The organism is Acidovorax sp. DW039 (genome assembly GCF_037101375.1).
Lineage (GTDB): Bacteria > Pseudomonadota > Gammaproteobacteria > Burkholderiales > Burkholderiaceae_C > Acidovorax.
Map to the genome: position 1 here is coordinate 1 of NZ_AP029020.1, position 57,671 is coordinate 57,671.

A 57,671-nucleotide genomic window follows, 5' to 3' on the forward strand; every position below is an offset into this window, starting at 1 on the left:
ATGACTGCTCAAATCATCACGATCTTTAACCAGAAGGGTGGGGTTGGCAAGACTACGACCACCTGCCAGCTTGCAGGCACCTTCGGATACCGCGGCTTCGATGTGCTTGTAGCGGATATGGATCCTCAGGAAACCTCATCATCTTGGATAAGTAATGGGCCAGAGGGTTTTCGCTTTCCTGCGACCCTATGGGCAGGGCACAGGTACGCTAGAGAGAATATCACTGCAGAATTAGGGAAACTTTCTGCAAAATATGACTTAATATTTGTTGATTGCGCTCCGTCGGTCGATAATGCATCGACTTGGGCGTCACTTTTAGTCAGTGATCTGGCGATCATTCCAACCAAATTAAGCCCGGCAGACACATCCGCTCTGCCTGCTGCCTTACAACTAGTGAAGAGTGCCCGCCAAAAATGCGGTCGAGAGTATCCAGTGAGAATTCTTGCGACAGCATTTCGCAAGCAGCGAGCAGACGAACGAGCCATGCTTGAGCAGATATCAGCGAACGAGGCCTATCCTGATTTCACAGTTATGCCAATTCAGTTAGGCGATCGCGTTGCGTTCACACGCTCCATGCTCAGTGGCGCGACTGCCCACTCTATGCCCAAGCCAGGAGAAGCCGTCGCAGAGTTAGACCTACTTGCAGACCATGTATGTGAGTTACTCGGCCTGCCTACAGAGAAAGGGGAGTAAGCATGGCCATGACACCACCAAAATTCAAAGTGGACCCAACAGCTGCAATGAAGCGACTTCAACAAAGTGCGAATGCAGCCGCAACAGATCGGTTCGCGCTTGCCAGTCAAGTGATGCAGACCCAACCAACTGGCTTGACCGTAAGTCCCCCTGCGATCGATGAACCCAAACATGCCACGAGCAGCACATTTGATATCTCGCGATGTGTCCCGGGATCGATCGTAAGCGTGCCGTTGCATTTGATTGATCTCAATGAGCTTGGTCCTCGACAGATCTATCAGTCCACTGAAATAGACAAGATCGCAGCAACTATTACCGAAGCCCAAGACGATGCTGCGCACGGTTATGTCAAGGACGGTAGAGTTAAGCTTATTGACGGCGGAACGCGAGTCAGGGCAGCAAAAGTTTCGGGTGTTGATCACCTAGATGTCAAATTCGAAGTGGAGCCTGAATCCACGTTGGCCCTGTACCTTCGAGCAAGAAGCTACAACGACCAAAGGTCCCAACCCACAGCTATAGACCATGCGATAAGCCTGCGCAAACTTATCGAATCAGGTGCTGTACCAAATAACCGGGTGATTGCCGAAAAAATACCGGATCCAAACGGTAGGCCAATGTCCGAATCGCAGGTCAGCATGTATATGCGCATCAGCCGGATGCCTGATCGGGTGTTACAGCGCATGTCTGAAACGCCTTCGACGGCTGCGTTCACAATTTTGTATGCGGTCAGTGAACTCTTCGAAAAGATCCCTGATAGAGGTCAAGCCGAAGACACAGCGCTCTCGATCATCGATGACATTCGTCAGAAGGATCTTTCTAAGCAGCAAGTGATTGGACTTGTTCGCTCCAAACTTGAGGGTACCAAGCACCGCGAACGAAGCAGCCAACAATCACTAACGATTGGCTCATATGAAGGTGTAGTGAAGATCTTTGCAAAAAGAGGTCATCTTGAGCTGTCCATGAAGAACCTCCCGCCAGATCAGTTGCCTGAGCTGCAACGTGCACTGATAACAAGAGTTGAGGACTTCTTCAAAGAGCAACAAGCCAAAAGCACTTCTTCAGCGCTAGAGACTGAAAAGGAAGATTCCAGTCAAACACTTTGAAGCCTTGCCCACATCCCATAGATGTAGCCCAAAGCTGCCTAACGAAATCCGCACTCGATTTTCTTTGCCGAAATTGAGTGTAGGCACTTACAAACAACCCAAAGGTCTAAGTTTATGGGAGTGATTGCAGCACAATCACGCAGCAAATACTGGTTCAGGACGCACCTCAAAGGACCCTAAAAATGGGATCGCTCATGGTACACAGGCTAACCAAGCCAGTTATCCACAGCCAGATAGCAGATCCAGACGCCAGAACATCCCATAAACAGGGGCCTATGTGAAATGAATCATCCCATGACTAGGGCCCAATCCAGTGGACAAACATATGGGCTGCACGAGTCATAAGTTCATGACTCCCATAAGTAGGGACCTTACGAACGGTAACTGACGGCTAAGCCATCCCACAGATGGGGTCCAGCAAAGGATCAAAACCCAGATCCCATATCTGTAGCCCTGCAGATGCAAAGGTGCCTTGTATCCCATATCTGGTGACCTAGCTCAGAGGAGGATCGATGGAAGTGCATGGGGGGTTACAAGTCACGCCCCATAAACATCGACCTAAAGATCACCAGAACCCGGCTTAAATCCCATAAACGTGGACCTATTGCCGCAATAGATCAGCCTACGTAAGCATCCCATAATCGTAGACGTTATGGCACTCAAGTACTGGTTTGGATGATCCCATAAACAGTGCCCGAAGAAGCCACTAGCGTGGGCGAAACCTAAAGCACGATCCCATAAACAGTGACGTTAAGACAGATCCCACAGCATTAGCCCTAGCTCCCCAATTCCAGTGACCTAGTATCCCAGTAGTAGTGACCAACGTCCCACAACCACAGCCCAGTCATCCCAAATCTGGGGACCTTTGAGCCCATAGACATAGCCGATACTGCTCGCTAGCCCTTGTTCCATCGGCCTTTGGTGCTCCTAAATGTAATAAAGAAGGAAAGTGTTCTACTAAACAAAAAACTCATAAAAATACACTGGGCGCTGAAAGATAGGTCTATGAAAACAAAAGCTGTTTAGACCATAGAATGGTGGGATGCCACGCAAGAAGACTAGCGACGAACAAACACAGATAGCCCTGTTTCAGGCAGCTGAGGCACCGAATGCTTTCCGCAAGCCAGTCCAGGTCATCCATAGCAAACCTAAGACATCGTTGTCGCTTCTCCATCGCAAGCTCGCAAACGCATGGCTAAAAAATGCGTCAGATACGCCGTCCGACGACGGTTGGTGGACCATACACACTGCGACGATGGCTGGTGACATTGGCTTCGACTCGAATAACCGTGCCTACCTCATAGACTCAGCTAGGGCGTTGATGGGCATCATCTTTGAGTGGGATGTGATTGCACCAGAAGGCAAACGAAAGCTTTGGAAGGCATCAGTACTGTTTCCCGAGGTAGAGATAAGGCCGGATACCATTCGGTACCAAATCAGTCGTCCTCTCAGGGAACAAGTACTCACACCAGAGATGTACGCAATGATCGACCTGAACGTACTGAAACGATTCAGACGAGCATCGAGCCTTGCTCTGTACGAACACTGCCTACGATTTGAAAAGATCCACAGAACTGCCGAAGTGGAGTGGCAGCTCTTGAGAGACATGCTGATGGGCGAGTCAGCAGATGCGAAATCGTATCAAGAATATAAAGTATTCAAGGATAAAGTTCTCAAAGTCGCAATCGCAGAAGTTAATGCTCTATCTGACATTGAGATTGCACTTGTTGAAAAGAAACTTGGACGTAGAGTGCAAACACTTGCCTTTACAGTAAAAAAAGAAAGAGAGCAGCTTCCAGAACAACCCGATCACGAAGATAGCGTGCTGGATATTGGAGAAATGGTAAAGATAGGAATACTCCAATCAGAAGCAAGGCAACTGGTCAGGAAGTACACGCATCAACAAATCGTATCGGCAGTCGCCTATACCAAAAAGCGCTTAGCAGACAAGAAGTCTGCAAAAATCGAAAATCCGGCGGCCTATCTCAGAAAGGCATTAGCAAATGGATGGGCGATAGTCGAAAACATCGAGACCAATTCCAGCAGCCCCAAGCCAAGCCATCAAGAGAAGAAGCCAGATTTATTAGAGATGTACAAGGTAGAGCTCATACGGGAGGCGGAAGAGTACTTCAAAGAGTTAAATTCAGCAGATCAAGGAGAACTCGTCTCTGAGTACAACGCGACAGACGTTTCTCCCGCCCTAAAAGTCAAACGAAGTAAGCCTGGCAGGGCAGTCCGAACTGAGTTTTTTAAGTGGCTCGCCCAAAAAACATGGGGGGAACCAAAGCCGGAAGATTTACTTCAGTATGCTCAAAAGCTTCTCCAAGCCTCTAACGGAGGCAGTAAAGCATAAACAACCAGGGAAATAACTTCCGGCACGGCAAACTTACGGAGATAAAAAGTGAATTTCCTCGAAATACGTCGTATATTTATGAATAGTGTTCGTGTTTATTTTGCACCGTTAACGGGTGCATATAAGGGAATCCGGGATGAAATTCGGCGCACGGATCCTTGGAGAGGCAGATAACTATTGGCTGTTGAGAATCGATCTGAAATGCGTGAAGAGATGCAATGCATAAGCAGAATCAGCATTCGATGAGTACTCATAAACGCACAACAGGCCAGGATGTAGTCGCACTGCCTTGACAAGCCTGGTGATCCGGTGCGCAGTGGCAGCTGCCGAACAGTTGGGGCATTACTGCAGATAGGTAGCACAGGCAGCCCTTGTTCAGTCTGCATGAGTGAGATAGAGGTTTCTAATTTGAAGGTGGCCAAATCAGCGCCCCTTTGAAACCCGAGGCCCTGTGTTTTTCTTGTGTCGAACCGCACTTGTCCTTGCGCTGGCTTTGTCTATTTCTTTTTACGCCCTGGCCAGTGACCACGTCAGTAATCAAGCGCCGCTGAAGGTTCCTCACCCCACGAGCTTTTCTGAATGCCGTCCGTTTTTTGCAGTCTGGCGCACACCGGTGGTACCTGAAAGATCAGTATTGCGTGAGCTTTGCTAGGCAGCGTTTGCGCTCATACACAGTGAGGAGACAAAGACGCCTGTCTATGTCGCCAAGATGCTCAGCCGTAAGAGTCTTGAAGATGCACACGAGCGAGGAGCCGACAAGTCCTTTGTGGATGCGCGGCTGACTGCGATGCAGCGTGCCGAGCTCCGCGACTACAGCATTCGGGATATTCGAGAGGGCATATGCGCCAGCTGGCGATATGTCTACCCCAACGTCCATGGCGCAGAGTTATTTTGGCAAATATGCGTTCCCTGGAACGCAGAACAAAACGGTGGTTTCTGGGCAAGGATTGAAAAAGACGCGCACAGGTACGTTTTGCTTGCCAGCGGTCATGTGTAAGTGATCACGGGGCCGGTGTCTGAGCCCGATGCTCCTAAGATTGAATCACGACACATGCAAGAACTCAAAGAGCGCGCTTTCTCTGGCCTCACATGCTATGTGATCACACGGCATGGCGTACACGGCTGGAAAGTAATCTCCCACCAACGACTCTGACTGGCTTTGGGTGGTCCGGATTTCGCCGTCTCGCATTGCAAAGAAGACCCTTGCCCCACTTTGAAGCTGGAGAATTGTGGGACGAGATGCACATCGCGGAGGATGTTTGGCTCGTACTCACTCAGGTTCAGCGACGAATGCATCTACCTGTTGAAGTCACGCACTGGCAGCAAAATGTTGGCTGAAATGGAGTGAGCGTCAAAAGCCCACAGGGGGAAATACATGAAACGAAAAATCGCCAGCAAGTTCCTAAGTTGTTGCCTATTGGCGCAGGTGTTTCAGCTAGCGCAAGCTGAGGATGTACCAAAGTACTTGCAGCTGGCCCGTGACTTCGTGGCCAACACTAAACCAGAGAACAACACCTACTCACTTGGTAAAAGCATGACCCGAATGCCGGGTGATCTTTTCGCGAGCAGCTACGTGGTTTCAGCAGACTGCTCCGGATTCGTGGGAGAGATGTTCAGGCGTGCTGACTCCACGACATTGAATAACCTGACCACTCAGAAATTTAAGAATCGCCACAGCATTCACGACTGGTACCGCAGCATCAAGCAGGAAGAGGCTTTCATCCGAATCACCAAGGTAACCGACCTCCAGCCTGGGGATGTTGCTGCATGGCTTTACAAGGGCTCCGGCCAACACCACACGCCAGGGCACATGCTGTTTCTAGATTCCGTCCCGGTCAAGATCAAGCCCCGCAAGCCCATGGCTGAGGGGCTGGACCAGTACGAGTTCGCATTGATCGACACGTCACAGGAAGCCAAGAGTCGCGACGACACCCGTTTTGTCAGCGACGAGGCGCTGCGGGATGAGAACGAAGCCAAAGGCAAAGAACGAGGCACGGTAGCCAGCCCCAACTACAAAGGCGTGGGTCGGGGCCATATGCGCTTCTATGCCGACGGCGAAGGCAACCTTAAGGGCGCGGCATTCAGTTTTCCCAAAGCCAAGTTTCACAGCGTGGACAACGACTGGGACATCGTTGTGGGTCGCCCCCGCAGAGTCGCCATCGGCACGAAGGGCTGAATATGCGTCGATCACTAGGGGCGCTGAGCTTGGGACTGGTTTGCGTATCGTTGTCCTTCACGCTGAATGCGCAGACCTGCCCCGGCAAATAATGGGACACGTCACCACCCACCGTATCTGACGGGAATTCCGGTAAGCTGTCCGAGTTGTAGGCCCTGCTCAATACCTTGAACACCACCGCCCTGGTCGGTGGCGCATCGGGATCGGTATACATCCCGCCACCTCGCTCTCCGGCGTGCCGCAGGCACGTCACTTCTTCCTCTCTTCCATCTGATCGAATGGAAGCATGCACGGATGCATTCTTGAGCGGTTACCCAGTAGTAAGTAAGCCACTCAGATGGCGAAGCACAGTTCCTCTTGGTTTAACCACCACCGCCTAATGGAGCCCATCGGCCACATGTCGCCCACAGAGGATGAGGCAAACTACTATCGGCAACTCGTCAGTCAGGCCGTATCTGTCTGAGTTAGACCAACAGGCCTCCGCAGAAACTGAACTGCCCCCCAGAAGTTGGACAAACTTCAAGGGGTTACATGAAGAAGTACAAAACGGAGTTCAAGCTGGAAGTGGTCCAAAGCTTCTTGGCTGGCGAAGGCGGCGGGAAGCTTTTGGCTCGGCGGTGGTCGGTGCCTGAGGAGAAGATCCGCACTTGGGTGAGCCACTACCGCCTGCACGGCATAGACGGATTGCGCCCCAAGCGCAGCACGTACAGTGCGCAGTTCAAACTGCAGGTACTGTCCCATCAGGATCGCGAACAGCTCTCCAGTCGCCAGGTCGCGGCGATCTATGACATCCGCAATCCCAACCAAGTCGTGGTCTGGCGACGCAATCTCGATCAAGGCCGCCTGCAGGCTATCGCGAACGAGAAAGAAGAGCGTCCCAATATGAAGCTGGAAGGACGCTGCGCAGCGCCGTCGAACAAGGTTGCCGCCGACGCAGTGCAAAGCCTAAAAGAAGAGAACGAACGACTGCGCGCCGAGGTCGCGTACCTAAAAAAATTGCAGGCCTTGATTCGGTCGAAGAGATCAGCTGCGCCGACAAAGCGCAGCTGATTGCCGGGTTGAGGCATCACCATAAATTGGCATACCTGTTGCAGGTCGCAGGCCTGCCACGCAGCACGTTCTACTACCAATGCCAGGCGAGCCAGCGCGCCGACCAGCAAAGCGCCTTGGAGGCCAGGATCCGCACTGTCTATGACGAGCACAAAGGACGCTACGGCTACAGACGGATCACGGCCGCGTTGTGCAATGGGGTGGCGGAACCGGTCAACCACAAGTGCGTGCAGCGTCTGATGCAAAAGATGGGGCTACGTCTACGTGCGTTGATCCGGGCGAAGAAGCGCTCCTGGCATGTCCCGGGCACGAGCGATGCGCACGTACCCAACGTTCTGCAGCGCGACTTCTGCGCGACCGCGCCAAACCAGAAATGGGCGACCGATGTCACCGAGTTCAATGTAAGCGGCCAAAAGCTCTACCTGTCGGCCTGCATGGACCTGTACAACGGCGAGATCGTCGCGTACCGCATGGCAAGGCGGCCGGTCTTCGAGATGGTTTCCAGCATGCTTGAGGCCGCGCTCTCGCGGACGAATTGCGTCGCAGGCCTAATCGTGCATTCCGACCAAGGTTGGCACTATAAGATGCAGCCCTACCGGGCGATGCTCGTGCGACGCGGAGTCAAGCAAAACATGAGCCGCAAGGGAAACTGCTTCGACAACGCGGCGATTGAAAGCTTCTTCGGCACCCTGAAAGCCGAGTATTTCCATCTCGAAAGGCCCGATAGCATTGATGCGCTCGAAGCGGGAGTGCATGATTACGTCCACTATTACAACCACGAGCGCATCAAGCTCAGGCTTCAGGGGCTCAGTCCGGTGGGATACCGGCTGAGAAACACCGCCTGATCGGCGGCAAGGCAACCGTCCAACTTCTGGGGGTCAGTTCAAAACCCGGGGCGATTCAAGGTGAACGACCGGGGTGTTCAATGTTCTGCGGGCTCAGGGAGGCAAGCCCTCCGACCTGTGTCGTTAAGCAAACAAAGGGAGGACGAATGGGGTTCAGTAGTGCTAGCTTGTTTTCGGTCCGACAGGTAGTCACTAGCCTGGCGTTTGTGATTCCAGAGTTCCAGCGCGGGTATGCCTGGAACAAGGAACAGTGGCTGGCGCTATGGAACGACTTGCGTGCTATTTCGAGGCGGCCAAATTCACATCACTATGCTGGGACCATCATGGTCGCAGAGCAGCAGGGCGAGGAAGTAGTGGAGCTTATCGACGGCCAACAACGCATCACGACTATCGCGCTCTTGTTGGCGGTTCTCGGGGCTGAGGCATGCGAGGTTCAGTTTCGAGCCAACGAAGCGCTCCAGACCTACTTCGACTACTACGCCATGGGTAAGCAGCACCTAGCACCGCGCCTATCGCAGTTCCGCTCCTACTACTCTGCGAACCTGGGCAATGCCCATGAGTTCTTCGCTTCGCAGGCGGAAGGACTCTCACAAGAAGAGAAGCTAAAGCTGGGTTCGGCGCTCCTGGACCAGTTCAAGCTATTCGTACTAGTGATTCAGCCTGAATTCGACGTCCACGTCGCATTCGAGACCATCAACAACCGAGGCAAGCCACTGTCGACGTTGGAAAGGCTGAAGAACCGCCTCATCTTCATCGCAATGAATGCTGAGGACCAGGCTGCCGGCAGGGAGGCGGCAACGGAGGTTCATCGGTGCTGGAAGGGTGTGTACACCTGGCTCGGGGCCGGCAAGTTCCTACTCGATGATGACCAGTTTCTCCGTGCGCACTCCATAGGCTGGTTCCGTCATGCCAGGACAACTGACTGGCTGACGTCACAGTTGTTCGATGAGATGTTCTGCACGTATGGAAGTACCCGACCAAGAGACATCGTCGAGTACGTTCGCAGCTTGGAGCTCGCGGCGGCGTGTTGGCACTACCTAAATGAGCCCGAGCGATTGCCTGCTCAAGTCGCTCGCCGGCTTGAAGCGCTTTCTCAAACTGCCTCGGCGAGTTCGAAGCCGTTGCTGCTTTGGGCGCTCGTGAGACTGGCGCGTGACAACCAGCAGCTGACAATCGCACCGGCAGCTGACGCGGGTTGGTGTAAGAGCTTTGAGAACTTAGTCGCCGAGGCTGAACGGTTCGCGGTGTTGGTTGTCCTGGCTAACGGTCGGCTTTCTAACGTTGGACAGAGCGACCTCAACAGCTCGGCTTACGCACTCGCTCATCCCGGCGAGCCAATCTACATCCGTCATCCTCACCTGATCTCGCCAGCACGCGCTACCGATGCGGTACTGCTGGCGAGGGACCACCTTGCCTCCATCGTTGAGAACTTTGACTCCGAGACGGAGAGGTATATTGACACTCGGTTTTCTTGGGCCGGCTACTTCGACATTGAGTCGGTACAGACAACGATCGCAGACAGACTGCGGACCCAGAACGGCTTCTACAACTGGCAGTTCGGAAAGTTGCTGATTTACCTCTGGGAGGAACACCTCCGGGGCGACCGTGGCCGTCCAGTAAAGCGTGCTTGGGAGAAGTTTTCCTGGGACGAGTCGGTCGAGCACATCTATCCACAGACGCCTCACGCGCAGTGGTCTAACGAAATTACAGTCGATGCACGGTCGAAGCGAGCGAAAGCAGCAATCACCAACTCTCTCGGGAACTTGCTCCTCCTTTCCAGCAGCTTAAACGCGCAGCTGTCCAACCAGCCCTATGTTCCCGTTGATGGGTTACCCGGTAAACGCCAACGTTTTCTGGGTGGCAGCTACTCGGAGATGCAAGTAGCTCGACTCTGCGATCGGTGGGGCGTCGTGCAGCTTGCGGCGAGAGGCATAGCCATGCTGCGCCTTGCGCAACGGACTTGGAAATTCGTGGCAGTTGATGGGGAGGACAACTTCATTGATTGGTTGCCGTTCCTCTTTGGTGACATTGCTGAGAGTGTGCAGGCTGGTGTGTACACGAGTGGTAAGAAGGTGGATGGTCGAGCCCTTAAACCTTGGGTCAAGAAATTTGAAGACCGCTCCCTGGTGACATAAGCAGCTAGGTCGGCCAAGAAGCGAACAGACTCGACGTGGCTGCACGACATATGCGCTTGCGCAGCCAAACTTTGAAAGTCGACGATGTCAGTGGAAGTCCCTCTGAGCGAATGGCTACGCCATGAACAGGAAGGCGCGACCCAGAGGCCCTAGCAATCACAGGCCTGGGTCCCTGCACCGGCGCCTTCGTGGCGGAGACTCCGCGTTAGGGGTTGTTCTACTTGGCCGTAACCACTCTGTCGCTTTCCCGACTGTGCATGGCTTGTATTGGATTTCGTCTCTGGCGTCTGGAACGCACCTAGGGAGGAAAAGGCTGCCCGCTTCAAAACCTGAACCAGCGGCATGTATGCAGCGATTGCAGACTTTGACTACGTGTGGCGGTACTCACGCTCAATTGCATAAAGCGGTCGTTCAGGTGTGGCACTCGATTGCATTCATTGGCGCAGATGCACGGCAGACTACAAAGCGAGCGAAATCGGATGCCCGACGGCGACTAGCGGGGTGAAAACTACTGTTGCGAGACCTGATCCGTTTTGAGGGGTGAGCAGAGAAGCATTGCTATTGGATAGCAGCAAACCTGCGTGCCGCCGTGATGGTAAGCCCGGTGCCGTCGGCGAAACTCAGTGACATCCTATCTCCGCAGGAACTGCAACCACCGGCGGCGGACCGTCTTCCAGTGCCACTACCGATGTGAGCAGTGCCACGTTGACGGTAGAGCTCTCTGCGCGCGCCATCCCTGCCGCCCGGATTGCGGTGGGCCGCGGCGCCAATAGCGAAACGCTGGCCATCACGCTGGCTTGCGACGATGTCACTGCCTTGGCGATCGCGGCGTCGCAGGCCGAAGCACAGTTGCGCACATTCAAAGGCATCGGCAACGTCACGTCGAGTGCAGCTTTGCAGCGGCCAGAAATTCAGATTCATCCGGATGCGGCGCGGGCCGCAGCGCTGGGCGTGACCACCGATAGTCTGGCCGATATAGTGCGCCTGGCCACCTATGGTGACTACTCCAATGCGCTTCCCAAACTCAATCTTTCGGAGCGTCAGACTCCGGTGCGCGTTCGCATGGACCCGTCTGTTCGGGAAAATCTGAACGCGGTGTCGCAGTTGCGCGTACAGGGCAGCAATGGAACGGTCAATCTGGGTTCGGTCGCAGATATTTCGATCGGCAGTGCTACTGGGGCGGTCAATAAGCTCCTTTTAAGTGTTAGTGCCAGAGGCAAACTGATCATTAGGGGCGAATAGCGACTTGAGCTGGATTTATTCGAGGGGGCTGCTGCCCTGTCTCTTGGTACGCTTGTGTCGCAGTTTTGAGATGTCATGCTCACCGCCGGGCTCCCTCTCCTTCGTGCTGTTTGGGGAACCATCGGCGGTGCAAGCGGCCCAGTAGCTTGCGCAATTCGCTGTACCACAGCACACCACTGGCCATTGCTATGCAAGTCAGCCATTGGTCGGCCGAAAGCGGCGTCGTTCCAAACGCCACGTTAAGTATTCCCACGTGTACCACAGCAACCTGCAATGCGGCCGATAGCGAGACCGCGCCCCATAGCCATACGTTCGTGAACAGCCCCTCGAAGGCGCTAGCGGTAGCTGAACGGGCGTTGAAGCAGTTGAACAAGTGCGCTATCACAAGCACCGTGAAACCCGCCGTCCGAGAGGTGGTGATGTCCAGTGACCCCGCGATCAGACCACCGGGCAGGTACAGGTCCATCGTCAGTAGCACCAGCATGGCGACCACTAAGCCGGTCCCGCAGATGTCGATCCACATGCGGCCAGCAATCACGCGTTCGCTGCGTGGGCGCGGCTTGCTTGCCATCACATTGCTGTTGGCCGGGTCCAGTCCCATGGCCATTGCAGGCCATGAATCGGTGACCAGGTTGAGCCACAGGATTTGTGTGGCAAGCAGCGGCAAGACCATGGCGCTGCCTGGATCTACGAGACCGATCACGCCCGCGCCCACCACGCCCAGGAATACCGTGAGAACCTCTCCCATGTTGGAAGACAACAGGTAACGCAGGAACTTGCGGATGTTCTCGAAAATCGTGCGGCCCTCGCGCACGGCCTGCACTATGGTGGCGAAGTTGTCATCGGCCAGCACCATGCGAGCCGCCTGTTTGGTCACGTCGGTGCCAGTCAGTCCCATGGCGATGCCGATGTCGGCAGCCTTGAGCGCGGGGGCGTCGTTCACCCCGTCGCCCGTCATGGCCACGATCTCGCCGCTGGCTTGCAAGGCCGCTACCACGCTCAGTTTGTGCCGCGGTGAAACGCGTGCGTACACGTTGGTCAGGCGTACTGCGGCAGCCAACGCCTTGGCATCCAGAGCGTCCAGGTCCAGCCCTGTAAGCACCCGTTCGCCGGTCTTGGCGATGCCCAGGTCGGTGGCAATGCGCGCCGCCGTGCGTGGGTGGTCACCGGTGATCATGACGACCCGGATGCCAGCGCGGTGGGCCTCTAGGATAGCGAGCATGGCCTCCTCGCGTGGTGGGTCGATCATGCCCACGGTGCCGACGTAAACCAGTCCCACCTCGAGCGCATCGCCGGACTGGGCATCCTCTTGCGGCGCGAGCGGGCGGTATGCCACCCCCATCGGGCGCAACGCAGCGTCTGACAATCCATCCACATCAGCCAGAATTTTCATACGGGCGGCAGCGTTCAGGGCTTGCAGCCCCGTGCCCACGCGCTGGTGGGTGCAGTGCGCCAGCAGCACGTCCGGCGCGCCCTTGCAGAGTAGCCGCATGCCTGTGCCTGGTGGGGCATCTCGCACAATGACCGACATCATCTTGCGCTCCGATGTGAACGGGATCTCGGTGACGCGTTGCGCGGGTTGCTCGCTGACGGTCGTTCCGGGAACCAGCTTTCGCTCCGCCACTAGGAAGGCCGCATCGGTTGGGTCACCCTGGATTTGCCAGGCACCGTCTTGTGTCTGTAGCAGCGAGGCGTTGCCCGCCTGGCTTCCGCCCTGAAGCACCATGGCCTGCTCATCGTAAAGGGTGCCTGCTGTCAACACAGCGCCCTGCCATTGCACCTGGCCCGTTGGGGCATAGCCCGCGCCTGTGACCTGTGTGGAGCCCGAAGCCGTCACGATGCGCTCGATGCTCATTTCTGCGCGGGTCAGGGTGCCGGTCTTGTCCGAGCATATGACCGATGCGCAGCCCAGTGTCTCTACGGAAGAGAGGTTCCGCACGATGGCCTTGCGCCGCGCCATGCGCTGCACGCCCAGCGCCAACACCACCGAGAGAATGGCTGGCAGCCCCTCAGGCACCGTAGCGACCGCCAGCGAAACGCCGAGCAGTAGCACCTCTATCCAGCTGGCCAGGTCGGTAGGCGGTGTCATCAGGACGATGGTGAGCACCACTACCGCCGCGATGGCCAGCACCCCGATGCCCAGCGCGCGTCCGATGTGGGCGATCTCCGTTTGCAGTGGCGTGGGCTTCTCCTGCGTGGTATCCAGCAGGTGGGCGATGTGGCCGATCTCGGTGTCCATGGCGGTGGCGGTGACCACCGCACGGCCTGTGCCTTGCGCGACCGTGGTGCCTTTGAAGACCATACACAGCCGGTCGCCCAGGGGCGCGTCGGCCTGCAGGGCAGCTGGGTCTTTGAGAATCGCCTGGCTCTCGCCGGTGAGCGAGGACTCCTGCGTGCGCAGGGCTGCTGCCCAGGTCAAGCGTGCATCGGCACCCACAGCATCGCCTTCGCCCAACACCAGCAGGTCGCCGCACACCAGATCCTCGCTGCGCACGCGCTGCAGTCGGCCGTCGCGCAGGACGTTGGCGCTCACCGCCGTCATGCTCGCCAGTGCTGCGACGGCTTGGCGCGCCCTGGCCTGCTGCACGAAGCCCAGCACGCCGTTGAGCAAAACCACCAGCGCCACCACCAGCGCATCCACGGGCCATCCCGTTGCGCCATCAATCCTCCATGCCGCCAGCGCTACAACGATGGCGCCCAGCAACAGGTAAATGAGCGGGTCGTTGAACTGAGACAGCAATAGGCGCCAGGCGGGCTGCGGTGAGGTAGCGCGCAACTGGTTCGGCCCGTCCTGGCGCAGGCGGTCCGATGCGTCCTGTGCGCTCAAGCCTTTGTCTGCATCGCTGGCCAGGGCCTGTAGCACCTCGGCAGCCGACAGTCGGGACGGATCGCGCAAGGGGCGCTGCGTGGGGGCTTTCATGAGGGCGGGTGTGTACGTCCTCGCGGCTGCATCACATACGGCTTTCGGTGACTTTCATGCCCTCGATCGATGCACCAAATTCCAGCCCAGCGTTTGCCAGCACGAAGCCCACCACCGGCGCGCGCATGGTGGCGGTATCGACGTGACCGTTGGCGCCGATGCTGGCCAGAGCCACGGTGGCATCCAGGCCCACGGTCCATCCCTGGCTAGCCAGGAACTTTTCTAGCGCCTGCTGGGTAGTAAACAGGTAGATGATCGCCTTGGACTGCGCGCCGAACTGTGGGCCTAGCGAACCACCAGCGATGCTGTAGTAGCGCTGGGTTTGGCCATTGATTTGCAGTGCACCGCGTCCGTATTCGGCCCCGATCACGAAGCTGCCGCCGACTACGGATGGGAAGATGAGTATGCCCTTGGAGGTATCGACCATCTCACGCGCGCCCGGCACGGTACTGTATAGCTTGGACAACGTGGCGTCGATCTGCGCATCCACCGAGGCATGTGAGGATGCGGTGCTAGCGTGGTCCTGCGGGCCGGTAGTGGTGCAACCGATGAGGGCGATGCCGCAGATGGCCAGGGCAGCCGCCGCAGCGAAGGGGCGAAATTGGAGGGTTGTCATAACGAAGTTCCTTAGATGGCACATGGCGAGAGGCTGGCGCGCTGGCCTTGTGAGCAGTGCGCTCTGTGCTCCAGCTTGGCGGCTCTGGCGCCCTGCGTCTGTCCGTCAGCGCACAGACGCCCGCTGGTCCAGCCGCCAAGCTAGGGCGATGGACTACGCCGCGCTATGAAATACAAGGACTACTACGTTACGCTCGGCGTTGCGCGCGATGCGGAACTCGATCAGATCAAACAGGCCTACCGCAAGCTCGCAAGACGCTACCACCCGGACATGTCAAAGGCGCCCAATGCTGAGGCCTTGTTCAAAGAGGCCGCCGAAGCCTATGCCACCTTGAAGAACCCTGCCAAGCGCGCTGCCTATGACGCGCTGGGACAGCACTCTTCGGGAGAGGAGTTCGCGCCGTCGCCGCCGTGGAAACAGGCGCACGCTTCTGAGGAGCCTGACGCTGATGAAATGAATTTGGCTGACTTGTTCGCTGCGATGGCGAGCAGACAGGGGCACGGGTATGCGCAGGAGACCGTGCGGGGGCAAGACCACGAAACCCATGCCCAGATCAGCCTACAGGATGCTCACCGTGGCACCACCTTGCACCTGGACCTTGCCGATGCTCAGGGGCGGCGCACGCTGGAGGTGACGATCCCGCCTGGCGTGCACGACGGCCAGACACTGCGGCTGCGCGGAAAAGGGGGACGTGGCCGCCATGGTGGGCTCGACGGGGACATCTACTTGCACCTCACGCTGGCGCCTGACAGGCAGTTCCGTGCAGAGCGTCATGACCTGTACTTCGAGCTTGCGCTGACACCCTGGGAGGCCACGCTGGGGGCTGAGATCCAGGTGCCGACGCTGGATGCCCCAGTGCTGCTGACCGTGCCGGCAGGAACGCGCGGCGGAGCGCGACTGCGCTTGCGTGGCCGTGGCTTGGCCGATGGCCGTGGTGGGCGCGGTGACTTGTATGCCACGGTGCGGATCGAGGTACCCACCACACTGACTGAGCGTGAGCGCCAATTGTTCACCGAGCTTGCCCAAGCCTCGCGCTTTGATCCGCGAGTGGCTGCATCACAGGAGTCGCCGCATGCACGAAACGTCTGAAATAGTCTGGCTTGATGCGCACGGAGTGCTGACCCTGCCCGAGTTGGCTGAGGTCTGCGCTCTGCAAGTAGGAGAGCTTCAGGAACTGGTGGAGGTCGGTGCGCTGAAACCGTTGCAGCGGGACGAGACGGCCTGCGTCTTCAGTGCCGAGGTCGTGATGCCGCTGCGCAAGGCCAGTCAGCTTCGCTGTGACTTCGACCTAGATCTGTTCACCGCGGGCTTGTTGCTGGAGCATCTGCTGCGCATTGACGCGCTGGAAATTCAGGTACGTGCACTCCAGATGCGCATGGAGCATGCACCCTGATGCATGTGTTGTCGCCAGCGATAAACTGAATTGCCCCGGGTTTTGAGGAGGCTGTTTGGCTTAAGTGAGATCACCACGGCAGTGGCCTGCTTTGCGAATTGCCGGTAGTAGTTTGCCTCAGCCTCAGCAGCGAGATTTACCCGATGGATTCGAGCAGGCGATGGTGGTTGAACCATGACACCCATTCGAACGTTGCGAACCCCACCGCCTCCTTGGTTTTCCACGGTGCCTAGCGCAGCGTCTGCTTTCATTTGAGGTGACCGGCTGCTTCTGATCAAAGGACTAAACCGCTCGCGCGGTAGCCCGCAGCGAAGGCCCTGACGGTGAGTAAACATCGCGCCCCTGTCTATGTTGGCGAGCGAGGCAATCGGCCTCGTTCTTGGACAGGAGCGCGATCATGATCCCTTCCCCTTCGACCCAACCCCTCTCGCCGCTGCGCCAACGCATGCTTGAGGACATGCGAATGCGCAAGCTGGAGCCTCGCACGCAAGAAGCCTACATCCGTGCCGTACGCAAGCTGGCGGCCTATCTCAAGCGCTCGCCCGATGCTGCCACGGTGGAAGACCTGCGCAATTTCCAGCTCCATCTGGTGGACACGGGCTCATCGCCCATGACGCTCAACGCCACGCTCACCGGGCTGAAGTTCTTCTTTGACATCACTCTCGGGCGCATCGAGCTGATGGCCAAGATGCAGCCCGTGAAGCTGCCTCGCACCTTGCCTGTGGTTCTCAGCTGCGAGGAAGTCGCGCGTCTTCTGGCTGCGGCCCGCAACATCAAGCACCAGGTGGCCTTGTCGGTCGCCTATGGTGCAGGTCTTCGCGCCAGCGAGGTCGTCAGCCTGAGGGTCACCGATGTGGACAGCCAGCGCATGACGCTGCGCGTGGAGCAAGGCAAGGGCGCCAAGGACCGCTACGCCATGCTCAGCCCTGTTTTGCTGCAGCGCCTTCGCTCTTGGTGGCACCTGGCCCATGCCCAGGGCAAGATGCTGCCCGGCGGGTGGCTATTCCCAGGCATGACGCCCTTGGAACCCCTCTCGATTCGTCAGCTCAACCGCGCCGTTCATGCGGCGGCCGAGGCCGCTGGGATCAACAAGCGCGTCACAACGCACACCCTGCGCCATAGCTTTGCCACGCATCTGCTCGAACGCAAGGTCGATATCCGCGTGATCCAGGTGCTGCTGGGGCACAAGAAGCTGGAGACCACATCCATCTACGCTCACGTAGCGACTGACCTGCTGCGCGAGGTGATCGGCCCGCTGGAGCCCATGCCTGCCGCCTGAAGGTGCGCGCGTGCAGCGGCCCACCCTGGAGGTCGCCGACATCTTCCAACAGCACGGTGCCGCTTGGCGTGACAGCCAGCGCGGCCACTTGAGCCTGTCTCAGCGCAAGGTCATGTCGGCCATCGAGCAGTGCCGTACAGCGGCACTGGGGGGACATGTCTTGCGCTGCGATGGCTGTGCCTCCGAGCTGGTCTCCTACAACTCCTGCCGCAACCGCCACTGCCCCCGGTGCCAAAGCGCTGCAGCCAAGCGCTGGCTGGATGCCCGCCAGGCTGATCTGCTGCCCGTGGAGTATTACCACGTGGTCTTCACGCTGCCCGCGCCCATTGCCGATCTGGCGTACCAGAACAAGGCCGAACTGTATGGGCTGCTGTTTGACGTGGCCGCCGAGGTATTGCAGACCATCGCTGCTGACCGCAAGCACTTGGGTGCCCGCATCGGTGCCACGCTGGTGCTGCACACCTGGGGTTCGGCGCTGACGCATCACCCGCATGTGCATGGGATCGTGCCAGGCGGCGGGCTGGCTCCTGACAGCAAGTCCTGGGTGGCCTGCCCAGTAGGGTTCTTCCTGCCGGTGCGCGTGCTGTCCAGGCTGATGCGGCGGCGCTTTATCGAAGAGCTGCTGCGCTTGCACCAGTCGGGGCGGTTGAGGTTCTTCGGAGAACTGGCGGCGCTGGCGGATGGTGCCTGCTTCAACCGGTGGCTGGCACCGATGCGCCAATGCGAGTGGGTGGTCTACGCCAAGCGACCGTTCGCCGGCCCCCAGGCGGTGCTGGCCTACCTGTCACGCTATACACATAGGGTGGCCATCTCCAACAGCCGACTGGTTGCGATGGATGAGCGCGGGGTGAGTTTCAAATGGAAGGACTACCGGGCCAAGGGGAGCACACGTCACAAGACCATGACGCTGGCGCCCCAGGAGTTCATGCGCAGATTCCTGCTGCATGTGCTGCCCAGCGGCTTCCACCGCATCCGCCACTATGGCTTGCTGGCCAATGGCAACCGCAGGGAATGCCTTGCACTGGCGCGCCAGTTGTTGGGCGCCACCCCAACGCAAGCCGCCGTCCCACCGGGCAACGACGGGCAAGACGATGGGCCGTCCAACGCAGCGCCACCGGCCTTTGTCTGCAGGCACTGCGGCCACGCGATGGTCATCGTGCAAAGTTGGATGAACGGGCAGGCCATTCGGGCGCCACCTCCATCATGAACAGTCCCCTGAACCACCACTTGTCTTGGATGTCGATGCGCTTGGGTCCGTCGGCGGGGTTGGTGCATGCCCGGCGCTGGAAATGGCGGTCCAGAACGCATGCCGCCCCCTGTGAAGGGTGCAACACCACAGTTGCACCAGGCCCCATCCACACACAATGGCACACTGGCGCCGCTTGCCCGCGAGCTGTGAGCGTCAAGCCGCTGCCCGAATCCCCATAGCGTTTGCGCCCTGAACACCTGCGTTGGCGTTCTCCGCGGTTTCCTCCCCCGAGGCTTGTGCGACACCTGCCCTCAGGTCGGGGGCGCTTGTCGCTCGGGGGGTGTTCCGGGCAGGTATCCCACAACCCTAAACAAAAGTATCCGTTCAAAAGCGGAAACCGCATGTCCGCAACCAGCTGAGGCTGTGTGGAAACCCACAGAGAGTTCGCCTGACATGGGCTCGAATCGCAGCCTTGACGTGTTCGAATCGCGACTTGGCGATTTTGTGAATTGGCCGCGTTGACGACCCGTCAGATAGATCTCAGTTCCCTCCCAAGGCTTTAAATCGCGCCTATTTCGGCTGCAAAGGGCCGCTCATGTGCCCAACAATTGCATGGCCTTCTTGGTTCGTTCAAAGCCAAGGATGCTGAGGACGCGTTTGAAGTTGTACGCCAGAACGTGAAGGCTCATCTCACTTGCCACGTTCTGAAGGCCTCGGATCAGGAAGTGCGTTGAGCCCATCCAGTGTTTGAGCGTCCCCAAGACGTGTTCGATGGTTCGCCGGCGCACCTTCATGGCATCGGGCTCTCGATCAAGTCGCTGCTGTACGGCGTCCATCACATCCTCGTGCTCCCAGCGCCTGATGCGACGGTACTTGCTCGTCGTGCACTGATTCCTCTGCGAGCAACCAGGGTGTTGATTTCCACGCAGAAGTGACCCACTAGTCCCCAGGGGGGGTGCGGACGAAAACTTGGACTACTAAAAGGTAGTTCATGTATTCCTACGAAGACCGAATCCGAGCAGTTGAGCTCTACATCAAGCTGGGCAAACGCACCAGCCCGACGATCAGGCAGTTGGGGTACCCGACCAAGAATTCATTGAAAGGTTGGTATCGGGAATATCAGCAGCGCCAGGACTTGCCTAAAGGCTATGCGGGGCGTGAGCCCAAGTTCTCGCAGGCCCAGAAGGCGGCGGCCACACAGCACTACCTAACACATGATCGATGCATCGCAGCCACCATGAGGGCCCTGGGCTATCCAGGGCGTGGAACGCTGACTAAGTGGGTGCGCGAAGCATTCCCTGAGGCCAGGATGGCCGTTGTCGGCAGTGTGGGTCAGCGAAGATATCCCGAGAGCTTGAAGCAAGCGGGAGTGATGGAGCTTTGCACCCGGCAGGAAAGTGCACAGGCGGTTGCCGACAGGCTCGGCGTGTGCCGACCAACGTTGTACAACTGGAAGAACCAGCTTCTGGGGCGTGAGGCACCCGCATCAATGAAACACACCGATCGATCACCGCAGGCGCAAGAGCGCGAAGAGCTCAAGCGCCAGGTTGAAATACTGCGCCACGAAGTCAGGCAACTGCGCCTTGAGCAGGACCTCTTGAACAAGGCCAATGAACTGCTAAAAAAAGGCCTGGGCGTCGATCTGCAACTCCTGTCCAACCGGGAGAAGACACTGCTGATTGACGCCCTCAGGGAGCACTATGGTCTGCCAGAGCTCCCTGCACAGTTGGGTCTTGCGCGCAGCTCATACTTCTACCATCGGGCCCGCGCGGCAATCGGAGACAAGTACGTGAAGGTGCGCCAATCCATCACCGAGATCTTCGAGTCCAATCACCGCTGCTACGGCTACCGCAGGCTGCAAGCCTCACTGGCCAGAGAACAAGGCCCGATCTCCGAGAAGGTAGTGCAGCGGCTGATGAAGCAAGAGAGCTTGGTCGTTGCAAAGCCCAAGCGGCGGCGGTATGCCTCTTACCTTGGCGAGATCAGCCCGGCACCAGAGAACATCATCAACCGTGACTTCCAGGCTGCTGCGCCAAACGAGAAGTGGCTCACAGACATCACGGAATTCCAGATCCCCGCAGGCAAGGTCTACCTGTCACCGATCATCGATTGCTTCGACGGGATGGTGGTCAGCTGGACCATTGGCACGAGCCCGGATGCTGAGCTAGTCAACACGATGCTCGATGCTGCTATCGAGACGGTGGCAGAGACCAACGATCGACCTGTGGTCCACTCCGACCGCGGAGGACACTACCGCTGGCCCGGCTGGCTATCGAGAATGAGCGACGCGGACCTTACCCGTTCGATGTCCCGCAAAGCCTGCTCGCCTGACAACGCGGCGTGCGAGGGCTTCTTCGGTAGGCTGAAGAATGAGCTGTTCTATCCTCGGGACTGGAAGAGCGTCACGATCAAACAGTTCATTGGGGTGGTCGACGACTACATCCGTTGGTACAACGAGAAGCGGATCAAGATCTCCCTGGGGGCCCTCAGCCCGATCGAATACCGGGTGAGTCTTGGACTTGCGACATAAAACCAGTCCAAGTTTTTATCCGCACCCCCACTAGCCCCCGGTGGGTTAGGTTTGCATGGAAATCAACAGTTAATGTTCGTCGAACGACTGCTAAACCACCCAAAGCGACAGCGCCACAGGGGTCAGCAGTCTATCAGTGCATCTGAGTCACATGATGCAGCGAATCGTCTTCTGCTCATGGCCATCAGATCCGCACGCCACCTGAATTGCCCAGAGTCTCCTAGACCTCCGGGTCGTTTCATAAACAGCGTCGACCTTGGTAGGAGCAACTTGCTGAACAGCGAGGCTGAGTCACTCCAAAAGTACCAGTTCAAAGATCACCGGCAGTCAAGGTCATCAGCACATCGGCATACCAGGCGCAGTTCAGCCCCAGTGATTCGTCTTGCACCAAGTCGCGGGTGGCCATGTCCATGCGGCTGGAGTGCACGCCAAGCAGACTCCACAGCCGATGCCCTGCAGCATCGGGCCTCAGCCGTGCCAGAACCGGTGAACCACTGCTGCCACGGTGCATCCGGGCATCGGTTATGAATAGCCCCTGTCCCTGGAAGCGGATGCCGTAAAACGATGCGATGCTGGCTTGGCGGACCACCGGCAGATGGTGCACGGTGTCGAAGAACCCGAGCGGAAAACCTGGGATGGCCAGCCGGTCGCCCACATCGAACTGGTCAAATTCCACCATCAGGTGCTGCGGCTTGAATGGCTGCAATACGCAGCATGTCGGCATCGTGTCACGATCAATTTGGATAGTGGCGACATCAATCTCACCGCCGCTGTCACTGGCTTGGTGCCAAGTGGCCACACCTTCGCGATACAGCAGGATCGACAAATGGGTCATCCGTGTGAGGTCACGCTCATCAGTGTGCATCTCGATTTCGATGCGGTCAGGCGCATGGCCGCTTGCTGCGTCGAACAGCACATGTCGGCTGGTGACGAGGTACAGTCGGGCCTCTCTTTCGAAGAAGAACCCACTGGCTTCCGTCAACCCGCTGGCACCCGCAAAAGTGAGCACACGGGTGACGCCAAACAGGGCCTCATCGCGTGGGCCGAGGGGCGATGTGGCGGTCTTCACGCTGCGCAGATGCTCGCCGGCTAGTGCGAGTTGCGAAGTGTGATCTCGATCCCATGAATCTCGACGCTCCGTCCAGACGTTGTTGCTCTCGCCGGTGGCATCGGGCTGATTGACTGCATCGAACATCGGGTTCGTAGTCTGAGCGTCTCCGCGGGCTGCGGCCTTAGCTCCCTGTCGGCGCAACTCGGCGTGTTCGCCAGGGTTGACGGCTGAAGGTCTGGTGCGTTTGGTTGACAAGGGACAGCTCCTGAAAAGGACTTGTCCCGTCAGGGGCGGCGCTGCCACCAGTGACGATTCAAGAGTATTGGTGTAGGGCGGTGTCACGTTCAGCGCACCCTAAGTGGTCCCATGGTACTCCTTCGCACCCCGCGACGTTGTTGCCCCTCAGTTTCGGAGCGACCCTTGATACAGCGGTGTGTCTACTGGCGCAGAGACCCGCTGAACGCTGTGTCCCAAGGTTCACCCATCTCATCGCCACTGGCGTCTGCCTTGGACGGGCGTGCAGTAATCGATGTCCATGGTCGCCATCCTGGATGTAAATAGAGTCATGCTGAAAGAAAAATTGGTGGTCGTCACCAGCGCTGCATCGGTTGTCGGCCATGCCATTGCGCTTGTCGCCTCCCACGGTGGCTCGCGCACCTGGTGCTGGCCGACCTGGACCCGCAAGACCCTAATGAGACCCTGCAGCAGGTGCGTAACATAGGCACCGAGGCCTCGTTCGCCTCGCCGTACGTGAGACATCCCACCACGCCCAAGCCCTGCTGGATCAGGCCCTGGTCCTGAAGCGGTAGGTGGCCGGTGTGACCGATGTGGTGAGCGGCATTTCCCTCAAATAGGGCTCCCGGCATCAAGAGCCTTGACATTAGTGTGCTCACCCACAAGCGCGAGGCTCGGTTGACTTGGTTTGTTAACACCCCGGCTCAGGCTGCAGCCAGTCCTGCGCCAGCGACACCAGCACCACCGCGACACCCGGGTGGGCTCGCTGTTCACCCAGCATCGGTAGCGTGCTGCGTAGCGCAGAGTACAAAGCCGAACACGTAGGCGAGACCTGCCGGTCCTGGCCCAGATAGCGGGCAAGGGGTTCGCCGTTGCGGTTGGCCTGCGTCCGCTAGCACGCTGCCAATACCAGTGTCGCGGGCAGCAGCGGCGTAGCCACGAACAGCAACGCTGCTAGCGCATCACCGGCGCCAGAAACGGCAAGAGCAGCAAGGCTACCTGGGCCAGCACCGCCGAGACCGCCAAACGTAAGACCCCACGGAGCTGCCACAGAGAATGCCGCTTCGCTGCAGCCTTGCTGGTATTACAGCTTTTCGGAAACCAGCCCGGCATGAGCGCTCACATGTGCGGCCAGTAGCGAGGGCGGAGCCGCGGCAGGCTGGAACGCGGGATGGATCATTTGCCTGCACCCGTAAGTTAATGGCGGTTGCTGCGTTAACGACGGAACAGAGCCAGCAAACCCATGAGGCTCGCACCGGCGGCGGCCGCGATCAGCATGAATTTGATCGGCTCGCGCAGGATCTGCTCGGTGGTGGCTTGGCGCGCGTACTTGGACTTTTTGCGCAGCTGGTTTTCACCTTCATGTAGGGCGTCCATACCCCTGTGGATGAGTGTGCTGATGTTGTACGCCAACTGCTGCAGCCCGGCGCCAGTCTGTGCCCTCGTGCTGCCTAGTCCGTCGAGTCCTTGCTGTGGCTGGTTCGAGGCTTCGTCGCCGATAGTTTTGACGGAGGTGTTCATTGGGTTCTTTTCGCCCTGCCGGGATGCGTGTTCACTTCAGGCGCATGTCGTTGCGCACAGAGCGCACGCCACTGAGTCCCTGCACCAGCTGTACCGCATGCTGGATATCGCCCGCCGAGTTGACGAAGCCGCTGAGCTGGACTACGCCTTTGAAGGTCTCGACGTTGATTTCGGCCGATTGAAGCGACGCGTCGTTGAAGATGGCCGCCTTCACCTTGGCGGTGATGGCCGTGTCGTCCAAGTACTGGCCTGTGCTCTCCCGGGTGGCGGTGGAAGCGCAGCCCACCACGCTGGTGAGCGCAGCGGCTGCAAGCAGGAGGATCGAGAAGCGGTGGATGCTGGTTTTCATGGAGAGCTTTCGGTAGGAGTGAGTGGCGGTGCCCGCGAACAGCGGCAGTGCAGGGCCAGGCTTTTGAGGAGCCCGTCCACGTATGCTGGCGCCTGAGTCGACTTGCGTCTGTGCGCTGGCGAACCAACGGGTATCCACATCACGTGCACTGGGCTCTCGTTTGATCATGCGGTTTGCGCAACGCGGTCAGTTGGCGTACGGTTGCGACTGCCCTTGTGGTCATAGGTGTCCGATGCACCGGTCGTCCATGTCCTTCGTTACCCCAACCGAAAGCTGTCCATGTTGTACCGATTCAAATCACAGGCCACGGCCGATCTCATCATGCTGCGTGCCGATGCCCAGAGTGCACTGCGGCTGATCGGCAAAGACATCACGCCCGAGGGCGTGATCAGCCCGGATCAGTTGCCCCGGGCCATCGACATCCTGCAGCAGGCCTGGCGAGAAGACCATGCCTTGCGCTTAGAGGAAGAAACATCTGCGCTTGAGCCGTTGGCCGAGACGGACGATGCCCTCCCTGGTGTTCGGCTGTCACAGCGACTGGTACCGCTGGTGAACATGCTGGACCTGGCGAAAAAAGCCGAGGTGGCGGTGGTTTGGTCAGAATCCTGACCGCTTGACCTCCGAGCCTGACTGAAGCTCCATTGAGTCGCCAAGTCTGTCAAGTTTGGCTGCGCGGGGGGCGCACGGGAAGGTTGACGGGCTATCACTTGGTGATGCTATTTCAAACTAGGTTCCCTGCTGTAGCTGCCCTGAGGAAACTCCATGCCGTTCGCGTCCGGCCTGGTCAGTCCAACCTATTCATCCGCAAATGCGGATATTTTGCTTTGGCCAATGAACCTCTACCTCCTTGGCCCTCGCGGCTGCTATCGTCGCCAGCCTGCTGTTGGCTCCCGCCGCTCAGGCCGACAACGAAGCCATTGTCACCGACGAAATAGCGGGCTACCTGGAGGTCATGGACTACAGCGGTGGCGTCATCTTTGCCTATCAAATCCACAGGTACAAGTGGCCGCAGATGCTGATGTACGCCGCGAACGAGGCCATTCTCAAGAGCAAACTTGTGCTGATCTAGTGCAACACCAGCTGGCTCCAGCTGGCTCCAGCTGGCTTTGCGCTGCGCTTGGTCGGCTAGGAAATCGTGTGCATCCGCAGGGCGGCACGCAAGAGTGAAAGGCCCTGGGCGAGTTCGACGCAACTGCCTAGGCGGCTACATCTGCGAAGTACTATGTGGCCTACAACGTGACCCCACTGACCATGAAGAGGCGCTCCCTGGTTAATTTCACTCGCTCCCACGTGACACCGCTTGTGATTGCTGGGACAGGATTTCGGCCTGACAAAACAAAAAGCTAGCTCGCGGCTTGCTCCAGGTCACAAGGCAAGAGGTTCACAAGCGCAAGCTGCCGAACCTATCAAGTTGATGAGAGACCATCATGGAAACTTCGAGCAGTGCTGTTCATCGCGAGCCATGGAACAAGGGGAAGATCTAGGGGCAGAAAGCGCCATTCAAATTGAAGGATGTCTAGGCGATACGACGAGTGCGCCTTCAGATGCAAGGGCGTACCCGAGAACTCGCGCTCTTGAATCTTGGAATCGGGCTGTTCTAGCGAATGCTAGTGACACTTTGATTTCCCATAGCGGCATCCAGCACCAGCGCAGGTTGCATCCTCATGGGGCCTGATCGCTCCAGCATCCTGAACCAGCCCAGATACGAATCAAGGTACTTCGTGGCAACACCCTTGAAGCGCTGCATCCAGGCGCGCAGCCTGCTGACATAGGCATTGACGTTCTGCACATGCCAGGGCCCTTTTACCCGTTGGCCTTTGCTCACGTTCACCGCCTGATGCTGCACTCCCAGAGCCCGCGCAGCGCTGGCCAGCGTGACGCTGCCATCGGTGCACAGGATGGTGTCTGGTGGTAGCAAGGGGTGCAGTGCAGTTTGTACGCTCACCGCCTGGTGGGTCTGCAGGATGAAGTTTGCCGTGGCTCCAGCTCTGTCTCGCGCCATCAACACCGGGGTGTACTCCGAGCCCTTGCAGCCAGCCAGCGCTTTGCCGCCCCGCCTGCGAGGGTGGCGCAGCAGTCCCCTTTCTCCCTTGCAGGAGACCAGGAAGTAGGACTCATCAGCCTCGGCGATGCCCAGAAGTTGGCGTGCCTGCAGAGTCTTGGGGCAGGCCAGGAAGCGGTGGCGCCAGCGAAAGGCGGTGCTTTGCGCCACACCCAATCGCTGAGCCACCTGGTTGAGCGAGAGTCCTTCGCCCAGGGCCTGTGCCTGGCCCACCCACTTGTCCCGCAGATGCAGCCGTGCCAGTGGTGTGCCTGTCAGGGCGTTGAAGGTGCGCTTGCACTGTCGGCACTTGAAGCGTTGCAACCCATTGGCCGAGCCGTTCTTGACGAGCCGGGAGCTGGCGCAGTGTGGGCAAGCCCGGCCCTCGCTGGCGTGCGCCTCAATGACGGCACTGGTTTGGCTTCGATTCATCAGCGCCTGCAGGCAGCTTGCCAGTTGCTGGCGCTGGTGGTACGTCAGCTGGGGCAGGCTGTGGATCAAGCGCGTCATCTGTTGCTGTCGCATGGCCTTCTCCTGGGGCGAACGCAAAGGCGTCATGCTCAAAAAGATGGGGACCATGCGGCACGATTAAAGTCTCATCACTAGCTTTCGCTAGAAGAGCCTGGAATCGATAGCAAACTGCATGGATGCGAGCTCGTATCCCTCAAGGTACGCGATGTATGCCACGGAGATCAGATTGGAAGCCGCGCCATTCGACGGGCTGCTGACCTGCGTGCTCGCTCCCAGGAAGAGTCATATCAAATCTGGTGGCTAGTTGAGCTCTGGGTACTGTTGACGGCGATCGCGCTGAAAACGTGAAGTCATCGACTTTTTCCACACCCTGTACGTTCTGAGCAACCAACACTGCCAAGTCTCGCTGAGTCTTATCAGTCACCATGCCGCTGAGCAGCACCACCCCGTTGTGAACTTGAATGCTAATTTCACTGCGCTGCAAAGGTGATAGGCTTAGCGCGACACGCACACGAGACTTGAGCACACTATCTTCTAAGTAGTCACTAGGAGAGGAGTCTGTAGGCGTCATGCTGACTGTGCCGGACTGTTTACAGCCTTGTATCGACACCACAGTTAGCAAGCCCAGAAGAGCATAGGAGAGTCGGCGGCTTTCGACCATATTGACCATAGGACATTCCCTCAAGACGCTGGCTATCGGATGGACGGCCATTGAGAGCAGATGTTCCATCTACCGAGAGCACATGTCTGTGCGTAAACGTACTCTTCGTAGAAATTCTCCTCAAAATTCCAGGCATATGGACTTGATCGTCCCGTATTGGCAATGCCTTTTATCTTTCACAGATGCTTGGGATTCCTGTGGCTTCAACTGTGGAAAGAAAAAGAGCCAAGCGCTTTGTTGCGAAGTACGCAAGTCAGCCGAATGCTCATTGTGTTTACCCAACCAGCCAACGCATCTTTCACTTGCTTTGGAACATGCCTGTAGCATCGAAGCGGACATCGAATCCATGTTCGCATCGCCAGCTTCAGGACTCAAGTAAACGCACAAAGTGCGCAAAAAGTGTCACTGCGATCTGCTCGCTACCGCACAGACAGGTGGCATCAACACCCTTTACAAAACGCTCAGAGCGCCGCCACAAGCCGGCTGCCTAGTTCATCTGTAAAAGGAGTCGTGCATGCCCTATATCTCTCCCCATTCCCCTGTTTGGGACACTTCTTGCTCAGGATGGCCTGCAAAATTATCGGCGCTGGAGGACTCCGAACTGGGTGAGCATTTGGCGTATTGCGGCGCGCTGCGCGGGCCACTGCATCAGTTTTTTACGGGCGCTGCGTTGCTGTGGGGCGTAGTGGCAGAACATGTGATCACAACCGCGCTCCTGGTTACATTGCTTGTGGGAGCTTTATCGCTGGTCCATTAGGGATAAGCAGACATGGAGTTGCGTACGCCATGGCCCTGGGTTCCTTCCGCGCTGGACCGCATGCTCGACGCCCGGGCAGGCGCTGTACTGGACCCCTTGCGCGCCGAAGTGTTTGGCGTTGCCCGCTTCGAAGAGCATGGTCGGCACCTGGCCTCCACGCACGAGGCGGGCAGGGCTCCCTTCGGCCGGGCCACCTTTTACCCACGCCTGCAGAGCAACATCCGCGCGCTGCGGGCCGCATACCGCTACCTGTTCGATGCACCACATGACGAGCATGTCGTCAGCCCCGCCGCTGAATGGCTATTTGACAACTTCCACCTGATCGAAAGCCAGCTCAAGGAAATCCGGGCCGGGTTGCCGCCGCGTTACTACCGATCGCTGCCGGTGCTCAAAGACGCCCCGCTGGTGGGCCTGCCGCGTGTGTACGGTGTGGCGTGGTCGTTTGTGGCCCACACCGACAGCGCGTTCGATGAATCGCTGCTGGTGCACTATCTCAATGCCTACCAGCAGACCCGCGAGCTGAGCCAGGGGGAGCTGTGGGCGTTGCCCACCACGCTGCGTGTGGTGCTAGTGGAGAACCTGCGCCGCTTGGCCGAGCGCCTGGCCAGCCACAAGGCCGCGCAGGAGCTTGCCAGCCTGTGCGCCGCCCGCAGCAATGACCTGAACGTGTTGACGCTGGATGCCGCCTGCGCAGCCATGGAGCAACGTGGCGTGGCCCCGGTGTTCCTGGCCCACATGGCGCAGTCAATGATGGGGCGCGGTGTGGTGGGCGGGCATGCCGCTGCAAGCACGCCAACGCCCGTACAGCAGTGGTTGCTGACCGCTGTGCCCGACTTGGTGGCGCTACAGGCCCAGCAGCAGATCAACCAGGCGGCCGACCAGCTGAGCATGGGCAATGCCGTCACAGCACTGCGGAGGGTGGGCGCGGCCGACTGGTCCGACATCATCAGCCAGACCAGCCTGGTGCTGCGCGCCATGCTGCTGTCGCCCGTGTTCGCGGCTGAAGACGAGTCCACCCGCAACACCACCTTGCACGGCATCGAAAACCTGTCGGCCCGCAGCGGGCAGGGCGAGGCCGCCGTGGCGCAGGCGCTGCTGGTGCTGATGTCGGGTGCCGACGGCGAGCCTCCAGATCATCCAGGAGCTGCGCAGGCCTTGGCAGGCTATTGGCTGCAAGGCGCCGGGCGCAACCAGCTGGAGCATGCCCTGGATGTGCGCCGACATGCCACCGACGCGGTGGCCCTGTGGCGTTCTGCGATGGGTCTTTCACGTGTGCCGCTGTACCTGGGCGCCTTGCTGCTGGGCTCGCTCGGTCTGCTGACCTGGCTGATGGCGCCGCTGTGGGGTGTGCAGGCGGGGCCCGATACCAGCGCAGCCCATCTTGTGGGCCTGGCGCTGGTTGCCGTCTTGTTGCTGCTGCCCGTGTCCGAGATCGTGGTGGCCGTGGTCAACCGGCTCATTGGCGAATCCGTCCAGCCGACCTACATGCCCCGCTACCTGCTGCCAGCGGGCATTCCGGGATCGGCACGTGTGCTGGTGGCTATCCCGGCCCTGCTCAGCAGCACCGGCACCATCGAGCGGCTGGTGCACCGCCTGCACCTGCATTACCTGGCCAACCCCGAGCCCTTTGCGCAATTTGCGCTGCTGACCGACGGTGTGGATGCCGATGCGCAAGACCTGCCCGAAGACGGCGTGCGGCTGGCCCATGCCGAGGGCTTGATGTTGGCCCTGAATGCCCAGCACCCATCTATCACGGGCGATGCACCGCGGTTTTTGCTGCTGCACCGCACCCGCACCTACAGCTCCACGCAGCAGCAGTGGATCGGCTGGGAGCGCAAGCGCGGCAAGCTCGAACAGCTGGTGGCGGCCCTCGCCACTGGCGGGCAAGGCGCCTTCCTGGACCTGGGCGAACTTTCGCACCTGGCGCCCCAGACCCGCTATGTGCTCACGCTCGACAGCGATACGCAGCTGCCCCTGGGCCGCCTGCGGAGCCTGGTGGGTGTGGCTGAGCACCCCGAGAACCAGCCTCGGCTGGATGCCACAGGCCAGCGCGTGGTGCAGGGCTACGGCATCCTGCAGCCCCGGGTGCTGGCGCCACTGCCCACCTCTGCCACCACCTCGTTGTGGCAGTGGCTGTTTGCGGGCCAGCAGGGGCTGGATCCGTACAGCGCCATGACGTCCGACGTGTACCAGGATTTTTTTGCCGAAGGCAGCTTCACCGGCAAGGGCCTGCTGCATGTGGCTACTGTGCACGCCGTGCTGGGCGGGCGCCTGCCGGCCGACCAGGTGCTGAGCCACGACCTGCTCGAAGGTGCGCTGGCACGCTGCGCCGTGGTGAGCGATGTGACGCTGGTGGAGGCGGAGCCCGAACACAGTGACACCGCCGCCGTCCGCCTGCACCGCTGGACGCGGGGCGACTGGCAGCTGTGGCCCTTTCTGGTCCAGGCCCGCCGTTGGGGCTTATCACCCGTCAACCGCTGGAAGCTTCTGGATAACCTGCGCCGCTCGCTCGTGGCGCCCGCGTCGCTGGTGCTGGTGGTGCTGGCCCTGGCGGGGCTGGGCCTGCCCTTGGCCAGCACGCTGGCGCTGGTGGTGGCGGCCTATGCGTCTGCGCTCTTGATGGGGGCACTGGCGGGCTGGGTGCCCAGCCGCTTTGGGCTGGTCGGCATGCGTTTTGTGCACGAAGCCTCAGGCGACCTGTTGCGCGCCCTGGCCAGTGGTGTGTGGCACCTGGCCCTGCTGCCGCAGCAGGCGCTGCTGCTGGGCGATGCCGTGGTGCGCACTGTGCACCGACAGGCCGTGAGCCGTTGGCATCTGCTGGAGTGGACCACGGCCGAGGCTGCGCAGAACACCCTGATCACAGGCCTGGGCGCCACGCTGCGCAGACACAAGGCGGCACCCTTGCTGGCGCTGGGCTGTGGCGTAGCGCTGTGGGCTGGTGGAACCCAGACAGCCTGGGCCTTGGTGGGGCCGTTGCTGGCGCTGTGGGCGCTGTCGCCGCTGCTGGTGTGGCTGGCCAACCGCGTTCCGTCTGGCCTGGGCAACCCAACACTGTCGGCACAGGACCAGGACCTGTTGCACGGCGTGGCGCGCGACACCTGGCGTTTGTTCGAGCGCTGTGTGGATGCCCACAACCACCACCTGCCGCCCGACAACCTCCAGACCGCCCCGTATGAAATGGTGGCGCACCGTACCTCGCCCACCAACATCGGGCTGTACCTGCTGAGCGCAAGTTGTGCGCGCCAGTTCGGCTGGATTGGCACGCTGGAGCTGCTCGACCGGCTCGAAGCCACCCTCATGAGCCTGCAAGCCATGGAGCGGCACCGGGGCCACTTCCTGAACTGGTACGACACCGAAACCCTGCGGCCCCTGCACCCGCGTTATGTGTCCACGGTGGACAGCGGCAATTTATGCGCGCACCTGGTGGCCGTGGCGCAGGCCTGCAGCGCGCTGGCGGCGCAGCCACTATCACCGCTGGCGGGTGCGCAGGCCATCTGCACCTCGCTGGCGCGGCTGCAGCGCCGGCTGGGCATCCACCACCCGGGCTTGCGCGGGATGCTTCCCTCGTCCGCCTTGAGCCGTCTGCTGGTACTGCGTCTGCCGGACCCGTCGCACCAGCCGGAGGTCACGGCGTTTCGCGCGCTGCTGGCGCAGGCGCAGGACGAGCTGCGCAGCATTGCCCAGCCACGCCACCCGGCCATCGTGCACAGCCCGCCCACGGCGCAGGACGAACTGCTGTGGCTGCTGGCCGACCACCTGGCCACACTGCACTCGGTGGACCGTGACCAGCAGGCCGCACACAACGGCGGCGCACCCGAGGCCACGCGGCGCCTCATGGGGCTGGCAGAGGCGCTGGATACCCTGGCCTGGCAGGCCGACTTCCGGTTTCTGTACCACCCCCGCCGGCACCTGTTGCACATTGGCTACCGGGTGGACGAGCAGCAGCTGGACACCTCGTTCTACGACTTGCTCGCGTCCGAATCGCGCACCACCAGCCTGCTGGCCGTCGCCAAGGGCGACTTGCCCGTCAAGCACTGGGCGGCCCTGGGGCGGCCGTTCTTTGCCAGCGGCCACCATGCGGTGCTGCGCTCGTGGTCAGGATCGATGTTCGAGTACCTGATGCCCACGCTGGTCATGGACGAGCCGTATAACAGTGCCCTGGGCGAGGCAGGGCGGTCCGCCCTGCGTGAGCATGTGGCGCTGGTGCAGGCCTTGGGCAAAGACATGCCCTGGGGCATTTCAGAATGCGCCTACGCCGGGCGCGACCACACGCTGGCCTACCAGTACGCTCCGCAAGGCGTGCCCCGCTTGGCCTTGCGCCGCACGCCCGTGGGCGAGCTGGTGATTGCCCCCTATGCCACGGCGCTGGCCACCCAGGTGGATGCCCGTGCAGCCAGCGCCAACTTCCGCACGCTGGCCGCACTGTCGGCGCGGGGGCGCTACGGCTTTTACGATGCGCTGGACTTCACGCCCGAACGCCAGACCCATGGCGAGCGGCTCACGCTGGTCAACACCTACATGGCCCACCACCAGGGCATGACCATCGTGGCGCTGGCCAACGTGCTGCTGGGTGGCGTTGCGCAGCGCTGGGGCACGGCGCATGCCCGCATCGAAGCCGTGCTGCCGCTGCTGCAGGAGCGCGCCCCGCGCGAGCTGCCCACCTTGCAGGCCACACCGCCGCGCCTGCCGCTGCATGCGCGCCAACAAAAAACGCCCGACCATGTGCGCCCCGTCACCCCGGGCGCCCAGGTCTTGGAGCCCACACACCTGCTGGGCAACGGGCGCTACAGCGTTACCCTGCGCGCCAACGGGGCAGGGTGGAGCCGCTGGCGCCAGACGGGCATCACCCGCTGGCGCGACGATGCGCTGCGGGATGCACATGGCAGCTTTCTGTATGTGCGGCAGATGGGCTCCAGCGTGCCCGCGTCCGTCACCAGCCACCCCGCGCCCGATGCACGTGCGGTGTATGGCAGCATCTTCCACACCGACCGCGTGTGTTTTGACGCACTGTGGCCGGGGCTGCGCGTACACACCACCGTGTGGGTGAGCCCGGAAGACGACATTGAACTGCGCAAGGTGGTGGTGAGCAACCTGGGTGATGAGGTGATCGAGCTGGAGCTGATCTCGGCCCTGGACATCACCCTGGCCACCCACGCGGCCGACGAGGCGCACCCCGCGTTCTCCAACCTTTTCGTCGCCGCCGACTGGCTGCCCGCACAGCAGGCGCTGCGGTTCATCCGAACGCCCCGCCTGCAGACCGAGACCACCCTGCAAGCCGCCCACTTTGTCGCAGATACCCAAGGGCACGTGCTGGGCCTGCGTTGCCAGACCGACCGGCAGCTCTGGCTGGGGCGCAACCATACGCCCGGCCAGCCGTTGGCTTTGCTCAGCCGCGTGCCTGAAGTGCCTGCATCGCTGGACACGGGCCTGGACCCTGTGGCGGCGCTGGGCGTGATGCTGCGCATTGCGCCCGTTGCGCAGGCCTGCGTCACTTTTGCTACGGCGGCATCGCAAGACCCGGCCACGCTGCTGGCCATCATCGACAAGTACCGCCAACCCACCTATCTGGAGCGCGCTTCGGCCATGTCTGCCACGCTGGCCAGCATCCAGTGGGCGTCGCACCGCCCGCACCGCGACTACCTGCCCGCGCTGCAGGCATTGACCACGGCGCTGGTGTTCACGCTGTCCAAGGTCCACACCCCCTACCTCGGCGTGCTGACCGAGGCCCAGGCCGCCCACCCCGTGTGTGACGGGCGCGCGCTGTGGCAACTGGGCCTCTCAGGCGACCGACCCATCGTGCTGGTGATGGCCGGATCGCCCCAGGGCATGGGCTTGCTGCGCACGCTGGCCCAGGCGCTGCGCGAATGGGCGCATGGCGGTGTGGCCTGCGACCTGGTGGTGCTCAGCAGCGAATCGCACTCGTACCACATGCCCCTGCAGCGCGAGCTGACGCTGCTGCGCGAGCACCACGATGCCGACCTGGTCACGCACACCGGCCCGGCGGTGACCAGCCTGCGGGTGCTAAGGCTGGATGAGCTGTCGGCTGCGCAGCTGGGCACCTTGGTGAGCCTGGCCCGCATCACCCTGCAGGCCGATGGCCATGCGCTCATGCACCAGGTAAAGGCCTGGGTGGCGGCCCATGGCGTCTCGATGGTCGGCCCCTGGCGCGGCGGCGCCACGGACGAAGTGCCCACGCACCAGGGCAGCACCCAGGTGCCCGCGCCAGTGGGCGGTTTTGCACCGGTGACAGGCACCTTTGGGTTTGATGTGTCGGCCGCGTTGCGGCCCGCCAAACCCTGGGTCAATGTGCTGGCCAATGCCCAGTTGGGGGCCATGGTGTCGGAAACTGGCGCGGGCAACACCTGGGCGCTCAACAGCCGCCTGAACCAGCTCACCGCGTGGTCGAACGACCCGGTGGCCGAACCGCCCGCCGAATGGCTGCTTCTGCAAGACCGCCGCACGCGTGAGGTGTGGGGCCTGACGCCCTCGGCCTGGGGTGCGGCCGATGTGGCGTACCGCGTGGAGCACGCCCAGGGCACTACCACCATCCACCACCGCAGAGGCGCGCTGGAGGTGGAGGTGCGCTGGTGCGTGGACCCCGTCACCGCCATCAAGCAGGTGTTTGTGCAGGTGCGCAACCTGGGCAACCGGCGCGAGCACTTGCGCCTGGTGGGCATGGTGGAGTGGATGATGGGCGAAAAGCGCGGCGACCGTGCCACGCTGGCCACCGCCCCGTGTTTTGCACCACTGCCCGATGGCCGCTTGCTGGGCCTGCTGTGCACGCAGACCGAGGCGGCTGCGGGCTTGGGCGGGGGCACGGCCTTTTTCTGCGAAGCCTCGGCTGGGCCGGGCACGGACGACCGTGCCAACGACAGCCTGGACTGGACCTGTGATCGCCGCGAGTTCTTCGATGCGCAGGGCGATCTGGTGGTGCCCCTGCAGCTGGAGCAGCGCAGCGGGTTTGGGCTGGACCCCTGCGCAGCCCTGTCGCGGTTGGTGACCTTGCGGGCCGGGGCGGTGTTCGAGCGCGTTTACCTGATGGGCTATGCCCCCACCGAGGCCGCTGCGCGCACGCTGGCGCAAGAGGCCATGACCATGGCGGCCCGTACACGCGAGCAAGCCACGCTGGACCGGTGGAACGAACTGTTGGGCGCGACGCAGGTGGTCACGCCCGACCCGCTGTTCGACGTGCTGGTCAACCGCTGGCTGCTGTACCAGACGGTGTCGTCGCGCCTGTTTGCCAAGGCGGGCTTTTACCAGGCGGGCGGTGCCACGGGCTACCGCGACCAGTTGCAGGATGCCATGGCGCTGGCCTGGGCGCAGCCGGGCACCTTGCGCGCCCAGATTGTGCTGTGCGCGTCGCGCCAGTTTGAAGCGGGCGATGTGCAGCATTGGTGGCACACGCCGGGCGGAGCCGGGGTGCGCACGCATTTCTCGGACGACCTGCTGTGGCTGCCCTTTGCTTGCGCGCATTACCTGAAACGCACTGCAGACCACAGCTTGCTGGACGAGCAGGTGGCGTTCCTAGAAGGTTCTGCGATCCCCGAGGGCGCGGAAGACATCTACGAAGCGCCCAGCGCCAGCACCAACACGGCCAGTGTTTACGAGCATGCCGCCCGCACCATAGACCGCAGCCTGCGCACCGGCGCACACGGCCTGCCGCTGATGGGCGGCGGTGACTGGAACGACGGCATGAACCGCGTGGGCGACGGTGGGCGCGGCGAATCGGTGTGGCTGGCGTGGTTCCTGTGCGCCATCGTCACTGACTGGATTCCGATCGCCCGTGATCGGGGCGATCTGGATCGCGTGCGGCGCTGGGACGCTGCCCTGACCGGCTGGCGCGCCGCATTGGAAAACCAGGCGTGGAACGGTGATTGGTACCAGCGCGCCTTTTTTGACGATGGCACGGCACTGGGCTGCCACACGCGGGACGAGGGCCGCATTGACCTCATCGCCCAGGCCTGGGCAGTGCTCTCTGGCGCAGCAAGGCCTGCGCGGCAGCGCCATGCGATGGACGCGGTCGAGGCGCATCTGGTCAACCCCGCAGCAGGCTTGATCCAGCTGCTGGCGCCCCCGCTGCGCCATGCCGAGCCCAGCGCGGGCTACATCCAGGCCTACCCGCCCGGCGTGCGCGAGAACGGGGGGCAATATGCCCATGGCGGCGTGTGGGCACTGATGGCCGCCGCAGAACTGGCCCTGCAGAAGCCTGAGCACCCTGGCGCGTTCGATGTGCCTTACCGTTACTTCACCTACCTGAGCCCGGCGCACCGGGCCCAGCACCCGGTGTGGGGCCCGGTGTACGCCGTGGAGCCCTATGTGATGGCGGCTGACATCTACAGCCAGCCACCCTATGTGGGGCGCGGCGGCTGGAGCTGGTACACCGGCGCGGCAGGCTGGCTGCACCGGGCGGCGGTGGAGTCCATCGTGGGGTTGCAGATGGGCGCGCAGGAGCTGTTCTTCACGCCTTGCTTGCCATCGCACTGGCCGGGCGCAGAGCTGACGCTGGTGCGAGGTTGGCGCACGCTGCGGTTCATCCTGGTGCGGATGCCCCCAGGGGCGGAGCCTGCCACGTTGCCGGAAAGCGCCCCATCTGGCGCACGCTGGCTCCAGGTGGGAGAGCGGCTGCGCTGGGTCGATCTCCTTTCGGACCTGTGTTGTGTGATCCCTGTCCGGGGGCAGGCAGACACTGTTGCAGGCGCCGTGTAGCGCGAATGGGCAGAAGTCATTTGGTAAATGTGTGTATGTGCGATACCGTACAGACCACGAAGGGCGTGGCCCCACAAACTGGCTACTTGCCCAGCGTGGCAGGCACAACCGCGATGGTGGTGCGCCCCGCGTTCCACAAGGTGCCGCCATCAAACGATCCGACTCTCCCCTTCAGAATCAATTGCTGGCCGCTTTGCCGGAGGTAGAGTTTCAGCGCTGGCTGCCGCAGCTGGAGTCGGTGGAACTGGCGTTGGGGCAGGTGCTCTACGAGTCAGGTGCAGCAATGCCGTATGTGTATTTCCCTTCCAATGCCATAGTGTCCCTGCTCTATGTGCTGGAGGATGGTGCTTCGGCGGAGATCGCTGTGGTGGGTTTCGAGGGCATTGTGGGTATTTCGATCTTCATGGGGGGGGGCACCACTCCTAGCCGAGCGGTGGTGCAAAGCGCCGGGGCTAGCTATCGTTTGCGCGCAGAAGTGCTCAAGCAGGAGTTTGAGCGCTCCGGACCAGTCATGCATCTCATGCTGCGCTACACGCAGGCTCTCATCACTCAGATGGCGCAGACCGCCGTATGCAACCGTCATCATTCCTTGGATCAACAGCTGTGCCGTTGGCTGCTGCTTAGCCTGGATCGCCTGAAATCCAACCAGCTGGTGATGACTCAAGAATTGATAGCCAACATGCTGGGAGTACGCCGCGAGGGGGTAACAGAAGCTGCCTTGAAGCTGCAGAAGACGGGGTTAATCAGCTATGCCCGTGGCCGCATAAATGTGCTTGATCGCCCGGGTTTGGAGGCTCGTACTTGCGAGTGCTATTGCGTTGTGAAGAAAGAGTACGACCGGCTTTTACCCAACGAAACTGCCAGCTGAGCGAATTGCAAGTCCATTCTGATGGGTCGCTCTTGTATGCATCTTGGCTACCCACGGCCTGCAAATTCTCACTTAACGGAAGCAGCGTGGCATTTTCCAAGCGCTGCGTGCGTTGGCAGACAGTCATAGCAGGGTGGCGGACTCAAAATGACCGGACTTGTCCATTGAGCCGACCAGCATATCCCTGACTGTGCCGTAGTTTGGATCAGCGTTGAGCCAACATGGTGATCAAGCAATGATTCGTAATGAAAATCGAATTCTCCAGTTACTGCCGCTCGATGCACGACAGCAGCTACTCAGCCATTGTGAGTTGTTTGAATTCGTTCTCTCCGCTGATTTGAGCGTCCGAGGCAAACCGCTCAGTCATGCGTATTTTCCTAGGGAGGGATTTCTCTCTCTGGCGATCGATGTGGATAGCCACCCGCCCCTGGAGGTTGGCATGGTGGGCCCAGAGACCATGCTGGGCTCAGAGTTGATACTGGGACTGGCGGCAACGCCGTGGCGCGTGCTGGTTCAGGGGGCTGGGGCGGGATGGCGTATTACCTCTGCGACGCTACGCACTCAAAGCGAAAATCTCCCCGCGCTACGAAAACTATTACAGGCGACGTTGCTGGCACGTTTGCACCAGCAGACGCTTGCAGCAGCCTGCCAGCGTTATCACCTTATTGCGCCGCGTCTGGCGCGATGGCTCTTGATGAGCCAAGACCGCTCGCACACACCGAGCTTCCATGTGACACAGGAATTTCTTGCTCTTATGCTGGGAGTACGCCGCGTCGGAGTTACGGAGGCAGCTGGGCATTTTCAGGATAAAGGTCTGATCGCATACCATCGCGGCGTCTTAACGGTACAGAACCGTGAAGCATTGGAGACGCAGGCATGCACTTGCTACGCTGCAGACAAAGATATCTATGATCGATTAGTGAATGCGAGTATTTAGAGTTTTAGCGTTTTCTACTGGTTAAAAGGTGCAGCGTCACTCAAATTTCCAATGTCGCTTGATATTGATTTCGTAGCTACTAATATCCATATGCTGCGGCATACCCGATGGGCTTGAAATCTAGATCTAGTGTTGTCAGGGAAGGTCTGCAAAACCTCCTGACCTGATCCTCCCCAGCGCCAAGCATCCAAGACAATGGCGCCATGGATCAATACACCCTGGGCCTGGACCCACTGCCCAAGAAGACCCGCAAAGAGGTCTTTCTCGATGAGATGAACCAGGTGGTGCCCTGGGCAACGCTGGTGGCTCTCATTGCCCCCTTCGCCCGGGGCTCGCACCAGGCCCTGGGTGGGCGCCCACCGTTTCCTATCGAGACCATGCTGCGCATCCACTGCCTGCAGCTGTGGTGGAACCTGAGCGATCCGTCCATGGAAGAAGAACTGCACGAGCGGCCCCTGTACCGCCGCTTTGCAGGCCTTGATGGTGCAGCTCGCATGCCCGATGAGACCACCATCCTGCGTTTCCGCCATTTGCTGGAGAAGCACCAACTGGCCCCGCAGGTGCTGGCGGCCATCAACACCGGACTGGCCCAGCAAGGCCTGATGCTCAAGACCGGCACCATCGTGGACGCCACCATCATTGCTGCCCCCAGCTCAACCAAGAACAAAGAAGGTGAGCGAGATCCAGAGATGCACCAGACCAAAAAGGGCAACCAGTGACACTTTGGCATGAAGGCGCACATTGGCGTGGATGCCGACTCAGGACTGGTGCACACCGTCATCGGCACAGCTGCCAACGTCAACGATGTGACGCAGGCAGCAGGACTGTTGCATGGCAAAGAGAAGCATGCCTGGGGTGACGCGGGCTACCAGGGCGTGGATAAGCGCCAGGAGATGCAAGGGAGCAAGGCCAAGATCAAGTGGCACGTAGCCATGCGCCCGGGCAAGCGCAAGACGCTCGATGCCAATCGGGAGCTGCACAAACTGCTGGAGAAGGTCGAGCGACTGAAGGCCAGCGTGCGGGCCAAGGTGGAGCACCCGTTCCGGGTGATCAAGCAGCAGTTTGGGTATGCCAAGATACGCTACCGTGGGTTAGAGAAGAACACGGCGCGGCTGACGAAGCTGTTTGCGCTGGGCAATCTGTGGATGGCCAGGAAGCGGATCATGGCGCTGCAGGGATAGGTGCGTCTGTGGGGCGCCAAAGTGGCGCCACAAGGGCTGAACCAGGCCTGCAAACGGTGTCAAACCGGCCCCAAAAAGCGGATTGCGCAGGCATCAGGTGACGCGGCGCTCGACATCAGGCTGTGCCGGGCTGGCGCATGGGGTTTTGCAGACCTTCCTTAATACTAGGCTACAACGACGTATTTGCAGGCCAACTGGCCTCTGTGCGCTCGGCGTAATAGTTGAAGCAAGACGATACGGACTGTTTTTACCCATACGAGATCCTTTGTGCTTTGGACGCTCTCGAAAACACTTTTACTCTGTCGCCGGGTCGTTCAGAGATTCACCCCGGATAGTGAGCTGTTGGTGAATCTGCAGTCTGTAGCATCTCTTTACCAACCACCGTCTGCTACCGCACACAGACGTGATCATGTCATTCACAGGCGGTGGACTTTTGCGCTACGTTGATTTCCACGCAAATCTCTATTTTGGGAGGCCTAGATAAAAAATTAAGCTGTTTATATGCCCCAAAGACCAACGGGCAACCGGTATTAAATAGTGCAGACAGAGCCAAGGGAGGTCTTGTTCCACTTCTCGTTGTACCCCCGGATGTATTTGTCGACTATCTCAATTAACCGCTCGATAGGGACGCTCCTGCAGGCCCGAGGATAGAACAGCTCATTCTTTAGCCGACCGATGCAGTCCTCATAAGCCGCGTTGGCAGGAGAGCAGGACTTGCGGTACATCGAGTGAATGAGGTTCGCGTCGTGCATTCTCCAGAGCCGGCATGGCCAGCGGTAGCGGCCCCCTAGGCAGAGTGGGCCACAGCTCGGTCGCGTGTTTTCGTCAATGTTTCCAAGAAAGCACTCAGTATTGTGTTGAACAGTTCTGCGAACCAGGATCGTGTCAATAGTCCAGCTGACCACCACCTCATTGAAGCATTCGATGATCAGTGAATCGCCCCGGTTTGAACTGACTGAACTCACCCGGGACGATTCAACAATTCCCATAGTCACACATGATAGATACGCGGCTTGGTGAAGTGCGTCTTGCTCCTACTGAAGCGTTGAGGAGTGTTTGAGCGAAAGACTGCTGCGCGCCGGAAAGCAGAAAATCATCCGCGGGCTGCCACCTGCAGGAGCCGCTACAGAACAGACCTAAGGCGTGACGGCTTCAGGCTGAGGCTGTGTGAAAACCCTCTGATTGGCCGATGCTGAACTCGGTAGAGTGCACAGACATACTGGACATAGAGGTCAATATGTCGAGATACATCGAAGGTCAGGACAGGCAGCAGGTCACGCTGCTGCCGGAGTGCCTGGATGACTTCATTGCAGACAACAACACCGTTCGGATCGTAGACGTCTTCATCAGCGAGGTGGACTTGGTCGGCCTGGGTTTTGATGGAGCAAAGCCGGCTGCAACGGGTCGGCCTTCGTATCACCCCTCTGTGCTGTTGAAGCTCTACCTGTACGGTTATCTCAATCGCATCCAATCCAGCCGCCGGCTGGAGTGCGAATGCCAGCGCAATATAGAGCTGATGTGGCTGACCGGCCGCCTCGCCCCTGACTTCAAGACCCTCGCGGACTTCCGCCGCGACAACGGTAAAGGCATTCGCAACGTCTGCCGTCGCTTCGTGATGCTGTGTCGCGAGTTGAAGCTGTTCACTGACGCCGTCGTGGCCATCGACGGCAGCAAGTTCAAGGCAGTCAACAACCGCGACCGGAACTTCACGGGGGTGAAGATAGATCGATTCCAGGAACACATTGAACAAAGCATTCAGCGCTATCTGGATGGACTGGAGACGGCGGATCGCACACAGTCGGGCGTGCTACCAGCCAAGACTGAGCGGGTACATGAGAAGGTCAAGAGGTTGCGCCAGCGCATGCAGCAGCTTGAGCAGGTCAGGGATAAGCTGAAAACTGAGCCCGACGGACAGCTGTCAGTGACAGACCCCGATGCACGCGCCATGGCCACCAGCCGTCCTGGCTCTGCGGTCATTGGCTACAACGTCCAGACGGTGGTCGATGCCAAGCACCACCTGATTGTCGCGCACGAGGTAACAAACGACAGCAGCGATAGATCGCAGTTGAGCAAGATGGCATTGGCTTCACGCGAAGCCATGGGCCCCCCTGATCTACAAGTTCTCGCCGACCGGGGTTACTACAACGGTGTCGAACTGAAGGTCTGCCAGGACGAGAGGGTCGCAGCCTATGTACCCAAGCCGATGACCTCAAATGCAAAGGCTGCAGGTCGTTACGATAAGACCGACTTTATCTACATCGCCCGAGATGACGAATACCAATGCCCATCGGGGCAGCGAGCGATTCATCGCTTCACCACCGACGAGCGAGGTCTACAGATCTACATCTACTGGTCGAGTGCTTGCCCTGGTTGTTCGCAGAGGAATCAGTGCACGACGAGCAAGTACTGTCGCATCAGGCGCTGGGAGCACGAGGATGTGATGGACGCCGTACAGCAGCGACTTGATCGAGAGCCCGATGCCATGAAGGTGCGCCGGCGAACCATCGAACACGTCTTGGGGACGCTCAAACACTGGATGGGCTCAACGCACTTCCTGATCCGAGGCCTTCAGAACGTGGCAAGTGAGATGAGCCTTCACGTTCTGGCGTACAACTTCAAACGCGTCCTCAGCATCCTTGGCTTTGAACGAACCAAGAAGGCCATGCAATTGTTGGGCACATGAGCGGCCCTTTGCAGCCGAAATAGGCGCGATTTAAAGCCTTGGGAGGGAACTGAGATCTATCTGACGGGTCGTCAACGCGGCCAATTCACAAAATCGCCAAGTCGCGATTCGAACACGTCAAGGCTGCGATTCGAGCCCATGTCAGGCGAACTCTCTGTGGGTTTCCACACAGCCTCAGCCTAAAGCCGAAACCCCGACATGAGCGCCATGCCCCGCGCATTTGTCTCAACAGCGCTGCACGTGGGGTGCTTTCCCTCTGTTCCTATATCTCTTGCCCAGATCCTAAATCTGCCTAAAGTTACGGCTCAGGAAGAGAGACATGCAAGGCACAGACCACACCAAAATTCGCCATCGTCAGCCTTTACTGCACCGGGTATTCAATGGCATCCGAGCCCTGACTTTGGGCGCGGGGGTACTAACTCTTTGCAGCCTAGCCGCCGCCTTTCAAATCGCCCCCATGGGCTCGGCCTTTGAATCCAGACTTACCAATGAAACTGAAGACTCTCTCGCCGCGGTCGCTGGTCGTCTGGGCGTTCTGATCAAAGGGCGAGTGCACGAAGAGATCACCCAGATTGCCATGGGTTGCCCGGTAGAGCCCACCAGTCTTGCCCAAGACCCCGTCTGCGGTGCGCGAGATCTTCCATTCGCAACGCCCTATGTCATCTACGGGGTCCGATGGAACGACTTGCCGCCCTTTAAGCTCGCCCCTGAGGAAGGCAATTGCACCTACCTGGGTAAATCCTGCAAAGTGTCAGAGACCATCCGCGTCTCGACACAACCTCTGTGCTGGTACTGCCTCTTCAAGGATGCAGAAAAGAAAGCCCAGACCAAACCCATCTTGGGCTGCAGCAAAGCGGCTGGCACCCAGCGCGGCAACGTGATGACCCGTTCCCACTTTGGCGATCTGCAGTTCTTGCATGCCATGGCCAGCGAAGAGGGCGTGCACCCTGGGGCCACCCGTGCGAAGGTATTGGATTGGCTTGAGTTCGCGTGGAAAGTGGCATCCAGAGAAATCAAACCCGATACGTTCCTGCGTGACATAGACAACCCAACGCTGCAAGAGCACTTTGGCTGCAAGCAGTGGCGTGTCTCCGATCTCTACATTCTGGGCCGGCAAGACAAATTGCTGCCTTACCTGCACCACGTGGCCTTTGGCTCGGTACTGCACACCGTGCAAGACTCCTTTGCTGCAGCCCATACCACCCGTGAGCCATCACCTCCCGGCGCGACTTGCAAAAACACCGCATGGCCTCAGCCCCGGCGCATCGTTGAATTCCACACCTACGGCTCCCAGGACGGCCATTTGCATGACGACCAAGACAGCCGCGATGCGATGACCCGCGTGAGCATCGCTGAAAAATGGCCAGATGCCGTAGAGGCGACGCGAACGCTGGCACAGTTCTACGATGATCGAGCCCGCTGGGCTGAAGTACAGCCCTACATGCAGTGCTTGTTCGAAATGGCCGATGAGCGCCACAACTCCTCACCGGGAGATGCATTCCGTCGCCACTGATGCCGGCTGGGGCAGGGCATCGAACCAACCCGGCGCCAAAGACAACTCAGTCTTGACTGAGCAGGGCCAGTGCCTTGCGCTTGCTCATTTTGAGCACCTCGGAGATACGCCCCAGCTGCGCTGCTCGCGGATGCACCTTACCGGACTCCCACTTGTAGACAGACAACCAGGAAGCCCCCACAAGCTGCGCCATCTGCTTTTGAGTGATGCCCAGTTCGGCGCGCTTATCTGCAAACGCTTGAGCGTTGAAATTGCCGCCAGCAGCTCGCCTGGGAGTATTCGCCGCAGCCTGGGCGTTCGGCGTATTGGGCACTTTGGTCAAACGCTGTGCGGCTTTCAACTGCGACGCCAATGCTTTGACTTCACGCTTCAAGGCTGCAATCTCAGAACGATGGCTGGTGATGATTTTGCGCATACCCTGGAGCTCAGGCTTGAGCTCCTTACGGGCCATCCGGATGACTTCAGCACGAAATGCATTGGAGAACGTATTCATGCCTGTGGTGGTACGGGATCGGACCATCTCGCGAGCGTGAGTATTTACTGCGTTTCTGCTGGGCGAGCAAAACAAAACCGCCTGAGACCAACGGCCAGAGGCGGTATTGAATGAGGCCTGTGAACCTCACAGCCTGTGGTCTGTTACTTGGCTGCTTTGTCTGCCTTGCGCTTGGCAGCCTTTGGGTCCACCACAGCCTTGAATTTGGTACCCGCTACAAACTTGGGTACTGTGGTTGCGGGGATCTTCAGGGCCGCCCCCGTGGAGGGGTTCTTGCCCGTTCGAGCAGCGCGCTTGGCGGACTTGAAAGTGCCAAAGCCCACGAGTTGGACAGCGTCGCCCTTCTTGACAGCAATTTGGACGGCATCAATGAAAGACTCCAGCACTGCTGCGGCAGCAGCTTTGGAAAGGTCGTTCTTTGAGGCCAGGATTTCAACGAGTTCTGCGCGGTTCATAGGTGGTCAATGGATAGAGGTAAAAAGGGCCTGTTTATAACGCCATTGCATGCAAATGTGTGTGTTAAGTGACGGGTGCTCGTATCAGAGTGAATTGCAGTAATCAGGAATTAAACCAAGTGCCCTGCCAGAGCCATTGGCCATGGAGAGCATTCAGGCCCAATGGGTAGAACCCCAACGACATGGCTAGATGTTCACCTGAGATTCGGTTGCTTCAGCACCCACTCACTGAACTCCCACAGACTTTCATGCTGGGAGTGCACGGCATCCAGGTCGGGTCCAACATTGGGAGTGCCGTTGCGGCCAGGATGAATCAATGCCAAGTGAACATCAGGCCGAATGCCTTTGAAATACGGAAGGTAGTCGTCTACGAAGGCCACAGGTGCCAACTGGTCCACGGCATTCGCCTTGGGGCTGCGGCCAGACACATCACCGCCAGTGGCAATCACCGTTTCGATCGGAAACCCCAAGTCGCGCAGGTTACGAAGACGGGCTTGCTCAAATTGAGGCTGCAGCGCTGTGACGCACACCAGATGAAACCCCGCATCGTGCAATCGATGACAGGCCTCCACTGCTTTGTCCAATGCCGGAATAGTGGACCAGAATGTCTCGTCCATGCAGTCCCTGAACTGTTGACGGCGCTCTCCCGTGAGTTGTTCAACACCCCAGCGCTGCATGGGCCAATATGCCTGCGGATCGATCTCCTGCGGAAGAATCCCAAATGCGCGTTGCCACGCGTGGGCGTAGGCCAGGCTGTAGTCCAGAAGCACGCCATCGGCGTCCAGAGCAATGGTGGGTCTTTTCATGGAAAGCGACTCCTGAGTTTGGGCCACTCGGTGGACACGATGGTCAGATACCGCGAAGGCACTTCCTCCGTCAACCAAACCTGATTGTCTGCTTGGTAGAAGGAAACTCCATCTTCGGCCATTTGCCGCGCATCAACCGCCAATAGAACGGGAACCCCGTACCTGCGCCCAACCTGAATGGCAGTGTCCTTGTTTTCGCTTAAGTGAACGTGGTGACGTTGACGCTTTTGCAGCCCCGTCGCCAGTATGGAGCTGATAAAACGCTCAGCCGTTCCATGAAACAAGATCGCTGGCGGATCGATGGCTGTAAGCCCCAAGTCCACATCGACAGAGTGACCTTGATTGGCTCGAATCCGGGAGCCGTCATCACTGAATGAAAAGCGCTTCTTGTCGTTGGTTTTAACGACGAATTGAAGCAACTCAAGTGACAGGGGGTGCTTTGCCAGAGACGCTTTGCGCAGCAACTCATCAACGTTTGCCCAGCCGTTGGAGTCCAGGTCCAAGCTAATCACTTGAGGCTTGTGACGCAAAACCAGACTCAGGAATTTGCTGGTTGCCACGACTTGTTTTTCTGAAAATTTCATAGGTGCGGGGGTCAGTGATAGGTCGAGGCTGTGTGATAACCCCACCCACGATTGCAGCTCAAAACTAAAATCATGGGCACCCGATTCAAGCGAGGTACTCCATGAAGCGATTCATCGAAGGCGAAGACCGGCAACAGGTCACCCTGCTGCCTGAGTGCCTGGACGACTACATCGCGGAGGACAACCCAGTGCGGGTTGTCGATGTCTTTGTCGAAGAGCTGGATCTTCGGGCACTCGGCTTTGAAGGCGTTGATCCTGCGCTCACGGGTCGGCCCGCATATCACCCTGGCGTACTGCTCAAACTGTACATCTACGGGTACTTGAACCGCATCCAGTCGAGCCGCCGCTTGGAGCGTGAAGCCCAGCGCAATGTCGAGCTGATGTGGCTGACCGGGCGCCTTGCGCCAGACTTCAAAACCATCGCCGACTTCCGTCGAAGCAGCGGCGCTGGCATCCGCAACGTCTGCAAGCGCTTCATCGCCATGTGCCGCCAGCTGAACTTGTTCTCGCAGGCCATCGTGGCGATCGATGGCAGCAAATTCAAGGCCGTCAACAGCCGCGACCGCAACTTCACACCCGGCAAGATCGAGGCTCGCCAGCAGCAGATCGAGCAGAGCATCCAGCGTTATCTGGACGCGCTGGAGACGGCCGACCGCACGCAGCCTACAGAGGTTGAAGCCAAGGCAGAACGACTGCAAGAGAAGCTAAAAAAGTTGCGTGAGCAGATGCGGCAACTCGACGGTCTCAAGGAGCAATTGAAGACCCTGCCCGATGGCCAGATATCACTCACCGACCCCGATGCACGTTCGATGGCCACCCAGGCCAAGGGATCGGGCCTGGTGGGCTACAACGTGCAGACCGCAGTTGATGCCAAGCACCACCTGATCGTTGCGCACGAGGTCACGAACGTTGACAATGACCGTGCACAGTTGCACCACATGGCCTGCGCTGCAGACCAGGCCATGGGAGGCGAGAACCTGCAGGCCTTTGCCGATCGAGGCTACTTCAGTGGTCCACAGCTCAAGGCCTGCGAAGACGCTGGCATCACGACCTTCGTGCCCAAGCCGATGACGTCCAACGCGAAGGCCGAAGGGCGCTTCGACAAGGCCGACTTCATCTACATCGCCAAGGATGACGAGTACCAGTGCCCTGCAGGCGAGCGTGCGATCCATCGCTTCAAAACAATCGAGAAGGGCCTGAACCTGAGCGTCTATTGGTCAAGTGCCTGCCCAAAGTGTCTGCTCAAATCCCAGTGCACGACCAGTAGCAACCGGCGCATTCGCCGATGGGAGCACGAAGAGGTTCTGGAGCGCGTTCAGCAACGATTGGACAGTAACCCCGATGCCATGACGTTGCGAAGGTCAACCGTGGAGCACGTCTTCGGCACGCTCAAACATTGGATGGGCTCGACGCACTTCCTGATGAAGACCCTCAAGTACGTGGGCACAGAGATGAGCCTTCATGTGCTGGCCTACAACCTCAAGCGGGTGATGGGCGTGATGGGTATCGCGCAGATGATGCAGGCGATGCGGATGGTCAAGGCGTGATGCCTTAGTTGGCATTTAGCAGCTGACAAAGGCTTCGGGAGTGCGTCAAAAGGCTTCAGGTGCGCCAGAAACGGCACTACAGCCATGCTGGTGAGGAATGCGGTGCAAGGCTGTGGTACAGGGCTGGACCACATGCTCGTTGAGCGTTTCCACACAGCCTCGGCCGAAAGCGGACCTCGTGCAGGGTTAGCACCTCTTCAGGAGGAGCTCACTCCCATCCGCACTCACGCAATTGACGCTTAGGAATTGTGCTGAGCAAGCACGGCTAACTGCCACTGTATGGCCGTCCCGGAGGATGCTGCTAGTGCGTGTTGATTTCCATGCAAACCTAACCCACCGGGGGCTAGTGGGGGTGCGGATAAAAACTTGGACTGGTTTTATGTCGCAAGTCCAAGACTCACCCGGTATTCGATCGGGCTGAGGGCCCCCAGGGAGATCTTGATCCGCTTCTCGTTGTACCAACGGATGTAGTCGTCGACCACCCCAATGAACTGTTTGATCGTGACGCTCTTCCAGTCCCGAGGATAGAACAGCTCATTCTTCAGCCTACCGAAGAAGCCCTCGCACGCCGCGTTGTCAGGCGAGCAGGCTTTGCGGGACATCGAACGGGTAAGGTCCGCGTCGCTCATTCTCGATAGCCAGCCGGGCCAGCGGTAGTGTCCTCCGCGGTCGGAGTGGACCACAGGTCGATCGTTGGTCTCTGCCACCGTCTCGATAGCAGCATCGAGCATCGTGTTGACTAGCTCAGCATCCGGGCTCGTGCCAATGGTCCAGCTGACCACCATCCCGTCGAAGCAATCGATGATCGGTGACAGGTAGACCTTGCCTGCGGGGATCTGGAATTCCGTGATGTCTGTGAGCCACTTCTCGTTTGGCGCAGCAGCCTGGAAGTCACGGTTGATGATGTTCTCTGGTGCCGGGCTGATCTCGCCAAGGTAAGAGGCATACCGCCGCCGCTTGGGCTTTGCAACGACCAAGCTCTCTTGCTTCATCAGCCGCTGCACTACCTTCTCGGAGATCGGGCCTTGTTCTCTGGCCAGTGAGGCTTGCAGCCTGCGGTAGCCGTAGCAGCGGTGATTGGACTCGAAGATCTCGGTGATGGATTGGCGCACCTTCACGTACTTGTCTCCGATTGCCGCGCGGGCCCGATGGTAGAAGTATGAGCTGCGCGCAAGACCCAACTGTGCAGGGAGCTCTGGCAGACCATAGTGCTCCCTGAGGGCGTCAATCAGCAGTGTCTTCTCCCGGTTGGACAGGAGTTGCAGATCGACGCCCAGGCCTTTTTTTAGCAGTTCATTGGCCTTGTTCAAGAGGTCCTGCTCAAGGCGCAGTTGCCTGACTTCGTGGCGCAGTATTTCAACCTGGCGCTTGAGCTCTTCGCGCTCTTGCGCCTGCGGTGATCGATCGGTGTGTTTCATTGATGCGGGTGCCTCACGCCCCAGAAGCTGGTTCTTCCAGTTGTACAACGTTGGTCGGCACACGCCGAGCCTGTCGGCAACCGCCTGTGCACTTTCCTGCCGGGTGCAAAGCTCCATCACTCCCGCTTGCTTCAAGCTCTCGGGATATCTTCGCTGACCCACACTGCCGACAACGGCCATCCTGGCCTCAGGGAATGCTTCGCGCACCCACTTAGTCAGCGTTCCACGCCCTGGATAGCCCAGGGCCCTCATGGTGGCTGCGATGCATCGATCATGTGTTAGGTAGTGCTGTGTGGCCGCCGCCTTCTGGGCCTGCGAGAACTTGGGCTCACGCCCCGCATAGCCTTTAGGCAAGTCCTGGCGCTGCTGATATTCCCGATACCAACCTTTCAATGAATTCTTGGTCGGGTACCCCAACTGCCTGATCGTCGGGCTGGTGCGTTTGCCCAGCTTGATGTAGAGCTCAACTGCTCGGATTCGGTCTTCGTAGGAATACATGAACTACCTTTTAGTAGTCCAAGTTTTCGTCCGCACCCCCAGTGGGTCACTTCTGCGTGGAAATCAACATGGAGTGCCGCGCCTGGGCCTGCTCATACTGAGTGTCTACTCCCGCTTCCATGGTGTGCGAGACACCCGTGTGTCGCATCCAGTGGGGCGACGCCATCAAAAGCCGTTGCGCGGCACGTTCATGTTCATCTTTCACTAGCGCAGCCGCCATCTTGAAGATCTCTTTGCAGATCACTGGGGCGTGACGCCCTTGTCTTTGCCGGTGACCGCGAGGATGGCTGGCAGGGTCTCCTGGTACGCGGGCATAGGTTACAGGCCCAAGGAGGTTCGGTAGATCCGAAGCTCGTCATGAGCTTGGAGGTAACCACGATGGTCGCTTTTTTTGCTGCCCTTGACTCTACGAGCTGACCGCTATACCGCTGTCCTGCAAGCACGGTGAAACCACTGCCGACAACGGTCACTTCAGTAGCGCATGGCGCAGGGTGATGCAGGTGATTTCAATGTCGAAGACGTAGTACATAAAGATCCACGGTTTGCTCGAAGCAATCGAGATTGGCAATTTTTCTGTTTACCTTTGATCCTGCGTCTCTTACATTGGCCGCTTTTTTTGCACCTGAATTGGTCAAAAAGCTGAGATGACATTTCAACGCACAGCGCCATGCAACCACTATCTGCCCATACATCTTTCCCCGCGAACAATTCCTTCTCTGAAACTGGTGCGGGCTGCGTGCGGATGAGATTACTGGTTAAAAAAGCGGCTGCAGATGTTTTCTGCCCATGGAGTTGCTCGGATTGGGGAAAGCAGTGCCAATCGACCTCATTGGGGGGCACGACGCTCAGCCGCGCTGCTCTGGAACTGTTATCTCAAGTTGCGTACATCTTGGCACACGCTCGTTGCGAGAAAAATCGTATGCCTTTAATCCTTCGCCAGTGTGCCTTTGTGCTGCTGATCTACTGCTTTAGTGCCTTGCCTAGTTTGGCTCAGATTTCGGTGCCTGCCGGAGCCCGGATAGACGTTCCTGCCGGGTCAACTCTCGATGCTGCCTGTGGCGGGGTGGATATACAGGGGCAACTTAACGTGACGTCGGGACAGCTAAGGACTGATGGTGACCTAGTGATTGGATCGTCCGGTATGTTGAATGGCAACGATGGCGTGTTGAGGGTGGGCGGCAATTTTCGCAGCACTGGGTCCTTCAATGCTGGCAACAGTACGGTCGAGCTGATAGACGGTTGCGTAGGCAACACCACGCAAATCTCGGGCAACTTAGTGTTTCAGAACCTCGTGCTCAGTAGCGGCAGTGGACGTATTTTCGCCATCCAGGCTGGCAGCCAAATCACTGTACTGGGTACTCTCACCTTGCAGGGAGTCTCAGGGCAAAACCTTCAGCTCGTCTCTGCGACTGGTGGCGCTGTCGTCGTCAATCTTGGGCCTTCGGCTAACGTTGTCAGAAATTTCGTCAGCGTGGCCAGCAACGTTCAGATCGGTACTGCGGCAGCAACGGCCAAGAGCATTCCCACATTGAGCGAATATGGCGTGCTGATTCTAGGCTCGCTGCTGGCTCTCGTTGCTTGGGCGCTGCAGTCCTCGCCGCTTGCCAACCGTGTTTCCAAAAAGAAAGTGTGTTTATGAGAAGCGAAAAGATGGTTCGGGTGCATCCAACTCTAAATTATCTGGTGCGTCCTGTAGTATTGCTGTCGGTGGCGGGAGGGCTGCTGTCGGCGGTGCATGCGGCCGATATATCGGCCACCGTGCCTCCCAACGGCGGATTTGTGGTCAAGAGTTCTGGTGGTACGCAGGAGCGCTTCCGTGTTGAGGACAATGGTGAGGTGCGCATCCCTGGTCTGAGCAGCAGTGGCGCAGGCTCCACGGTGGTGTGCGCGGATACCCTCACCGGACGCCTGGGCCCCTGCGCTACGGGTGTGGGAATGGGTAGCGCGGGCCCAGCTGGGCCCGCAGGGCCGCAAGGTCCTGCTGGTCCTCAGGGGTTACCGGGAGCAGCAGGTGCGCAGGGTCCAGCTGGACCGCAAGGTATCCAGGGCGTGCAAGGTCCTGTTGGGCCCAAGGGCGATACGGGGTCCGTAGGACCACAAGGCCCAATAGGTCCTCAGGGACTGGCCGGTGCTGGTGGTGGGAATGCTCTGGTAGCGACTCACCTCAGCGGTAGCGGTATCGATCAAATGGACGATAGCAGGAAGAAGTTTATTACCTGGGACAGATATCGGTATGCAGGTCCAGGCGTGGGCCCCTCATTGGCGCCGGACAATATCAACTTTCAGTTCCCAGATGCTGGGGATTACTTTATCCAGTATTACATCAACTTCCATCCGAGCTCTGATGGAAGCCTCACGCACGATACAAGCAGCTGTAACGGAAATATCGCATTAGATGGATCGACTGTTCCAAACAATGAAATGGTGGGATTCAATCCAGGTAATAACGGCACAATACAAGCGATGGGTATGGTGACGATGGCTGCAGGTGCTAAAGTCAGCCTGATGCTCGAATGTATCGTTGGCACGAATCAAATAAAGTATCTCAGCATATCTCGTGCGATGTTGACGGTCATGCGCATCCAGTAGGCAAAGCTGCTCTCTACTACACGGTGCCGGGCCGTCCCCCGGAACTAACGTAGTTTGCTGCGCTTGGCACCCTGAACTGTGCCGCGTTCTCTTCGTTGGGCCCGCACAAGCGGGCCTTTTCTTTTGTCGCGTCGATTCCCATAGTGGTGGGCACCGACGCAAAGCTTCGGCACCCAACCGAGCGGGAGTTATTCTTGAGGCTATTTGAGCGTCTTCTGGACTTACCGTGGGCCCGTCTTCCGAACCTCCTGCAATAGCCCAAACTTTTTATCGCGGGGGTGTACGGCGACTGTTTCCCACTTGTAGGCAGTCAGGCTCGATACCCCCAATAGTTGAGTCATCTGGGCCTGGGTGAGACCCAACTCGTGGCGCTTGGCAATCAGTGCTTCGTGGTTGAAAACGAACCCTGCTGTCGACCGAGGAACGCGGGGGTCCTTCACCGGCTGCTGGCTCTGAACCATCTCCTCCAGCTTGGCCAACTGCTTTGTCAGCGTGCGCATCTGGGTGTTCAGAGTCTTCACTTCTTGCTTGAGCCTCACCTCTGCCAGGGCTGCCATACCGCGACCGCTGTCGCTGACGATAGGTGGCGTCACCACCAGAGAGGCCGATGGCACGTTACCAATGGGCACCACGCTGCGGCTAGCTGTAGTGTGGCTCAAAGACAGGTTAAATGTCTCGACACCGCGACAGATGTTGTCCATGACTCAGATCTGACGGCCTTGAAACTGAACCGATAGGCGGGTAGCCCGCTCAAGCAGCGTGAGCGCATCGCCAGTCTGCAAGGGACGCGGATCGACAGTTGTCAGCACCTGGGCGATTCTGTCGGTGGGTACTAGTACTGATGCTGCTTATGGGATTACCACTCGGTACGACAAGACCGCCTGCAACTTCCTGAGGGCTATTCACCTGGCTGCGTCCATGATGTGGCTGGTCTGAAAGGCTGCAACCCTAGGGATTTTTCTGACTTTGATTGACACGCCCTAGTTAACACCGACGCTTTACGACTTCCCGCCCCTGCGCGGCCTCTTTTCTAAAGTCGCGGGTTACACGAACGTTGAGCGTCTGCTTCTATTCGCCTCCACAGGCTGCTCCTGGCCGGATTCTGCCCCACGGTGAGGGACACTGGCGGGCCCGTTCCAGCCTGGAGCTGCCACGCAGGAGCTCGGTTCTGTATTTAGCGCGACAACACGTGTCAGAATTTCCTAAGATTGGGCGACTGCGGTCGGCAATCTCGACTAGGACAATGCAACGAAGACGGACGCTTGAAAGAGCTCGTTTAGGAAAGGTCGGCGGACCTCGATACTTCCGCAGGAGAGCGGCAGATACAAGATGAAGATTGACATCATCAGCAGCGACGGCATCCACGCTTCGGAGAAAGATGCACTGGAGCGCATGCGGCAGGCGTTCAACGCGTCTGAGTTCAGCCTGAAATGGCAAGGGTACGCCGGCTTTATGATGATGGACACGACCTACCGGGATCGCGAGATCGATCTGGTGTTGCTGACCCATGATCGGCTTCTGCTCATCGAGCTCAAGAAGTGGCGCGGAAAGATCGAGTCGATGCAGGACCATTGGCTGCGCGACGGCGACGACATGGGGCGCTCTCCAGTCAAAGTGCTCGCCGACAAGTGGAAGATTCTCTCGTCCAAGATCCGCAACCGCCTCACCGAGCCGGCCAGGTCCGTTTACATCGACTACCGCGTTGTGATGTGCGGAACAGCAGATTTCTCAGCGGTCCCGGATGATGAAAAGGCCTTCGTCCTGACGCTTGACCAGTTCCTGAAGATCGCCAAGCAGGGCGGCTATCGACAGGAGTTTGGCAACCCCTGCGCTGGTAAGCCCAATCAGCATCTGCAGACCTTCACGCAGTTCTTCCGTGGCCGGGACTTCAAGCCCGCGGGCTTTTCGTTCGGCAACTTCCACATCGTGGGCGAGGCGACCTTTCCGCATCCGCAGGGCCTGTACAAGGAATACAAGTCGGTCAAGAAGGATGACCAGCGGCACGAAGCCTTGCTGCGGCGCTGGGACTTCTCCGCGCTTACCGGCATCGCCGACACCCTTGATGAGCGGGCGCGCATCGCGCTGCGCGAGCACAAGGTGCTCGGGTTCATCCATGAGCAGTGCGAGCAACTGGATGGTGTGGTGCTGCAACCGCTGTCCCATCCCACCCGTGACGACATTGACGCGGACTTCTGCGAACTCTACCGACTGCCCTCGCGCCAACTGCGGCTCAACGAGTTCGTGCACCGCCACGGGCAGGACTTGTCGTTCGCGGACCGCCTGTCCTTGATCAAGGTGCTGCTGTCGCACTTTGCGGAACTGCACGATGCCGGTGTGGCGCATCGCGATGTCAGTGACCACAGTCTGTGGCTGGAGCGGCCGTCGAAGGTGTCCATCTCCGGCTTCCTGACCGCCTACTTTCCCGAGGCGGGAACGGTCGGGCCGCTGCGAGACAACCTGCGTGCGGGCAAGGCCGTGCTACCCGAGGATTCCGAACTGGGCGAGGGCGAACCGAGCGACGCGTTTCAGGGCGACGTCTACCTGCTCGGCGCGGCCGTACACCACGTGCTGTTCCTGCGCCTACCGCGTCAGATGGAAGGCTTGTTCCTATGGGAGCCTCCGGAGGGGACCGACTGCGATCCCGGCCTGGCCGCCTGGTTCGCCCGAACCATGGATTGGGTTCCATCGGCGCGCTTTGCGAACGCCCGCGTCATGCTGGACGCCTTGAACGCTCTGCCAGTCGGCCGATCGTCAAGGGCCGAGGTGGATCTGCACGCCTTCGAGGCATACCGCAGCGAAGTCATGCCGATGGTGGCCTATCCACTTGAGGAGAACATCAAGCAGGGCCACAGCCATCTCTACCGCTCGACCGTGGGCGGACGCCCAGTGTCCGTGAAAGTCTGGTACGGACGCCGGCCCGATCCGAAGCGCCCCGAGGAGACGCATGCGCTGAAGATGTTTCTGGACAAGGCCCGCCTTGTCCAGAGTCAGCCCTGCGCCTCGCTGGCGCCAGTGGTGGACTTCGGAATATCGGACGCGGGTACCTTCCTGGTCCAACACTGGGTGGAGGGGCAGGGTCTGCTGGAAGCCGGTGCAACCCGTCCAGCGGCGCGCGAGATCCTCGCGCTGTGTCACCAACTGGTCAAGGCCACGCTGCATCTGCATGGGCTGGATCTGCAACACGGCGACCTTCACCCTGGAAATGTCCTGATCGACGGTGCAGACGTGCGCTTCATCGACGCCATCGACATGGTGCAGGGTGGCGCGGCCGGTCCTCACAACCCAGCCTATGCGCCCGTGGACCACGAGTCAGTGTCGCCCGAGCAGCGCGATTGCTATGCCGTGGCAAAGATGTGTTGGGAACTGCTGGACGGTGTTGCGTCCTGGGAGGGGATTGATGCAATCCCCTTGCGTGAGGAGATCCAGCGCTGCCTGGACAGAGAACTGCGTGTGCATGCGCTCGACCGCATCGACGACGCTGTCGCACGGTTGCTTCATCCGCCATTGCTCGACACCGGGCCGCGGCTGGTCGTTCAGATGCGCCAACTCACCTCGCGCACGCCGTTGGCAGGCGACAACGGTGCGTTCCATGTGGGGGTGGCGATTGAGCGGGTACGCAATAGCCGGCAACAGCCCCACGTGGAAGTGTCGCTGTCGGGAGTGCGTCGGCGCCTGCTGATCTTGCTCAAGCCTACAACGCTCGACTTTGCGTCGCTGCGCGTGCACGACATGCCACACAGCCAGTTCGTGCGCATGGCCACTCAGGCGACCGCGACGCTGAAAGCAGAAATCCATTTCGAGCCCGCGCTGGCCGACGATGCCAGCGACTTGCTCGCGGCGCTGGAGGCGATAGCGGAGGTCCGCGAGGCCATCGACGCCGTCCGCTCCCAGATCCTCGACCTGGACGCGCCCGACGAGGAGGTTGACGCCGGCGAAGAGGATCTGGGCGTGCCACGCGCCGCCCCTCGGACCGAGGCGTTGTGGCGAGCTATCCTTGATGCCGAAGAGGCTACGCTGCCCGAAGTCGAGATCGCCGCGCCGGTGGCGCGAGAGATGGGGCGCCGCGACAAGCTGCGCATTCCGTACCGCAAGGAAGGCGAGGCGCTCGACTACGAATCCGACGCGAAGGTCGAGGCCCTGCAGGAGACCAATGGCGAACTGGTGAAGGTCGGCGACATCGACATGCGCGAGACCACCCAGGCCATCCTGGTGATCGACAACCCGCGCATCCGCATGCAGACCGGCGTGGGCGATCGCATCAAGCTGCGCAGCCAGCAGGATCTGTCCTCGTTCCGCCGCCGGCATCTTGCCGTCACCCGCATCCTGGGACGCGAATCGGTACTGCCCGACCTTGTCGACTATTTCGATCCGGTGCAATGCCCGCTGCCACAAACCCTGCAGGCCTCGCCCACCGACGCAGAGCTGGATGCCTACAACCGTCACAACGAGTCGGGGCAGTTGGTGTTCTCCCTCAATCGGCAACAGCGGGATGCCTTTGCCAAGTTGTGGTCTCAGGGGCCGCTGAGCCTGCTGCAGGGGCCCCCGGGCACGGGCAAGACGTCCTTCATCGCATCTTTCATCCACTACGCGATGTCCCACGGCGCACAGAGCATCCTGCTGGCAAGCCAGTCGCACGAGGCGGTGAACAACGCGGCCGAGAAGGTCATCGAACTGTGCCAGCGCACTGACTTGCCGCTGGACGTAGTGCGCTTCGGTGCCGAGGGCATGGTGTCCGAGCAACTGCGGCCGCACCATTCGGCGTCCATCCTGCAGGCCTACCGCGA

General features: G+C 59.5%; 38 protein-coding genes and 6 pseudogenes (1 of these 44 running past the window's edge). 29 read left to right on the top strand and 15 right to left on the bottom strand.

The genetic code is table 11. The features are described 5' to 3' along the window. The 8 genes from AACH87_RS21740 (at position 1) to AACH87_RS21775 (ending at position 11,597) form a co-directional block, all read left to right on the top strand. On the top strand, positions 1-693 hold the full coding sequence (locus AACH87_RS21740; RefSeq protein WP_338799215.1) for a ParA family protein: 693 nt from the start codon (positions 1-3) through the stop codon (positions 691-693). 2 nt (positions 694-695) lie between these two features. Next, on the top strand, positions 696-1,796 hold the full coding sequence (locus tag AACH87_RS21745) for a ParB/RepB/Spo0J family partition protein (protein ID WP_338799216.1): 1,101 nt from the start codon (positions 696-698) through the stop codon (positions 1,794-1,796). Positions 1,797-2,838: 1,042 nt separating this feature from the next. Beyond that, positions 2,839-4,149 carry a RepB family plasmid replication initiator protein gene (locus AACH87_RS21750; RefSeq protein ID WP_338799217.1) on the top strand — a complete coding sequence of 437 codons (1,311 nt, stop codon included), beginning with the start codon at positions 2,839-2,841 and terminating at the stop codon, positions 4,147-4,149. Between the two features lie 1,375 nt (positions 4,150-5,524). Then, positions 5,525-6,325, top strand: a complete 801-nt coding sequence (locus AACH87_RS21755; RefSeq protein WP_338799218.1) for a hypothetical protein — start codon at positions 5,525-5,527, stop codon at positions 6,323-6,325. A gap of 531 nt (positions 6,326-6,856) precedes the next feature. After that, a complete protein-coding gene (locus tag AACH87_RS21760) occupies positions 6,857-7,375 on the top strand; it encodes a transposase (protein ID WP_338799219.1) in 519 nt (172 codons plus the stop codon). Further along, a complete protein-coding gene (locus AACH87_RS21765; RefSeq protein WP_338799356.1) occupies positions 7,321-8,220 on the top strand; it encodes an IS3 family transposase in 900 nt (299 codons plus the stop codon). The genes AACH87_RS21760 and AACH87_RS21765 overlap by 55 nt, the downstream gene beginning before the upstream one ends. A gap of 146 nt (positions 8,221-8,366) precedes the next feature. Further along, positions 8,367-10,355, top strand: coding sequence for a DUF262 domain-containing protein (locus tag AACH87_RS21770; protein ID WP_338799220.1), 1,989 nt, complete (start codon positions 8,367-8,369; stop codon positions 10,353-10,355). Positions 10,356-11,060: 705 nt separating this feature from the next. Next, positions 11,061-11,597 carry an efflux RND transporter permease subunit gene (locus tag AACH87_RS21775; protein ID WP_338799221.1) on the top strand — a complete coding sequence of 179 codons (537 nt, stop codon included), beginning with the start codon at positions 11,061-11,063 and terminating at the stop codon, positions 11,595-11,597. A 79-nt stretch (positions 11,598-11,676) separates the two neighbouring features. Here the strand turns inward: AACH87_RS21775 and AACH87_RS21780 are convergent, their stop codons facing one another. Further along, positions 11,677-14,517: a cation-translocating P-type ATPase gene (locus AACH87_RS21780; protein ID WP_338799222.1), complete on the bottom strand. Its 2,841-nt coding sequence runs from the start codon at positions 14,515-14,517 to the stop codon at positions 11,677-11,679. A gap of 31 nt (positions 14,518-14,548) precedes the next feature. Continuing rightward, a complete protein-coding gene (locus AACH87_RS21785) occupies positions 14,549-15,133 on the bottom strand; it encodes a YSC84-related protein (protein WP_338799224.1) in 585 nt (194 codons plus the stop codon). A gap of 165 nt (positions 15,134-15,298) precedes the next feature. On the opposite strand from AACH87_RS21785, the gene AACH87_RS21790 reads away from it, so the two are divergent. From AACH87_RS21790 to AACH87_RS21805, 4 genes are all read left to right on the top strand, one after another. Further along, positions 15,299-16,222: a DnaJ C-terminal domain-containing protein gene (locus AACH87_RS21790; protein ID WP_338799225.1), complete on the top strand. Its 924-nt coding sequence runs from the start codon at positions 15,299-15,301 to the stop codon at positions 16,220-16,222. Further along, the gene (locus AACH87_RS21795; RefSeq protein ID WP_338799226.1) at positions 16,206-16,526 is read left to right on the top strand and encodes a chaperone modulator CbpM; all 321 of its coding nucleotides are present in this window, start codon (positions 16,206-16,208) and stop codon (positions 16,524-16,526) included. Before AACH87_RS21790 ends, AACH87_RS21795 begins: the two co-directional genes overlap by 17 nt. Before the next feature lie 397 nt (positions 16,527-16,923). Continuing rightward, a complete protein-coding gene (locus AACH87_RS21800; protein ID WP_338799227.1) occupies positions 16,924-17,805 on the top strand; it encodes a site-specific integrase in 882 nt (293 codons plus the stop codon). Positions 17,806-17,815: 10 nt separating this feature from the next. Further along, entirely contained in the window at positions 17,816-19,012 is a 1,197-nt protein-coding gene (locus tag AACH87_RS21805) for an IS91 family transposase (RefSeq protein WP_338799228.1), read from the top strand. Between the two features lie 575 nt (positions 19,013-19,587). Here AACH87_RS21805 and AACH87_RS21810 read toward each other — a convergent pair. Further along, positions 19,588-19,902, bottom strand: a pseudogene (locus AACH87_RS21810) (transposase); the annotation flags it as partial. 83 nt (positions 19,903-19,985) lie between these two features. Here AACH87_RS21810 and AACH87_RS21815 point away from each other — a divergent pair. After that, the gene (locus AACH87_RS21815) at positions 19,986-21,524 is read left to right on the top strand and encodes an IS3 family transposase (RefSeq protein WP_338799229.1); all 1,539 of its coding nucleotides are present in this window, start codon (positions 19,986-19,988) and stop codon (positions 21,522-21,524) included. A gap of 310 nt (positions 21,525-21,834) precedes the next feature. Here AACH87_RS21815 and AACH87_RS21820 read toward each other — a convergent pair whose 3' ends face one another. The 3 genes from AACH87_RS21820 to AACH87_RS21830 form a co-directional block, all read right to left on the bottom strand. Further along, positions 21,835-22,830 (bottom strand): CrpP-related protein, encoded by a 996-nt coding sequence (locus tag AACH87_RS21820; protein WP_338799230.1) that lies wholly within the window; start codon positions 22,828-22,830, stop codon positions 21,835-21,837. Positions 22,831-24,024: 1,194 nt separating this feature from the next. Further along, positions 24,025-24,330, bottom strand: a complete 306-nt coding sequence (locus AACH87_RS21825) for a hypothetical protein (RefSeq protein ID WP_338799231.1) — start codon at positions 24,328-24,330, stop codon at positions 24,025-24,027. Between the two features lie 31 nt (positions 24,331-24,361). After that, a complete protein-coding gene (locus AACH87_RS21830; protein WP_338799232.1) occupies positions 24,362-24,679 on the bottom strand; it encodes a BON domain-containing protein in 318 nt (105 codons plus the stop codon). 279 nt (positions 24,680-24,958) lie between these two features. On the opposite strand from AACH87_RS21830, the gene AACH87_RS21835 reads away from it, so the two are divergent. The 3 genes and pseudogenes from AACH87_RS21835 to AACH87_RS21845 all read left to right on the top strand — a co-directional run. Beyond that, positions 24,959-25,288: a DUF1840 domain-containing protein gene (locus AACH87_RS21835; RefSeq protein ID WP_338799233.1), complete on the top strand. Its 330-nt coding sequence runs from the start codon at positions 24,959-24,961 to the stop codon at positions 25,286-25,288. Between the two features lie 238 nt (positions 25,289-25,526). Continuing rightward, positions 25,527-25,748, top strand: coding sequence for a hypothetical protein (locus AACH87_RS21840; RefSeq protein ID WP_338799234.1), 222 nt, complete (start codon positions 25,527-25,529; stop codon positions 25,746-25,748). Between the two features lie 358 nt (positions 25,749-26,106). Beyond that, positions 26,107-26,268 (top strand): annotated as a pseudogene (locus AACH87_RS21845) (integrase); the annotation flags it as partial. 8 nt (positions 26,269-26,276) lie between these two features. On the opposite strand, the gene AACH87_RS21850 reads toward AACH87_RS21845, so the two are convergent. Beyond that, complete coding sequence (locus AACH87_RS21850; protein ID WP_338799235.1) at positions 26,277-27,245, bottom strand: IS1595 family transposase; 969 nt, start codon at positions 27,243-27,245, stop codon at positions 26,277-26,279. Positions 27,246-27,326: 81 nt separating this feature from the next. Here AACH87_RS21850 and AACH87_RS21855 point away from each other — a divergent pair. After that, positions 27,327-27,434 (top strand): annotated as a pseudogene (locus AACH87_RS21855) (integrase); the annotation flags it as partial. Here AACH87_RS21855 and AACH87_RS21860 read toward each other — a convergent pair. Further along, on the bottom strand, positions 27,385-27,921 hold the full coding sequence (locus AACH87_RS21860) for a BON domain-containing protein (protein WP_338799236.1): 537 nt from the start codon (positions 27,919-27,921) through the stop codon (positions 27,385-27,387). The pseudogene AACH87_RS21855 and the gene AACH87_RS21860 sit on opposite strands and share 50 nt — an antisense overlap. A gap of 445 nt (positions 27,922-28,366) precedes the next feature. Between AACH87_RS21860 and AACH87_RS21865 the strand changes: the two genes are divergently transcribed. The 5 genes and pseudogenes from AACH87_RS21865 to AACH87_RS21885 all read left to right on the top strand — a co-directional run bounded on the left by AACH87_RS21865 (position 28,367) and on the right by AACH87_RS21885 (position 40,301). Next, the gene (locus AACH87_RS21865) at positions 28,367-28,609 is read left to right on the top strand and encodes a hypothetical protein (RefSeq protein WP_338799237.1); all 243 of its coding nucleotides are present in this window, start codon (positions 28,367-28,369) and stop codon (positions 28,607-28,609) included. Between the two features lie 60 nt (positions 28,610-28,669). Then, a complete protein-coding gene (locus AACH87_RS21870) occupies positions 28,670-37,315 on the top strand; it encodes a glucoamylase family protein (protein ID WP_338799357.1) in 8,646 nt (2,881 codons plus the stop codon). Between the two features lie 193 nt (positions 37,316-37,508). Further along, positions 37,509-38,183 carry a Crp/Fnr family transcriptional regulator gene (locus AACH87_RS21875; RefSeq protein WP_338799358.1) on the top strand — a complete coding sequence of 225 codons (675 nt, stop codon included), beginning with the start codon at positions 37,509-37,511 and terminating at the stop codon, positions 38,181-38,183. A 235-nt stretch (positions 38,184-38,418) separates the two neighbouring features. Further along, complete coding sequence (locus AACH87_RS21880) at positions 38,419-39,120, top strand: Crp/Fnr family transcriptional regulator (RefSeq protein WP_338799238.1); 702 nt, start codon at positions 38,419-38,421, stop codon at positions 39,118-39,120. Positions 39,121-39,323: 203 nt separating this feature from the next. After that, positions 39,324-40,301 (top strand): annotated as a pseudogene (locus AACH87_RS21885) (IS5 family transposase). Between the two features lie 530 nt (positions 40,302-40,831). On the opposite strand, the pseudogene AACH87_RS21890 reads toward AACH87_RS21885, so the two are convergent. Continuing rightward, a pseudogene (locus tag AACH87_RS21890) lies at positions 40,832-41,236 on the bottom strand (IS3 family transposase); the annotation flags it as partial. Between the two features lie 302 nt (positions 41,237-41,538). On the opposite strand from AACH87_RS21890, the gene AACH87_RS21895 reads away from it, so the two are divergent. Together AACH87_RS21895 and AACH87_RS21900 are read left to right on the top strand one after the other, a co-directional pair. After that, a complete protein-coding gene (locus AACH87_RS21895) occupies positions 41,539-42,984 on the top strand; it encodes an IS1182 family transposase (RefSeq protein WP_338799239.1) in 1,446 nt (481 codons plus the stop codon). Between the two features lie 457 nt (positions 42,985-43,441). Continuing rightward, positions 43,442-44,497 (top strand): hypothetical protein, encoded by a 1,056-nt coding sequence (locus AACH87_RS21900; protein ID WP_338799240.1) that lies wholly within the window; start codon positions 43,442-43,444, stop codon positions 44,495-44,497. Between the two features lie 46 nt (positions 44,498-44,543). Here the strand turns inward: AACH87_RS21900 and AACH87_RS21905 are convergent, their stop codons facing one another. From AACH87_RS21905 to AACH87_RS21920, 4 genes are all read right to left on the bottom strand, one after another. Then, on the bottom strand, positions 44,544-44,990 hold the full coding sequence (locus AACH87_RS21905; protein WP_338799241.1) for a helix-turn-helix domain-containing protein: 447 nt from the start codon (positions 44,988-44,990) through the stop codon (positions 44,544-44,546). Positions 44,991-45,133: 143 nt separating this feature from the next. After that, positions 45,134-45,445 carry an HU family DNA-binding protein gene (locus AACH87_RS21910; protein ID WP_338799243.1) on the bottom strand — a complete coding sequence of 104 codons (312 nt, stop codon included), beginning with the start codon at positions 45,443-45,445 and terminating at the stop codon, positions 45,134-45,136. 194 nt (positions 45,446-45,639) lie between these two features. After that, positions 45,640-46,251, bottom strand: coding sequence for an HAD family hydrolase (locus tag AACH87_RS21915; protein WP_338799244.1), 612 nt, complete (start codon positions 46,249-46,251; stop codon positions 45,640-45,642). Further along, positions 46,248-46,835 (bottom strand): RNA 2'-phosphotransferase, encoded by a 588-nt coding sequence (locus AACH87_RS21920; RefSeq protein WP_338799245.1) that lies wholly within the window; start codon positions 46,833-46,835, stop codon positions 46,248-46,250. Before AACH87_RS21920 ends, AACH87_RS21915 begins: the two co-directional genes overlap by 4 nt. Positions 46,836-46,936: 101 nt before the next feature. Here AACH87_RS21920 and AACH87_RS21925 point away from each other — a divergent pair, with 101 nt between their 5' ends. Next, positions 46,937-48,382 (top strand): IS1182 family transposase, encoded by a 1,446-nt coding sequence (locus AACH87_RS21925; RefSeq protein WP_338799246.1) that lies wholly within the window; start codon positions 46,937-46,939, stop codon positions 48,380-48,382. 377 nt (positions 48,383-48,759) lie between these two features. Here the strand turns inward: AACH87_RS21925 and AACH87_RS21930 are convergent, their stop codons facing one another. Then, a complete protein-coding gene (locus AACH87_RS21930) occupies positions 48,760-50,298 on the bottom strand; it encodes an IS3 family transposase (RefSeq protein ID WP_338799229.1) in 1,539 nt (512 codons plus the stop codon). A 667-nt stretch (positions 50,299-50,965) separates the two neighbouring features. Between AACH87_RS21930 and AACH87_RS21935 the strand changes: the two genes are divergently transcribed. Both AACH87_RS21935 and AACH87_RS21940 read left to right on the top strand, forming a co-directional pair. Further along, entirely contained in the window at positions 50,966-51,937 is a 972-nt protein-coding gene (locus AACH87_RS21935) for an IPTL-CTERM sorting domain-containing protein (protein ID WP_338799247.1), read from the top strand. Positions 51,938-52,347: 410 nt separating this feature from the next. Then, positions 52,348-52,887 carry a hypothetical protein gene (locus tag AACH87_RS21940; RefSeq protein ID WP_338799248.1) on the top strand — a complete coding sequence of 180 codons (540 nt, stop codon included), beginning with the start codon at positions 52,348-52,350 and terminating at the stop codon, positions 52,885-52,887. A 221-nt stretch (positions 52,888-53,108) separates the two neighbouring features. Here AACH87_RS21940 and AACH87_RS21945 read toward each other — a convergent pair whose 3' ends face one another. Beyond that, complete coding sequence (locus AACH87_RS21945; RefSeq protein ID WP_338799249.1) at positions 53,109-53,588, bottom strand: hypothetical protein; 480 nt, start codon at positions 53,586-53,588, stop codon at positions 53,109-53,111. Positions 53,589-53,736: 148 nt separating this feature from the next. Between AACH87_RS21945 and AACH87_RS21950 the strand changes: the two are divergent. Continuing rightward, positions 53,737-53,823, top strand: a pseudogene (locus tag AACH87_RS21950) (IS5/IS1182 family transposase); the annotation flags it as partial. 393 nt (positions 53,824-54,216) lie between these two features. Further along, positions 54,217-57,671 carry the 5' portion of an AAA domain-containing protein gene (locus AACH87_RS21955; protein ID WP_338799250.1) on the top strand. The gene runs 1,426 nt beyond the window's last position, so only the first 3,455 of its 4,881 coding nucleotides appear in the window; the start codon lies at positions 54,217-54,219; its stop codon lies off the right edge, out of view.

Excerpts from the sequence above, each read along its gene's own strand:
- AACH87_RS21860 (WP_338799236.1), bottom strand. The coding sequence starts at position 27,921 with ATGGAACATCTGCTCTCAATGGCCGTCCATCCGATAGCCAGCGTCTTG.
- AACH87_RS21835 (WP_338799233.1), top strand. The coding sequence starts at position 24,959 with ATGTTGTACCGATTCAAATCACAGGCCACGGCCGATCTCATCATGCTG.
- AACH87_RS21865 (WP_338799237.1), top strand. The coding sequence starts at position 28,367 with ATGCCCTATATCTCTCCCCATTCCCCTGTTTGGGACACTTCTTGCTCA.
- AACH87_RS21770 (WP_338799220.1), top strand. The coding sequence starts at position 8,367 with ATGGGGTTCAGTAGTGCTAGCTTGTTTTCGGTCCGACAGGTAGTCACT.
- AACH87_RS21870 (WP_338799357.1), top strand. The coding sequence starts at position 28,670 with ATGCTCGACGCCCGGGCAGGCGCTGTACTGGACCCCTTGCGCGCCGAA.
- AACH87_RS21815 (WP_338799229.1), top strand. The coding sequence starts at position 19,986 with ATGTATTCCTACGAAGACCGAATCCGAGCAGTTGAGCTCTACATCAAG.
- AACH87_RS21850 (WP_338799235.1), bottom strand. The coding sequence starts at position 27,245 with ATGCGACAGCAACAGATGACGCGCTTGATCCACAGCCTGCCCCAGCTG.
- AACH87_RS21785 (WP_338799224.1), bottom strand. The coding sequence starts at position 15,133 with ATGACAACCCTCCAATTTCGCCCCTTCGCTGCGGCGGCTGCCCTGGCC.
- AACH87_RS21790 (WP_338799225.1), top strand. The coding sequence starts at position 15,299 with ATGAAATACAAGGACTACTACGTTACGCTCGGCGTTGCGCGCGATGCG.
- AACH87_RS21780 (WP_338799222.1), bottom strand. The coding sequence starts at position 14,517 with ATGAAAGCCCCCACGCAGCGCCCCTTGCGCGATCCGTCCCGACTGTCG.
- AACH87_RS21910 (WP_338799243.1), bottom strand. The coding sequence starts at position 45,445 with ATGAACCGCGCAGAACTCGTTGAAATCCTGGCCTCAAAGAACGACCTT.
- AACH87_RS21935 (WP_338799247.1), top strand. The coding sequence starts at position 50,966 with ATGCAACCACTATCTGCCCATACATCTTTCCCCGCGAACAATTCCTTC.
- AACH87_RS21745 (WP_338799216.1), top strand. The coding sequence starts at position 696 with ATGGCCATGACACCACCAAAATTCAAAGTGGACCCAACAGCTGCAATG.
- AACH87_RS21830 (WP_338799232.1), bottom strand. The coding sequence starts at position 24,679 with ATGAAAACCAGCATCCACCGCTTCTCGATCCTCCTGCTTGCAGCCGCT.
- AACH87_RS21795 (WP_338799226.1), top strand. The coding sequence starts at position 16,206 with ATGCACGAAACGTCTGAAATAGTCTGGCTTGATGCGCACGGAGTGCTG.
- AACH87_RS21750 (WP_338799217.1), top strand. The coding sequence starts at position 2,839 with ATGCCACGCAAGAAGACTAGCGACGAACAAACACAGATAGCCCTGTTT.
- AACH87_RS21895 (WP_338799239.1), top strand. The coding sequence starts at position 41,539 with ATGTCGAGATACATCGAAGGTCAGGACAGGCAGCAGGTCACGCTGCTG.
- AACH87_RS21740 (WP_338799215.1), top strand. The coding sequence starts at position 1 with ATGACTGCTCAAATCATCACGATCTTTAACCAGAAGGGTGGGGTTGGC.
- AACH87_RS21760 (WP_338799219.1), top strand. The coding sequence starts at position 6,857 with ATGAAGAAGTACAAAACGGAGTTCAAGCTGGAAGTGGTCCAAAGCTTC.
- AACH87_RS21920 (WP_338799245.1), bottom strand. The coding sequence starts at position 46,835 with ATGAAATTTTCAGAAAAACAAGTCGTGGCAACCAGCAAATTCCTGAGT.
- AACH87_RS21900 (WP_338799240.1), top strand. The coding sequence starts at position 43,442 with ATGGGCTCGGCCTTTGAATCCAGACTTACCAATGAAACTGAAGACTCT.
- AACH87_RS21800 (WP_338799227.1), top strand. The coding sequence starts at position 16,924 with ATGATCCCTTCCCCTTCGACCCAACCCCTCTCGCCGCTGCGCCAACGC.
- AACH87_RS21930 (WP_338799229.1), bottom strand. The coding sequence starts at position 50,298 with ATGTATTCCTACGAAGACCGAATCCGAGCAGTTGAGCTCTACATCAAG.
- AACH87_RS21905 (WP_338799241.1), bottom strand. The coding sequence starts at position 44,990 with ATGAATACGTTCTCCAATGCATTTCGTGCTGAAGTCATCCGGATGGCC.
- AACH87_RS21925 (WP_338799246.1), top strand. The coding sequence starts at position 46,937 with ATGAAGCGATTCATCGAAGGCGAAGACCGGCAACAGGTCACCCTGCTG.
- AACH87_RS21825 (WP_338799231.1), bottom strand. The coding sequence starts at position 24,330 with ATGAACACCTCCGTCAAAACTATCGGCGACGAAGCCTCGAACCAGCCA.
- AACH87_RS21880 (WP_338799238.1), top strand. The coding sequence starts at position 38,419 with ATGATTCGTAATGAAAATCGAATTCTCCAGTTACTGCCGCTCGATGCA.
- AACH87_RS21915 (WP_338799244.1), bottom strand. The coding sequence starts at position 46,251 with ATGAAAAGACCCACCATTGCTCTGGACGCCGATGGCGTGCTTCTGGAC.
- AACH87_RS21755 (WP_338799218.1), top strand. The coding sequence starts at position 5,525 with ATGAAACGAAAAATCGCCAGCAAGTTCCTAAGTTGTTGCCTATTGGCG.
- AACH87_RS21945 (WP_338799249.1), bottom strand. The coding sequence starts at position 53,588 with ATGGACAACATCTGTCGCGGTGTCGAGACATTTAACCTGTCTTTGAGC.